Here is a 57,671-nt window from a genome sequence, read left to right on the forward strand (position 1 = left end):
TGATCATTAGAGACTTCTTCAACTAGCCAACTGCGGACATTAGTTTATGGTGGTACTTTACGATAACAAATCACTAACAGCGGACACTTTTGCGAAAATAAAATTTTGCTTAAAGCAACTATAAATTTGAGCCTAGTTATGTCGATTTTTCCAGTTACCAACCCCCAGAAAAAAAGTACCAATTATTTTAATCGATGTTTTTCTAGAATCAAATATTAAAAAACCTATATTAAGATTGTTTCTTAAATCGACGTGATGCTAAACCAACAAGAGCCAAGCCAAAAATTGCAAGCGTGGATGGTTCAGTTACTTTAGTGTAAATAAATGTTCCCGCATCATATCTATTTGGTGTACCACTATCAGTAGTTAAAGCAAAATCATTTATGCTATTACCACCATAATAACCACCACCTACAAATTGAATCAATCCACTTCCATTGTTAATGGTTGGGGCTGCTGTACCGGATGGGCCGGCGTTACCATTTTTATCTGTATCATTAAAACCCCTAGCAACTATTGCATAACTACCTACACCCAAGGTAACGTCAGCAATATTGAAAAATCGGCTGTTTCCCATTAATGTATTTGAAGTGCCAAGGAATGTTGCAATTTCAGTGACCATTAAATTAGTGTTACGGTCAAAAATTCCTACTTGAATCTCTGAATCGAATCCATCAAAACCACTATCAAAGGCACCTAATTCGGTAACATTAATAGCTGATGTAACATCAAAATACATAGCAAGAGAACCACCATAACCTTGGTTTCCTGTACCTCTTGTCGAATCGAGTGCGATTAAGCCAGCATTTGCTACATTAATAAAGCAACCTGTTGAGAATAATAAGCTTATTAATGCAGTCTTTATAAATTTTAATTTCATTTGATATTCCTTTAATCCTGTTACAACAAATTTGAAAGGTAATTGCTAAAAGTGAAACTTCATCACCTTCCTTGAATTAGCATAAATCAAGCCAACAAAATAATAGCCAACAAAATCAATAAAATAAATAAAACGTGAATACTTGTCATGTGTAATTGTAAAATAATCGAACACTATCATCTCATCAATCATTTGAGTTTATTGCAGATTATTAGCAAGTTGTAGCTCGGAAGTGCTGACAACCTTGTTACTCAATGACGTCTTCTTTCGTATCTTTATTAACATTGGCAAGTGACTAATAGAGATTTTTTCAGATGTTCGACAACAGCCAAATATTTTCACTAGCATCACATTTTCCTTTTAGGCCACCAGGTACGTCTATTTTTTTGAGAAGACTCAACTCATAACTATCCACATAATACTGCTTAACGTCATCATCACTAATAGAGAAAGGAGGGCCTTTCAACAATTTTTGATCATATTCAAATGTAATTAGAAGCTGTGGTGAAACACCTGTAATTTCAAGTAAATGTAATCTATATTTCTCACGTATTTCATCTGGCAAAGCAACCAGAGCGGCTCTATCATAAATTGCATCAACGAAGCCTAGTGTTTCACCACATAAATCGAAAATATCACCTACAAATATATCTATATTTTCTGCACTGTAGCAGTATATATTTCCTAATTTAGAAATATTTGGCTCGACTCCAAGTTCAAAGAATAGCTGTTCGACTGCACACTTATTCAGCTCAGCCCCTGCTACACGATAACCTTTAGAAAGCAACCAAGCAATGTCGAGAGATTTACCACATAAAGGTAAAAATATACGGCAACCTTCAGCCAATAAAAGCTCATTTATATATTCAACTAATAGAGAGTTAGCTTGCCCTTCGTGAAATCCGATATGATTTTTTTCCCATATTTGATGCCAAAAATTTAAATCCATATTTATACCTCTTAGTTATTTACTGTGCACATAACAGCTATATTAACGAGATGAATTCCATTTTTGTGGCTGAAATTTCCGCTAACTTATTATAAATATTATAACTTTACCTTTTTGCTAATGTATCATCAATAGGTTATAAATTTGGTGATTTTGTAACTCTTCATTGAAAGGCTGATCTACAATTCAAATCTGATTATTTAAAACTTAACATTAGAAAACATAATGCAAATAATTTATCGTTAACATATCTAAACAGTCTCTTGTCAGATCGTTTTTTTATTAAGGAAATGGTCTTCTCAAGCTAAATAGGTAGCGTTTTTTGTATGGTAGGCTCATAGCTGGTGCTTTGACGTAACTACCTATTCATAATGGTCATTTACCTGACTTTAGGTTGAAAGTATCTTAAACTCATCTTGAATTTTAATTTGCAGTAGTTTCAAACGTGTGCGAGTTATCAAAGTTATCTAGGAGAGTCTCTTAAAATGCCTTATTGTAAAAATAAAGATATATTCATTTATTATGAACAACATGGTAAAGGCGAACCTGTAATTTTAGTCCATGGCATTGCCGTTAGCTTTAAATATAACTTTTCGAATTTTTCTTGGGTCGACAAATTAACTGACAATAACATGCGAGTTGTTGGTCTTGATCTGAGAGCTCATGGGCTAAGTGATAAACCTCTAGATCCTAGCTCCTATGGAACTCATAATTTGACAAGTGATATTCTGGCAGTAATGGATGAGCTAAAAATTAAAAGAGCTTCAATTATAGGGTATTCGCTTGGTAGTGCACTGACACTACATTTAATTCATTCACATCCTGACCGTTTTTCTAGAGCCGTTTTAGTAGCTACAGGAGATAGCCTATTCGGGCTGACCTCTTCTTCTGCATTAAAACAGAGTTCTATAGATCTATTTTTAGCTATTTCTAGCGACACATATCCTCATCATTTGCCTGAACATATCGCCGCGTACTGGAATTTCGTTAATCAAAGTGGTGCCAATAGGCAGGCGCTTTTAGCACTTTTGAAAGGCGATACGCAACATTTATCAATAGAAGATATTTCTAGTATTGATACTCCAACAATGATTATTAGTGGTGGAAAGGATCTAGTATTAGGACAAGGAGTCAAGTTGGCAGAGAAACTACCAGAAAGTGTGTATTTGGAGTTTAAGGAAGCAGATCATTTTAGTTTAGCTGCGATTACAGACGTAAAGAATGCGATTGTTGATTTTTTACGTTAGAAAAAGAACATTGGGTTACAGTATAAACACCTCCATTCAATGTTCGTTTATGGTTATTCTTCCCCCGATAAACCAGACACTAAAATCTAACTAATAAACCTGCGGGGTCAGGTTCGTTGAAATATACTGGACTTATGCTGGACTTATGCTGGCTACTGATTTAGTTAGAAGTTTACAACTTGTCCATGTATATAAATGAACAACAAAATCCAGACGAAAAAAACCTTAACATTGCTGCTAAGGTTTCGTTTCTTCTCGTTAGAGAATGAATGGTGCCAACAGCCAAAGTCGAACTGGCGACCTACTGATTAAGTATCCTTTGCTACCCCATATAAATAAAGGCTTTTAGATATTTATACTAAATAATCAACACTACTTGAGTCTAATTCAGCTTTTGTAATTTAAATGTCTCCCCAGTTGCAAAGTTAGCGTGGCCTTTATATCGTATCAAAGTGGGCCTTTTTTGATCTTGGCTTTGTCTAGTCTTTAGTAACTAAAAAGCTAACATCAGCTTTATGTTGGTTTAAAGAATTGATGGTGGCAAACTAAAATGTAATTGGCTGGCAAGGCTAAATAAAATTTGGTGGCACTGCTAGTCAATATTATCCACTAATCTTTCGATTAGCAGTTTTCTATATTTAGCGGTGGGTTAAAGGATTAGCGCTATAAAGCCTTTTTTATAATTTATAACTCTCCAAAAGCAAAAAACCGCTAATCTTTCGATTAGCGGTTTTTCTTTGTTTGGCGGTGAGAGTGGGATTTGAACGCTACTCGAAGGTTTAGTGCTATAAACCCTTTGTTTATAATTTATAACTTTTTAAATGCAAAAAACCGCTAATCTTTCGATTAGCGGTTTTTCTTTGTTTGGCGGTGAGGTAGAGATTTGAACGCTACTCGAAGGTTTAGTGCTATAAACCCTTTGTTTATAATTTCTAACTTTAAAATGCAAAAAACCGCTAATCTTTCAATTAGCGGTTTTTCTTTGTTTGGCGGTGAGATAGAGATTTGAACTCTAGAAGGGCTATAAACCCTTGCTGGTTTTCAAGACCAGTGCTTTCGACCACTCAGCCATCTCACCTGAATGTCTCAAAACAATTGCTTGCTTCAAGACGGGGCAGATATTAAGACCTGCAATAACATTTGTAAAGCACTAATTTTACTATTTCTTCTTTATGTTTAATTAATCGGCAAGTATGCGAAAAAAACAGCTGTTTAGCGATAATTTACCTTTATCGATAATTTAAATAATAACGTTGACCTTGCTCGGGCAATAATATCTTCTCTTTATATCAGGCTGAATACGTATGTAATTTGTTGTGTCAATTTTTCGGTTGTGATTATATAACTTCATCGTGCGTTACTCTCATAAGAAAAATAATAAATGAAAAACAAACCTCAACTCAGTTTTTGGCAAATATGGAATGTTAGCTTCGGCTTTTTGGGCGTTCAATTTGGCTTTGCTTTACAAAACGCTAATGTCAGTCGAATACTTTCAGACTTGGGGGCTGACCTGCACTCTTTATCTTTATTCTGGCTGGTTGCTCCTATTATGGGTTTGCTTATTCAACCCCTCGTTGGCGCAGCCTCAGACAAAACGTGGAATAAATTTGGTCGCCGTAATCCCTATATCTTAATCGGTGCCATATGCGCAACGGTCGGTATGTTATTAATGCCAAATGCGCCATTATTTGTCTCTGTTATTACGCCAATGATTTTTGGTGCGATGATGTTAGCGGTTATGGACGCTTCTTTTAATATCGCTTTCCAACCCTTTAGAGCACTTGTGTCTGATATGGTGCCCGATAATCAAATGAACAAGGGTTACGCTATTCAAGCCTTTTTGATTAATATTGGTGCGGTTATCGGCTCTATATTGCCATTTGTTCTGACTAATGTTGTTGGTTTAGAGAATACCTCACAGCAAGGCAGTATTGCTCCATCGGTTGTGTGGGCATTTTATATTGGCGCTACGGTTTTATTAGGCTCAGTGCTATGGACGGTTTTTAAAACCAAAGAATATTCACCTAAAGAGTATTATGAGTTCAAAGGAATGGACGCTGAAGAAGTTGCCAAAGAACAAGCCATTGAAAAATCGATAATAGAAAAATTAACTGACTTCGTTGGCTTAATGAAAACGATGCCAGAGGTGATGAAACGTTTAGCACTGGTGCAGTTTTTCTCTTGGTTTTCTTTATTCATTATGTGGGTTTATACCATGCCAGCCATTGCTCAACAGGTTTGGGGCATAGACGTAAAGTGGTTTGACCCAGTTTATATTAGCTCTGTTGGGGGAATTCCCAATGATATTGCCGCGGCAAAAGGCGCTGCCGGTGACTGGGTAGGTATTTTGTTTGCCGCATATTCTTTATTTGCTGCCTTTTTCTCAATTGTGATCGCCAAGCTTGCCAATACCTTTGGCCGAAAAGCGGTTTACTCGTTTTCCTTACTCGCCGGTGGCTTAGGTTATTTAAGCTTTATGTTTATCAATAACCCTGAGCCGACTTTAGTCAATTTATTGATCACTGAAATCACGGTACCACAAGGCGCAGTTACCTTATTTATTCCTATGATGGGTGTCGGAATTGCTTGGGCTGCTATTTTAGCAATGCCTTACACAATACTTGCTGGCGCATTACCTGCCAATAAAACCGGGGTATACATGGGGATTTTTAACTTTACCATTGCCGCGCCACAAATTATCTCAGGAATTTTTGCTGGTTGGATATTAAATTCGGTTTTTGAAAACCAGGCAATAAATATTATTATCTTAGCGGGTGTCTCTATGGTGCTAGGCGCTGTTTCAGTTTATTTTGTTAAAGAAAAAAGCCAGTAATATTTCCTCGCTTTTGTTTGTAGGTTAGGGCTGCCCCTAACCTACATAAACGCTATAAAACATCAATGACCACTGCCACAAGATTGACGTACGACAAGTGTGGTTGCCATCAACTCTGTTTTTGCTTCTTCGCCGTTCACTAGTGCTAAAAGTTTATCTACTAATAACTCCCCTGCTAACATCGTATCTTGCTTGGCGGTAGTTAAGGTCGGGAAAGTAAAACTAGCAACCGGAATATCATCAAAACCAAACACGGCTATATCTTCTGGTACGCGCATATTGTGTTCTTGCAAAGCTCGCATTGCACCAACCGCAATTAAATCACTGGCCGCCATAATAGCATCAAATTTTTCACCCCCTTTGATAAGATTTAATGCGGCGTTATGGCCAGATTCTTCGGTAGAAATCGCGTCAAATTGAAGTTGGGTATTAATAACTAAATTATGATCGGTTAGCGCTTTACAATGCCCTAAATATCGATCTAAAAATTCAGGAGAACCTGAAGAGACGCCACCTAAAAAGGCAAAGTTTTTGCGATTATTATTAATGACATGCTCAGTGAGTTGATAGCCACCTTGGAAGTTATCGCAACCGACAGAAACAACTGCGAGGTCTTTTACTTCAGCCCCCCAACGGACAAAATGTGTTTCTTGCTCGATTAACTGAATAAGCTTTTCTTCGTAATCGGTGTAATCACCGTAACCCAACAATATTATCCCGTCAGCTTTACGAGTATCTTCAAAGTCAGCATGCCAATCGTGGCTCATTTGCTGAAAAGAAACTAACAAATCATAGCCCTTGTTACCACAGGCTCGGGTAATACTGCCTAACATTGACATAAAAAAAGGATTGATTAATGAGTCATCGTTGGTTGGGTCTTCAAACAATAGCAAGGCAATGGTGCCACTACGTTGAGTACGTAAACTGCTGGCGTTTTTATCTACTTTGTAATTAAGTTCTTTGGCAATGGCTTGAACACGTAGCCGTGTTTCTTCATTTACTAGCGGACTATTACGTAATGCTCTTGAAACTGTTGACTGAGAAACGCCCGCTCGATAGGCGATATCAAACGAAGTATTTTTAGCTTTAACCATTAAATTAACCAATAACTTATTTATAAATATACTGCTTAGATACTAACTTAGCCCCCTATCCTTGTATACCTTATTAAGGGCAAAGCAAAAAATTACTCAGCAGATTAACGCCGACTTTCATTAAATTTTAATGGTAGGAAGTTAGTCATTACCCTGAACTTTTCATTAAGCGCTAATAATCATCAAAATGCATACGTATGCATGGCAAATAGTGCATAAATCCATCATGCATACGTATGTAGTTTATTGCTCTAATTTCTAACATCGGCATAATTTAATCATCACGTTATTTATTGTGGAAAGAATTCGTACTACTGATGCAAATGAAAAATAAGGATGAATAAAGTCCTATATATACGCCACAGATTTTAAATAAACAGGAAATAAATCAAAACGTCGGCAATGAACAAGACGGTTTTTGATAATAAAAATTGATTATGATAAATAAAAATATAAAAAGCAGCGCCGCTATTATTAGCGCCACAGACTTGAAAAAACGCATTCAGCACCATTTGAACAGTACTTTAGGTGATCGCGTTATTTGTGAAGACGCTTACAAAAATACACCACAAAACAAGCAGGCTTATTGGCAAGCGACATCACTGGCACTTAATGAAATTATTATTGATAAACTGCAAGCAAGTAAGGTTCAACAAGCAAAATCAGCGACTAAAAGTATTAACTACCTGTCACTTGAGTATTTGATGGGCCGACTACTTTCTAACAACTTACATAATTTAAATTTATATAAAAGCACCGAAAAGGCCCTTAAATCGCTTGGTTTTGATTTAGCCGATTTATGTGAAGAAGGGGCTGATTTAGCCCTAGGTAATGGTGGATTAGGCCGTTTAGCCGCATGTTTTCTTGATTCGTTAGCGACACTTGATTACAACGCCATGGGTTACGGCATTCATTACCAACATGGTTTATTCAAACAAAGTTTTAAAGACGGACACCAAATAGAACAGCCTGATATGTGGCGTGAGTTTGGTAGTCCTTGGGAAATTTGCCGTCCTGAAGCTACCCAGCTTATTCCTGTTTATGGCTATGTTGAACAACAAGCACAAACCGACGGTAGTTTAACCTCGGTTTGGCGCGCAGGAAAAATGCTAAAAGGAGTTCCTTGGGATATTCCTATTGTTGGCTATAATTCCTCAACCGTAAATGCTTTACGCTTATGGGAATGTCGCGCAGATTCTGCCTTTGATTGGGATACGCTTAACCAGGGCGACTATCTACAAGCGCACCACGATCAAGTCAATGCTGAAACTGTTTCTAAAGTCCTTTATCCTAATGACGAACACGATGCGGGTAATGAATTACGCTTTATTCAACAGTATTTTTTCTGTGCATGTTCCATTAAAGACATTATTAGTCGTTATCAGCTGCAATTTGGTCCACTTACCCAAGCAACTAGTAGAAATTTTGCTGACAAAGTAGCGATCCAATTAAATGATACCCACCCTACCATTGCCATTTTAGAGTTAATGCGAGTATTACTTGATGAGTATGACTTCTCATGGCAAAACGCCTGGCAATTAGCCGGTAAAGTGTTTTCTTATACTAACCACACCTTGTTACCTGAAGCGTTAGAAAAATGGTCTGTTTCATTATTTGAACACGTACTACCACGCCATTTAACTATTTTATATCGTATCAACGAAGCATTTTTAAATGATGAAGTGAATGCGATGTGGCCAAACAACGAGGCAATGCGCGCTCGCCTTTCAATTATTGAAGAAGGTGAACAACGTAAGGTGCGTATGGCTCATTTATGTGTCATTACTTCACATAAAGTCAACGGTGTTGCTCAAATTCATTCTGACTTAGTAAAAAAAGATCTATTCCCAGAATTCAACCAACTTTGGCCAGAGAAATTAACCAATGTAACTAATGGTATTACCCCAAGACGTTGGTTGAAATCATGTAACCCATTACTGTCTGAACTACTATCAAAGCACGTTGACGATGACTGGGCTAAAAACTTAAACAGCTTATCTTCTTTATCACCCCTTGCTGATAATGCCAGTTTCCAAAAGAAGTTCATGGCAATTAAACATCAAAATAAAGTGGCATTAACTACTGAAATTAAAACCTTAACCGGTATAGACGTTAGCCCAGAGGCCATTTTTGATGTCCAAATTAAACGACTTCATGAATACAAACGCCAGCACCTAAATTTATTGCATATTTTAGCACTATACCGCCGTTTATTGGCTGATCCTGACTTACCTATGCAACCCAGGGTATTTATCTTTGGTGCAAAAGCAGCGCCGGGCTATCAGTTAGCCAAAGAAATTATTTACGCAACCAATAAAATTGCTGAAAAAATCAATAATGACACCCGCATTCAAGACAAATTAAAGGTGGTGTTTTTACCTAACTATCGGGTCAGTTTAGCCGAAAAAATAATTCCAGCCGCCGATGTTTCAGAGCAAATATCAACAGCCGGTAAAGAAGCCTCTGGTACGGGCAATATGAAGCTTGCCCTTAACGGTGCCGTAACCATTGGAACTTTAGATGGCGCAAACATTGAAATAGCTGAAGAAGTTGGCGACGACAATATTTTCATCTTTGGCTTAACCGTTGATGAAGTTAAAGCCCTAGATATCAAAGGCTACAACCCTTATCACTTTTATGAAACCAATAATGAAATTAAAGCCTGTTTAGACTGGCTAGACACTGACTACTTTACGCCAGGTCGTGCGGGAGAATTATCTTCGATTAAACAAAGTTTCCTTGAAGGTGGCGATCCCTACAAAGTGCTGGCTGATTTTGAAAGCTACAGTGACGCTCAACAAGCCTTAGGTGTCGCTTATCAAGACAAAAAACGTTGGGCAAAAATGGCCATTTTAAATACCGCGTTGATGGGTAAATTTAATTCTGATCGCTCAATTGAAGATTATGTAAAAAACATTTGGTTTTTAACACCGAGTGTTTAAGCCTTAATTATTAAGAAAACTGAGAAAAATATATGAGTTTATCTGTAAATGACATCAAAGCTTTAGTTAGCGCTTGCCATAAGACACCTTACGAGGTTTTAGGGTTAAATGCTGACCAAAACACCGGTTATTTACGGATCACTTGCTACTTTCCTCATCTTAACGATATTGACGCTGTTGAGATAATGGCCTTATCTCCTAATAAAAAATCAGCGCAGCTTAATAACAATGAACAGATAAAATCATTAGGTAGCTTGGTGAAAGTTCATCACAGTGGACTTTACTCACTTAAGCTACGTCGTAAAAGATTATTTGGTTATAAACTCAAGCTGACCGCTGCAAACGCATCATGGTTAATTGACGATCCTTATCAGTTTTCAGCTACCTTAGGGGAGCTAGATATTTACCTGTTGCAACAAGGTAATCATCAAAAACCTTACGAGAAATTAGGCGCTCACCTGCAAATAAAAAACCTTGATGGCCAAAAAACTCAAGGTGTTTCGTTTGCTGTTTGGGCACCTAATGCGAGCCACGTTTCTGTGCTTGGAGACTTTAATCACTGGGACGAACGTAGCCATGCCATGCAAAATATCGCCTTGGGCGATGTTGCTAGTGGCTATTGGAATATATTTATTCCACAAGCGTTAGTTGGGCAACAATATAAGTACGCGATCAAAGACAAAAATGGTAACACGTTACCATTTAAAGCCGACCCTTATGGCAATCAAGCCCAATACCGACCTGACACAGCGTCAATTATCAGTGCGAAAGACAATTACCTATGGCAAGACCAAGATTGGTTAGCCAAACGTGAAAAACGTAACAGTAGAAACGCAGCAATTTCAATTTATGAAGTCCATTTAGGCTCTTGGCGTCGTGATAAAAATAACGAATTTTTAAATTACCGTCAGATAGCTGACCAGCTTATTCCTTACACTTTATCAATGGGCTTTACCCATATTCAGTTAATGCCAGTCAGTGAATTTCCATTCGATGGTTCATGGGGATATCAACCGGTTGGCTTATTTGCACCCACTGCTCGCTTTGGTAATGAAGCTGACTTTCAGTATTTTGTGGATGCCTGTCATCAAGCCAATTTAGGCTTACTGATTGATTGGGTACCGGGTCATTTTCCAAGTGATGATCATGGTTTAGCAACCTTCGATGGTACTCATCTTTTTGAACATGAAGACCCAAGACAAGGTTTTCACCCCGACTGGAATACCCTTATTTATAATTATGAGCGGGTTGAAGTGGCCAATTTTTTGCGAGCAAGTGCCCTGCATTGGTTAGATAAATACCATGTTGATGGCATTCGCGTTGACGCAGTTGCCTCGATGCTTTATCTCGATTACAGCCGCAAAGAAAATGAATGGCTCCCTAACATCCACGGAGGCCGAGAAAATTTAGCCGCTGTCGACTTTTTAAAACGTTTTAACGAAGAACTCTATCAACAATACCCTGGTACATTTTCTGTTGCCGAAGAGTCTACGTCATGGCCCGGTGTTTCTCGCCCGACCCATGATGGCGGTTTAGGCTTTGGTTATAAATGGAATATGGGATGGATGAACGACAGCTTGCAATACATGCAGCGTGAATCTGTGCATCGCTGCCATCACCATAACGAACTTAGCTTTAGTCTGGTTTATGCCTTTGATGAAAACTTTATTCTGCCACTTAGTCATGACGAAGTCGTTCATGGTAAAGGCTCTATTCTACAAAAAATGCCTGGCGATGCTTGGCAACAGTTTGCCAACATACGCGCTTATTACAGCTTTATGTGGGCACATCCTGGTAAAAAGCTACTATTTATGGGCTGTGAATTTGCCCAAGGTAAAGAGTGGGATCATGATCACCAACTGGATTGGCATCAACTTGACATTCACTGGCACAGTGGCGTACAGCGACTGATTAAAGCGTTAAATAAGGTTTATTGCAACACACCTGCGCTCTATGAAAAAGATTGCCAAAGTGAAGGTTTTAGTTGGTTAGATCATCAAAACAGCGAACACTCAATTTACAGCTTTATTCGTTTTGGTAATAACGGCCAAGAGAATGCAGTGGTCGTGGTATGTAACTTTACCTCACAAACCCATCAAAACGTTAAGTTAGGGGTACCAAAATCGGGAGAGTACGTCGAATTACTTAACTCGGACGCTGAAATTTATGGCGGCAGTAACACCTTGAACCTAGGTGTTTTACCCAGTGTAGAATTGGCTTGGCAAGGTCAGCAACACTATATAGATATTACTGTACCGCCATTAGCGACAGCGATGTTTATCCTCAAAGATGCACGTTTACCCCTTGAGGATAAACAATGACAACTTGTGCAATTAACACCCTATATAAAGTAACCTCTGGGCGTTCGTATCCGATGGGCGCTTCACTGGCTAAAAGTGGTCGGGGCTGTAACTTTGCCCTTTTTTCTGCACATGCAACAAAAGTAGAGCTTTGTCTATTTTCCAGTGACGGTAAACGTGAGCTACAGCGCATTGAATTACCAGAGTTTACCGATGATGTTTGGCATGGTTTCGTTGCAGACATCGCCGAAGGTTATTTATATGGCTACCGCGTATATGGTCCTTTTGAACCACATAACGGCCATCGTTTTAATGCTAATAAATTATTGTTAGACCCATATGCTAAAAAGTTGCACGGTACGTTTACTCGCAGCGAACTTAATTTTAGCTATGATTTAAAAAGCACCCAAAAAGATTTAACCTTTGATAATCGTGATAATGCGGCGACTATGCCAAAGTGTGTGGTTGTTTCACCGTTACTGTTTAGCCAAACGCATCCACAAGTTCGTCGTCGCGACACCATTCTTTATGAATTACATGTAAAAGGCTTTACCCAGCAAAACCCCGATGTGCCGATTGAGCTACGCGGTACGTTTGCCGGTCTTGCTAACAATAAAGTCTGTCAGTACCTAAAATCTTTAGGGGTAACCAGTATTGAACTGCTACCGGTACAACAGTTTATTAATGAGGACTTTGTGCAAGACAAAGGGTTAACTAATTACTGGGGCTATAACACCATTTCATTTTTTGTTCCGCATGCTGCCTATTGCCATTCAGGCGAAGTTGGCGAGTTTCGTTCTATGGTTGAAACTTACCATGAAGCCGGTATCGAAGTTATTCTTGATGTGGTTTATAACCATACGGCCGAAGGTGATGAACTTGGTCAAACACTGAGTTTTAAAGGCATAGACAATGCCAGCTATTATCGTTTACACCCAGCAAATAAACGCTATTATGAGAACTTTTCAGGGTGCGGCAATACCATTAATGTCCAGCACCCTCGTGTTATTCAACTGATCACTGACAGTTTGCGCTACTGGGTTGAAATCATGGGTATTGACGGTTTTCGTTTCGACTTAGCGCCAGTACTTGGGCGTGATGCACCTGATTTTAAAGCCAACAATCACTTTTTTACCAGTATTAGACAAGATCCTATCTTATCAAGAGTTAAACTTATTGCCGAACCTTGGGATGTTGGTCATGGCGGCTATCAACTAGGCCGTTTTCCCAATAGCTGGTTAGAGCTAAACGACCGTTTCCGTGATTCTTGTCGACGTTTCTGGCGTGGTGAACAAGGTTTAGTTGCAGAGTTTGCTAAACGTTTACACGGCTCAAGTGACATCTTTGAACAGCCGAGTCGTCGACCTAGTGCCAGTGTTAATTTTATTACTTCACATGATGGTTTTACCTTAACCGATTTAGTCAGTTTTAATAACAAACAAAACAAGGCGAACGGCGAACAAAATCATGACGGCCATAACAGTAATTTTAGTAATAACTTAGGCGCTGAAGGCCCAAGCAATAATTGTAGAATTAGTCTGTTACGCCGCCAGCAAAAACGCAACTTACTGACCACCCTCTTTATTGCTCAAGGCACGCCGATGTTACTCAGTGGCGATGAACTCAATAATAGTCAGCACGGTAACAATAATGCTTACTGCCAAGATAATGAAATATCTTGGCTAGATTGGCAAAGTCCACAAGCACAGCAAGAGTCAGACTTTGTTAAAAAATTAATTGCCCTGCGAAAAGCACATCCGTTATTAAACAGAACACATTATCAACACGGCCTTAAAGTAAGCGAACATACCGGTTTAGCTGATATCAGTTGGTTAAATTGTCACGGTAAAGCGATGACCAAAGACAATTGGCATGATCAATCCATCAAGTGCTTTGCAATGATGTTAGCCAATACCGAGCGTTCATCTACTGCTGAACATCAGCAAGACGATGCCCTACTGGTTATTTTTAATGCTCATCAGCGCAGTATCACCTTCTTATTGCCAGCACTTAACGGTTACTGGCAAGTACTCATTGATACCGCAGTTGATAGTCAAGAAGACAGTCACGCTGACAAAAAATCGTCAAAAAACATTCGCCACCCCGCTATTACCATTGCTGAACATAGCTGTGTGGTATTGCGGTATTTACATAGCCCAAAAGACAAATAGCAATACGACTCTGCGTTAACCCGTTGAACCGTAGATAACAAAATCATCACGAGCATTGGCAAAAGTATTCCTTTAGTCACTCAAAAAGAATAGAGTATTAAACTTATGAATTTGATAGAAAAACTTGCTGACCTAGTTGGCTTTCACCGTAGTTACACTGACAGTTATGGACACCAAGTACCGGCAAATGAAGGTGCTAGGCATAGCCTACTTTGTGCTATGGGTTATGATCTCTCTAATGACCATACTATCAATAACAGTATTACCGCCTTACAAGAAGATAGCTGGCGTAAAATGTTGCCTGGCGTCCATATTGCTAAGCTTGAAGAAGACAGCCACACTATTATTATTAGCCTAGCGGTCGATGAGAGTTTACAAGTTGCTTGGCAGATAACGACTGAGCAAAGCGAAATCTTGACGGGTGAGGTGTTGGTCAGCGAGTTAATTTTCCAAGAAAAAAATCAGCTTGCCGATAAAGAATATCTAAAATTTTCCTTAACACTCCCTTTGTTAGCACAAGGTTATCATAAACTTAAGTTGACTTATGGCCAACAAACAGCAAGTTGTCATTTGATTTTTGCGCCTAAAACTTGTTATAGCCCACAAGAAGCCTCAGCTGAAAAAATGTGGGGATATGCTGCGCAGTTATATTCACTTAAAAGTGAAAGTAATTGGGGCATGGGCGACTTTGGTGATTTAAAAACACTGGTTAAAAAATCTGCCGAGCAAGGCGCAACGGTTATAGGGTTAAATCCGCTGCATCCCTTGTATCAAAATAATCCCGCACATCGCAGCCCTTATTCACCAACTAGTCGTTGTTTTCTCAATAGTTTGTATATTGATGTTACTCAGGTACCTAACTTTTCCAGCTGCAAGGCCGCTCAACAACGCTTTAACAGTGATGAATTTCAAGCAAAAGTTAACTTCGTCCGTAACACTGAACTTATCGATTACCCTGGCGTTGCTGATGTTAAATTTGAAATTATTGAATTACTCTTTGCAGACTTCATTCAAACAAACAAGGGCCAGAAGGTAAGCGCGTCCTACCAGGAGTTCAACGACTTTAAAGCCGAGCAAGGCGATGATTTATTACTGTTAACCACCTTTGACGCTTTATACGAGCATTTTAGAAAGCTTGATTTTAATGCTTATGGCTGGAAAATGTGGCCAAGTGAATTTCAATCACCTCATTCAGCACAAGTAGCTGCTTTTCAACAACAACATGCTAAACGTCTTGATTACTTTGCCTTTTTGCAATGGCTAGCTCATCGCCAGTTAACGGATGTCGCTGCGATAACAGCACAAGCAGGCATGCCAATTGGTTTATATCTCGACCTTGCGGTTGGCTGTGACGGATCAGGCGTTGATGTTTGGTCTGATAAAGATGTTTATGTGTCTGGCGCAGCGGTTGGTGCTCCACCCGATGCCATGAATACCTTAGGGCAAGATTGGGGTTTAACGCCGATTAACCCGGTAGCACTGCAACAACAAGGATATTTACCGTTAATAAAGGCACTACGCAGTAACATGCAATATGCTGGCGCTTTACGTATTGATCATATTTTAGGTTTAATGCGCCAATATTGGGTAGCGCCGGGCATGAAAGCCGATCAAGGTGTTTATATCACCTTCCCATTTAAAGATATATTACGCATTATTGCCCTTGAATCTCGTCGTAATGACTGTGTGGTTATCGGTGAAGACTTAGGGACAGTGCCCGATGGCTTTAGTGAAATAATGGCAGCCGCAGGTTTACTATCATACAAGGTGCTATTTTTTGAGCGTTGGGAGTCTGGTTTATTTAAACGCCCGGAGTTGTACCCAGCCCAATCTATGGTAACTGTGTCAACACACGATTTACCTACCCTTACCGGTTGGTGGACTGGCCGTGACTTACATTGGCGACAAGTATTGAATCTGTATCCATCAGAGGAAATGGGCCAGCAAGAACGTGGGGCTCGTATAGAAGACCGTAGCTTATTAGTTGCAGCCTTAGCAGATTTAGACGTTATTGATGTAACAAAAGCGCCACAACAAAGTCCGGCTGTAATGAATACTGAATTATCAATTGCCGTGCAGAAATATATGGCGAAAGCGCCCAGCCATATCCAACTTATTCCTTTAGAAGATGCCTTAGAGATTGTAGAGCAAGTCAACATTCCCGGCACTATCGATGAGCACCCGAACTGGCGTCAAAAATTACCTGTCACTATGACTGAGTTTTGGCAAAAAGATTCTGTTAAATCACTCGCACAAGCGATGCAAAAAGCCAGGCCAAAGAGCTAGTTTTAGCCATAATGTTGATTTTAATGAAGACCATAATGAATGAGAATATAATGATAATAACAAAGAGTACATTCACCTTGAAAAAATCAAAGATTGCGCTACTTATCTTAAGTGGCCTATTTCTTAGCGCTTGTAATGAAACTAAGCCAATTCACACAGAACAATCAGCCAACTTAACTCAGGTAAAAGCCTTATCACTTAAAAATGCTGACGATTTACCTCATTATTTAAATCGAAATATACAAGATGAAGTTTTTTACTTTGTTATGCCAGACCGCTTTTATAATGGCAACACTGATAATGATCTAGGCTCTAAGACCGATATAATATCTGCTGGTGGTTTCGATAAAGCCGACAAAGGCATGTATCACGGTGGTGATATTCAAGGTTTACAAGCTAAACTGCCTTATTTAAAAGGTATGGGTATTAGCGCCATTTGGTTAACACCGATTATGCGTAATCAAGCCATCCAAGGCGACTCTTCAGGTTACCATGGTTATTGGATCTTAGATTTTAATGAGATTGACCCACATTTGGGCAGTAATGAAGATTTAAAAAACTTCATTAACGCTGCACATAAAGAGAATATAAAAGTATTTTTTGACATTATTACTAACCACACCGCTGACGTTATTAAGTATGTTGAATGTCACGGCGAAGATGGCTTGCAATATTTGATGAAAGAAAATGATGGCTGTCTATATAAAACACTTGCTCAAGTGGCAGCGGGTGATACTTATCAAGCGATTATCCCTAAGGGACAAGAAAACCTTAAATCTCCGGCCTGGCTAAATGATAAAAAGTATTATCACAACCAAGGAGATACCACCTATGAAGGCGAAGACTCAATATATGGCGACTTTAGTGGCTTAGATGATATTGATACCAATTCACCTGAAGTGGTTACCGGCATGACCGAGATATTCAAAAATGTGATCAGCGAATTTAAACCTGATGGTTTTAGAATTGATACCGTAAAGCATGTCAATATGGAGTTTTGGTCTGAATTTTCACCAGCACTCGTTGCACATGCAAAAGCGATTGGGATCCCAGAATTTTTTATGTTTGGTGAAGTATATAGTGGCGACAGTAAAGAATTAAGTGCTTATACTACGGTGGGTAAAATGCAGTCTGTCCTTGATTTTTCAATGCAGTTTGCGCTTCAAGATACCTTAATTAAGCAACAAGGAACACATAAGCTCGTTGAGTTGTTCGAACGCGATCATTACTATAAAGACAGTGACAGTAATGCCCACCAGTTGCTTAACTTTACCGGTAACCATGACATGGGACGTTTTGCTGGCATGTTGAAAAGTAGTGATTTTAATTATAGCGAAGCAGAAATAATTCAGCGCACCATGTTAGCCCAAGCGATGGTTTACTTTTTGCGTGGTGTGCCGATTGTCTATTATGGCGACGAGCAAGGTTTTGTTGGTGATGGCGGTGATAAAGACTCTCGCCAAGACATGATGCCTTCCTTGGTAGACAGCTACAATGATGATGATTTACTCGCAAATGTCAAAACCACTGCAGATGACAATTTTGATGAAAATCATCTTTTTTATCAAACCTTTGCTGAATATGCGGATATCTATTATCAATACCCAGCGCTAAGGTTTGGCGAACAAGAATTATTATACGCTGATAATAAGCCAGGTATTTTTGCGGTATCTCGTACAACTAAAAACGGTAATAAAATGGTAATTGTCTTTAATACCGCAAAAAAGGCAAAAACGGTTAATTTAGGTCTTTCAGGCATAAACGCAGTTAAAATTTTTCCTCGCACGATAGCAGATGAATTAGTCGATGGCACATTAACTGTTGCCGCGTTAAGTTTTAGTCTTTATCAAGTGAAATAAACGCGTATTTCTAGCTCTAGTATAACTAAGACTGGCTTATACCGATAAATGTTACTAAAAGATTAAAATGCTTAAAATTCAATCAAAAAAAAGCCTCTCAATCTTAAAATATTGAGAGGCACCTGCAGTTAATCAAAGGTTATTCATTGCAAACAGCAGGCTTTGCTTGTGCCGTGGCATTGGACGTATCTAAGGTGTTCCACTGGGTCTCACAAATTAATACATCACTTGATGTCGAGCAAAACTTAAAAGCGTAGTCATACATGTCTGAATCGATGCTTTCAAGCAGCACTTTACCTTCTTTAGTTGTCAAGATCTGTTCAGCCGTGCTTTCTAAAAACTCCGCTCCCTTTAAAGTCCGGTAGAGCGCAAAAGTGTTCACATCATGAGTAAGACTTGCAAAAAAATCAACTTCATACATAGCACACAAACGTGCTTTTTTGCCAAAGTGATCTACGTACCATTTTTGCTGACATTCAGTTTCGGCAAGCAAGGCGTGTCTAATGGTACTGATGTCCCCATCATTAATTTTCAGTGCTACTTCTACCAGTTTTTTGGTATCTAAAATACCAGCGCCACAGCCATAGGTCGCACAATTGTTCGCGTCCATACTGAAACCATAAGTAGATAATTTAGCGGCCCGAGACAGTAATGCAGTATCTGCATGGGGAGCCGCTTGCTTGGCTAATAAAAGTGATGCGGCAACTAACGGAGATGAAAAACTGGTTCCTTCCCACCAGCCAACAGAACCTTCGGTTGCCGTTAACGAAATAATATCAATTCCTTGCGCAGTAAAGTCAAGGCGATCTCCATAGTTACTAAAAGAGGCTTTATCTCCGCTGCTAGTTAACGCACCTACTGTCGTAACACCTAAGCAGTTACCAGGCGTGAATGACTCGACATTTATTCCATCATTGCCGGCTGCAACAACAACCATTACACCGGCTTCATTGGCTGCGTTTATAGCCTCTTGCATATAAGATGGACAATCAGAAAGCCCACCTAAACTTAAATTTACTACATCTGCTGGGCGTGATAAACGAACAAGTCCTGGCGTAGAAGTTTCATCTACAGCTTGCGCTGCAGCATAAAGTAGTCCTTGTGAAACATCATAAAGCGTTCCTGTACCACAAGACATTACCCTTATCGGATGAACTTCTAACTTACTTTTCTTGCCAAATGCACCTACAATTTCTTGAGCATTATTTTCTTGTGCTGCAATTGTTGCAGCAACAGCTAATCCATGTGCGTTACAGGCAATTTCAGCCTCAAATGCTGGTTTATAATCACTGTTTGGAGTTTCATCATTTATACTGACAAAGCTGTAGCCGGAGTCAAAAGGCATTTCTGAGGTATTTCGATAGAAGCCAGAATCGAGCACCACGGCAATAACTTTATTTTCATGATCGCCAAGAAGTTGCCATGCATCAATAAAGTTATGTCCAACCAATCCCGTTGTGATCCCCTGAACATCAAGATTAGCGCCAAGATAAGTTTGCAGTAAATAGTTAGGATCATCGTTCACAGTACCCGTGCTTTTTATTACCACATCTTTTTCTACTGTTGTGAACCAACCTGTAGCTTGAAGTGTGTTTATGACATCTGCGTTAGTTGCACCGTTTTTATCTATGTTAATTGGAATATACGAACGTTGATTTAATAAAGCTTGCGCTTTAATGGTGTGATTTTTTTGTTCTGTGGCAAAGTTAGGCAAGCAGATTTCAATATTAGCATTAAGTGTTTTTAAGCAAACACGCTTATTGCTTTGTTGGGTTAGGGATACCCTTTCACTTTGCGAGCTAAATATACTTAATTTTTCACTTAAAGGTTTCACTGAGACTATTAAGCGAATATCATCAGCAACTGCTGACATACTAATTATAAACACACAAAATGTGGCTACGGTTATTTTGTTAAACATATTAAAATCCTTTTTAGTTTACTGCAGTGCAAATCTGATCATCAGGGAAAATAACATCAGTCAAGTATTGAAAATCATTAGAAAAAGCCCATTTGTCACCTTGAGAGCCAAGTGAACTATTGCCCCAAAACTGAGAAAGTATATTATCTTGCTCAATAAAATAATAATCACCCAGTGTTAATTCAACGGTATTAGACAAGATAGACACCTCAGCAATAATCGCATTTATAGGTTCAATGTAGTTCGCCATGTTTGCATGAAATGATACCAATTTTAAATCCACTAATTCTTCGTTAATATATTGCTGTTGGTCTGTTTCGAATTGGTCAAACTCAGCTCTAATCAATAAAGCTAAATTCTGGTCAAACATCGGGCCAACCTTAGCGATAAAGTTATTTTTTTCGCTAAAAGCGACCTCTCCGCTGTAAAAAGCAAGGTTACTTAAAGACTCAATCACTTTACGCTCTTCTTCAGCATTGAGGATAGCGTCGTAACTATTTTTAATGACGTTAATCATAGCTATTTTCCTCAATATCGAAGTATTAAATACTTCAACCTGTATTTCCACTACAGAGACCGTCTCTACGCTATCTGTTGCGGTGATAGTTAGACTCAACAGCATTTGGCGTAGCACGTTATTAATAGTTAACGAAATTATTCCTTGAGATCCGTCTTTTTTCACCACCGTAGTTTCATCATTAACAAATCCATCTCCAGAAAGAATTGTTGATAAAGATACTTCGCCCCTAGCATTTTCATAATGTAATTTAATAATCGCCTCTTCAAACTCATTAACCTGAAGATCATGGCTTATCAATGACAGACTAAAAGGCGGTAAGACACTCGTTACAATATTGATACTTTTTGTGCTTGTTGATTTGCCATCACTTACTGCCAAGGTAAAAGTAAAGGTCGTTTGGACCGCCACATCGGGTATTCGTATTGAGAAACTTCCTGAGCCGTTAACTTGTGATAGATCAACTGCAGTATCCATCGGTGAGGTTTGTTTCCAAACATATGACAGTAGGTCACCATCTGCATCGGTAGCGGTACCTGATAGCTCAATTGTATCTAAACCAAAAATAGTCTGGTTGCTAGCAAGCAAACTAACAACAGGGACATTGTTTTTCGTTGTTGCAGAGGAAGTAGATGATGAACCACCGCCGCAACCATTAAGAAAGATTAATATTCCAAAAAAAACGACTAATTTATTCATACTGATAATTTATCCTTAAATTGATTTGCCAAAATGGCATTACTAAGAGTCATTGCGTGCCTAACTCGTAATTATCCCTATATTTACAGAGAATGTTGCTTAGCATTCGACTGAATCTTAATTAAAACAATGTATTAGTCAATAGTTATTGTTGGTTCAAGTAAAATATCTCTGATCAATGACCAGGTAACTTAATAATTAGTATTAAGTCTGTACCATAATCATAAGTTTAAAAAATAGTAAACGTTCAAATAAAAAAACCAAGGAGTTATGGGAGTATCCTTGGTTTTAAATTTATTCTGTATTTAGTACACTATTTAATTATTTATAGTTTCACCTCCTTCTGTTATTTAAATTAATAGACACGCCTATACCTTCACTTAAAACAACACTTAATAATTATTAGCCACTTGCTCGGTGTTACTGTGCAGTTTTATTACCACACGTCGGTCATAAAAACTGACTTCTTGTTGCGTGTTAGCCACAACCGGCGCTTGCTCACCAAAAGCAAACAGCTTAATGCGCTCTGCTTTAACACCTTGGTCAATTAAGGCATTTTTAACGGTGTTAACACGAGCAATAGACAGCGCTTGGTTTAATTTTTTATTACCTTGTTTATCGGTATAACCTGATAAATCGATAAAGAGTTTTGGCGATTGTTGTAACATTTCTGCCAAAGCAACGATTTGACTTTTATAGTGTGGCTGTAAGTCACTAGAGCCCGTGGAAAATTGTAAACTCATCAGTAAATTTTCAGCTTGTAGTTGACTAACATTTTGGTGTTTTTTATCAACGTTTTGTTCTAAAACTGATAATTCTAATTGATGATTTTGTTCAGAGCGGTGTAAATCGCGACGGAACTGACTAGCTGCCAGTAAATAATTCTGCTCTTGCTTTTTCAATGACGCCTGTAGCTCACTCAAATTTTCTTTGTCGTTTTGTGTTTTCGCAATAAGTGTACCCGTAGCTCCCACTAAAATAGCGCCAATAGGACCGCCAAATATCGCGCCAATAATCATACCGCTACCTAAGCCAATACTTTCTTTATCTCTGTCACTAAGTTCAACCGACTCGCTTGTGGTTAAATTCGACTTTTCAAAGGCGTAAGCAGAATGACTTAATGTCGGTGCAGCAATAAGCGCTGTGATTAAGAAAAGTTTCGCTGGGTTTAATTTACTGTTAATTTTTTTCATGTTAATTCCTAAATGATTAAGGTGTTTTTTGTTGACGAGGTAATTAAAACAAGAAAAATAGGCTTTGAAACGACACAAAAAAGGCAAAGTAATGAACAAATGTGGCAACAATGTGGCAATTACAACAATTGCGCGCATTTATAAAAAAACTCTTATATAGTGCTTTAAAATAAGTTAACCCAGAGAGTCGTATCGAGTGTTAAAACGAATTGCCATAGTTGAAGATGAAGCCGCTATAAGAGAAAACTATGCGGATGTGTTGCGCGTTCAAGGTTATCAAGTGCAGACCTTTGCTAATAGAGAAAGCGCCTGCAAGGCCTTTGCAATAAGTTTGCCTCACTTAGTGATATTAGATATTGGCTTAGAACAAGAATATGATGGTGGTTTTACCCTATGCCAATGGCTTAGGAATATATCAACGACCTTGCCTATTATTTTTTTAACTGCGCGTGATAATGATGTTGATACGGTGTCAGGGTTGCGTATTGGCGCCGACGATTATTTAACTAAAGATATTAGCCTGCCACATTTATCAGCACGCATAGCGGCACTCTTTCGTCGCCAAGAAGCACTAAAACAGCCAACCGCTGAAAGTAGTTTACTAACATTAGGGCCACTAACTATCGACAATCAACGAATGAGCATTGTTTGGCAGCAACAAAGTGTTGATTTAACAATTACCGAATTTTGGATGGTTTTTGCCTTAGCTAAAAACCCCGGACATGTTAAGAACCGTCAACAACTGATGAAAGACTCCAACATCTATGTCGATGACAGTACTATTACTTCTCATGTAAAACGCATTCGTAAAAAATTTAACCAAATAGATAAAGACTTTAACTGCATAGAAACAGTTTATGGCATGGGCTATCGTTGGAACAAAGATGAAAAATAAGCTCCATTTTCGCTTTGGCTTACGGACCAAGCTGCTACTCCTGTCTAGTTTTCTCTTTGCCATTCCATGGTTTGGCTATCAATATGTATGGGAAATGGAAAAGTATTTACGCTTTGGTCAAGAACAAACCATCATAGGAACAGCAAGAGCCCTCGCAACTTCGCTGCATGAGCGCCCTAACCTTTTTAATAACCAAGCCAGTTTTTTACCCGATGTTGAAAAAGGTAAAGACCTCTACGGTTATCAGTTATCTCAAGCGATAAATTTGGACGGTTTACCCAACGACTGGCCAAACTTTCAAGAAAAGGCCCACTATTATGGGGTTAACAACCAGCTTGGTCAGCAATTAAGCGTTAATAAGCTCACTAACCATTTTAGTGCCGCTGTTGGAAAATATGATAAATACTTATACTTTTTTATTCAGGTGGTCGACGATACGGTTATTTATCGTGATGAAAATGCTCGAGCAATCAACAAAAATGATCATCTGGAATTATCATTCAACGATGTTGACGGCAATTTTCAACGTTTTATAGTCAGTAACAAAAATCAGGGGTGGCTTGCTGCCTATCGCATTAATGACCTTGAAAGTAATGAACGGCTACAATTTCCCAGACCTGTTAGCTTTATCCAAGGCCAATGGCGCGATACCGAGCAAGGTTATAATATTGAACTTCGCATCCCTTTAACTAAAATCAGTGACCGCTTAGCCTTTGCCATTCATGATGTTGATGCGCCATTGAGTGCAGCCACAACAATAATAGGCAGTGCAGATCCTAGTAGCGCAGCAACCTTAGGTACCATTTTAGTGCCGTCACCTGAAATTGAACGCATAGTAAAGGGCATGAGTTACACGCAGTCACGTATTTGGGTGGTTGATCAACATCATCGTGTGCTAGCAAAAAGTGGCGACATAAAAAAAGCCAGTGGCTTATGGCAAAAAAATATCAATAACTCTGATAACGATGGCTCTTGGTATGCTTGGATACAAAAATACTTACAACCGTTATTTCAACATTTGCTCAACAAACCTCAAGATGATTTTATTGACCGTCTTTACGACACACAAAACCTAACCGGTGAACATATTGAAGCCGCGCTTGCGGGTACGCCAAAATCTCAATGGCGATTAACCACAGACAAAAAAGCGGTGATCATATCAGCTGCCTACCCTATTTATATCAGTGATAAGGTCAATGGAGCGGTCATTGTTGAAGAAACAACCAATGGCATTTTAAGTGTACGAAATAAAGCCTTAGAGAAATTATTCACCTCAATTTTAGCGATTATGTTATTGGGTGCCTTCGCTTTTTTCTTTTTTGCGTCACGTATTTCAAATCGCATTCGCCAACTTCGTAATCAGGCAGAAATTGCCATAGATGAACACGGTCGAATCAATAACGATATTGCCGAGAGTATGCAAGTATCAACAGCGAATGATGAGATTGGCGATCTCTCTCGCAGTTTTTCAACGGCGGTAAATCGTTTAAGCCAGTACAATCATTATTTAGAAAATATGTCGTCACGACTCTCTCATGAACTCCGCACACCGATAGCGATTGTAAGAACCTCCTTGGAGAATTTGTCTTTACAAGCCTTACCTGAGAACAGTTCCGCTTATATTGACCGTGCCCAAAGTGGTATCAGTCGCTTAAACAATATTTTAACGAATATGAGTGAAGCGACTCGTCTTGAACAAATGCTCAATCAAACTGACAAGGTCAGTTTTAATGTCTTCGACGTGCTTAATGGTTGTGTACAAGGATATCAGCAGATATACCCTAACTTTGCTATTGAGTATTTGGCCTCAGATAAAAAAGTAATGTTGGCGGGCTCACCTGAGCATATTGCCCAATTATTAGATAAGGTTGTCACTAATGCCGTAGAGTTTAGTGAAGATAATAAACTTTTCATAACCACAGCGTTGAAAAATAAAGACATCACAATTCACGTTAGCAATAACGGCACGTTATTGCCCGAAACGATGGAAGAGCGACTTTTTGATTCTATGGTTTCAATGCGTAAAACACCGCAAATAAAAGAAGATAAGACCCCTCATTTGGGATTAGGCTTATATATTGCGCGCTTGATTTGTGAATTTCATCAGGGGCATATCATGGCAAGTAATCATCATAATCCGCAAGGTGTCACGGTGTCGATTACCTTGCCATTGCAGGTAAAGTAATTATTTACTCGATTCCTAAATATTTATGTACTTGAACTGATAAACGCCAATTATTTTCAATACAACTTTTTATCGCTAACGCTGTTGCCCGTTCTTTTTGGCTAATGGGTTGCAAGTAAACTTGGGTGTTAACAATATTATGTTCGGCTAATAACGCTTTTAAGTCGTCTATATGTTGCTCAGTCGCCACTGGATGTTTAATTTCATTGGCACGTAACATCGCTGAGTTTAAAATTTTATAGCCCCCCTTCATGTTTACTTTTGGAGAAACAGTCACCCAGCACTTAGCTGATACTTGTAATTCAAAAGTACCCGATGTTTCTAATTGACAACTAAAACCATGTGTTTCTAGTGCTTGGCACAGAGGCAATAAGTCAACCATTGCCGGTTCGCCGCCAGTAATAACGATGTGTTTGGCTTGATAGCCTTCTGCCGTTATCATCGCTAAAATATCTTTAACCGTAAGCGCTGACCACGTTTGAGATTCAGCTTCTTTTGTTAACATAGCGTTCGGTGTGACTTCATCTTCAAGGTTTATTGCCCAAGTATGCTTAGTATCACACCACGAGCAAGCAACGGGGCAACCTTGTAAACGGATAAAAATTGAAGGTTGACCGGTAAAAGCGCCCTCTCCTTGAATAGTTTCAAATAATTCATTAATTTTATATTTTACGGTCATCGGGGTTTTTGCCTGTTTATTGCTGGTGTAAATTGAAGTAAAATGCGCGATATTAATTATACCCTAAGAGACTTTAGAAATGACAAACAAAGTTGTTGTTATTTATTCTGGTGGCATGGACTCATTCACTGTGCTTAATCGCGCCTTGCATGATGGTAAAGAAGTGTTCGCATTAACCTTTGATTACGGACAGCGTCATGTCAAAGAAATTAAATTTGCCAGTACGGTTTGTCAATCACTTGATGTAAACCATAAAATTATCGATATATCAGCGATTAATCAATTACTTGCTGGTTCATCATTAACCGATAACATTGATATTCCTGAAGGTCATTACGAGGCTGAAAGTATGAAATCAACGGTTGTTCCTAACCGTAACATGATTTTGTTATCACTTGCGGTCGGTTATGCTGTTTCAGTGGGAGCTAGCCAAGTTTATTACGGCGCACATTCAGGGGATCATGCAATATATCCTGATTGTCGTCCCGAATTTGTCATGAAAATGAATGAGGTCTGTAAAATAGCTAACTACGAATCAGTAGAAATATTTAGCCCTTATTTAACGGTTACTAAAAGTGATATTTTAACAGATGGCTTAAAAATGGGCTTAAGCTATGATAATACGTGGACATGCTATAACGGCCGTGAAAAAGCCTGTGGAAAATGTGGCGCCTGCCAAGAGCGTTTAGAAGCCTTTAGTGATAATAATGTTAGCGATCCACTGAGTTACGAATAGTGATAAATAAGATAAAACACGGTAGCGTGTTTTATCTTTTTTCAGTGCTGTGCTGTGCTGTGCTGTGCAATGTAAACAATACGGTTAAAGCTTATGAAAACAAAGCATTGTGTAGCTTTTCAACGGTTTCATTTGCTTGTTTCTCATCAACTAAGAAACATAAGTTATGTTCACTGGCGCCATGACAAATCATTCGCACGTTTATCCCTGAGATAGTTTCAAAAATACTGGTACCAACGCCATTACTGCGATGCATTTTATTTCCTATTACCGCTATTAACGATAAACCGTGTTCTACGGTAACTTCACAAAGCTGTTCTAATTCTTCAACAACGGTTGAATTTAAAAGCGCTTGCGTCGAACCCGTTGGATTGTCAAAGGTTAGCGCAACACTGATTTCACTGGTGGTAATTAAATCAACACTCAGTTCATGTTTGGCTAAAATACCAAAGACTTGTGCGAGAAAACCACTAGCATGTAGCATGGCCGGACTCTTTACCGTTACTAATGTTTGCTCTCTACGTAGGGCTATTGAGCGATATATTGGGCTTGATTCAACAAACTGCTGAATGCGTGTACCACCCTTCTCTGGTTCCTTACTTGAACCAACAAAAACTGGAATATTCTTTCTCATCGCAGGAATGAGTGTTGCGGGATGAAGAATTTTTGCGCCAAAAGTCGCCATTTCAGCCGCTTCACCAAAACTGATTTCTTTAATAGCACGAGCATGCTCGGTAATACGTGGATCTGTGGTGAAGATTCCAACAACATCGGTCCAAATAGAGAGATTATCAGCGTGTAACGCTTCGGCTAAAAGTGCAGCACTGTAGTCAGATCCGCCGCGGCCTAAGGTTGTAGTATGACCGTCTTCGTCTTGACCAATAAAGCCTTGGGTAACGATAACTTTATCAACCAGTAAAGGCGTAAGAGATTGCTGCGCATTATCAGCAAGCAATTCAAGGTTAACCACGGCCTTACCGTATACTGCATTGGTTTTCATGACTTGGCGAACATCAAACATTTCGCCATTAACACCAACAGATTTAAGGACTTGTGCAAAGATACGTGAACTCATTTGTTCACCAAATGACAAGATTGCATCGGCTATACGTGAGCAATAATTAAGGGATTGCGCGTTAGAAAACTCGCTTAACTCATTTAGCAGTTGATCAATTTGAAAGTTTAGCTGTGTTTCTTCAGCTAAATGTTGGGTAATATTGAATTGGATAGCGCGAATGCTGCTAATAATTGCTAATTGTTCATGCTGAGGTACATCTTTTTGACTTAGACGAACCAGTAAATTAGTAACGCCTGAACTTGCCGATACAACGACAACTTTATTACTTGCATCGTTTTTAATTATCTGAGCGCATCGCAACATCGCTTGATGATCAGCTAGACTTGTGCCGCCAAATTTTGCAACAGTAAAAGGTAATAATGACATCTAAGGTCTCCCTAATTAAGCACCCAGTAATAAGTATTGGGTAACTTGATAAACTTCAAGGAAGAGCATGGCTGAATAAAGAAGTGTTCTTGGTAAGATAAACTAAACTTTTCAGCCAGAAGCTCTCCACCATAATCTAGTTAGTACTAAACATACTAACTAGAGGTGACAATCCTAAGGATTCAGCCCTAGTAACCGAATAAATAACGCCACTCGCTAATTATTCTCGGCAATAGTCTCCCTCAATAACAGTCAAAAGAATGGTGGTTCTTCGTGTTATCTACCTAGCTACTGCTCCTCTTCTGGTGTGATTATTAAAAACATACAATTTGAGTATTTATTCTAATAACCCACGTGTGGATTAAATCCTATCTGTAATAATAAATCAACAGGCTAAGTCGATCTTTTTTAGAAATAATAGTTTAACAGTATTGCCCGTAGTTCAGCTAAAGCATGGGAGGTTTTTACACAAAATTAACTATTGCTGCAGCGCATTAACTTTATACCACCGACATCCGTTGAAAAGCCGAGATTTTTATAAAAACTCTCCAGTTCAGGTAAGCAATATAATTCAAAATGTTTTACCTTGACTAATTGATCGTGGTTTTTAACCAGACTCATCAATTGCTGACCAGTACCATTACCCCGATGAGAGGCGCTCACAATGACATCAAATATTATTGCTTTGTAGATAAAGTCGCTGATAATTCGCGTAAAACCAATGAGCTTATGGTCTTCATCGAGAATACCAATGCAAATTTGAGAACCACGAATACAATTTTGAGTGTCTTCGAGTGAGCGTTCTTTACCCCACCATACACTTTTATAAAGTTGATGAACTTGCTTTATATGGTCATCAGAAAATCTGTAAATTATTGTCATCTTTAATGTCTAAACTCATTGTTGACTAACTTATTAACCAACCGTAATTGGCCAACAACATTATTTAATAAGGCTAACACCCGCAACTTCTACGACTGTTTTTGCATCAGCGCGTTCAATAACTTTTAATAACGTTGTTTGAATAGTTTCATCTTTTCTCGCATCACCTTTACTGGTAAATTTTTGTTCTTGTGGGGCATCACCTTCTGCTGCAATAAAACCAACAACAACTTCAGTAGCACAATCAGCTGACTCGCCAAAATAAGCTAATGAGATTTGTGGGTAGCCTTGAAATCCTTTCTTAACTCTTTTTTCTATACGTTTGGTCGATTTGTCTAAGTTCATAATAATTATCCAAAATATAACGCCATATTGACGCGAATAAAACAATAGCTAGCTAAAATCATAAATGATTTATCAATATAAGCTAACCCCTACAACACATTTTGAACCAATAAGATAAATATTAATACTATATGAGGAAATGCAATGGTAGGTCTAATTGATTGACAGGCATATTCCTTAATTAAGGCAAGACCTGATAAGCTAACTTTATGATATTCAGAATTAAATTGACATACATTTTCACTACTGTCGGCTGAAATATATTTTTCTAGCTGTAAAAGCCGTGTCTCAATACGTGATTGAAATGTCTTCCAAATAGCATCTTGTAGCCATAAAACGACTAAGATTAAAAAGATAGGGATCGCTATTACATTCGATATAATGGCTGATAATAAAACGATAACGGCAATAAGTTTTATATAGAGCGAATGTTTCTCATAGCTATCAAACTGATTTTGCAGCAAGGACCATTCTGAGCTGAATTTACTTTTTTCCATTTTTTTCTCTGATATTTATAATAAAAATTTGCACCTAATTGTACGATACAATAAGTTTTTAGTGAAAAGTGTAAATAATAAAAACCAAAATCGATTTGTATACGTATAACTAACAATAACCAACTCAATGGTAAATAAAATGTTTGGAATATTTAAAAAAGACCCGATAAAAAAATTGAATAAACTCTATGAAGCTAAGCTTGAGCAAGCGATGTTTTCACAAAGAAACGGTGATATTAAGTCATATTCGATGATCACCGCTGAAGCTGAAAAAATAGCCGTGCAGATTAAAGAGTTAGAAAATTCCCAAAAGAACTAACGCGCTAGCAGCGAAAAACCCTGCCACATCACTTAGCGGTAATGCGGAGGGGTTTTGTTGTTAAAGCTAATAACTCAGTATTTATCGTGCTGCCTTGGCTATTAGGCTCAATTTAATAGCAATTGGTAATGATTAGCCTTTTTGGTAAAGCCGACACGTCTGAGGTAAAGTTCGTGAGCATCATCTGATGGCTCAACAATTAAATGTTTAATACCTTCTTGTCTTAGTTGGTTTTGTTCAGCAGAGAACATAAATTTAGCGGCTTTAAAGTCTCTGTCCTCAGGAATAATATAGTCGAGTAGCACTTCAACCTTGCCATCCTCATCTAACTCTCTATAAGCAAATAACCCCACGGGTTTCATGTTTCTAAACAATAACAATACTACGGCATCATCAAGTTGCTGCCACTGAAAGTTTTTACACAAGCTAATGATATCTTTACCGTAACGTTCTTTTAACAAGTTAAAGAATGATGATTCCACCGATTTTAATTTAATGAGATCAAATTTATCTTTTTCTTGATAAATACGAATTAAATAGTATATATCAACCAACGCTATCCAACCGTTTAAAATAAAAACGGGGTAGGCATCAATAAAGTAGCCGTAAACACTAAAGGCAGCAGCACCAAATAAATTTATCCAACGCAATCGTTTGATATTAGACATCATTAACGACAAAGCGATTAACACACTTGCGACATAACCAAAGACTTCTAACAGGGACATGACAATACTCTTTTAATAAAACAACAGGAACAGAACAATAATCTGACCAAATGGTCAGAAAAATACGATTAGATCTTGACACATGAGTCAGGAAAACACAATATATGGCTATTAAATGTATATAACAGCGAGTTATGTCACCACTATAATACTAAATAAAAACAATACATAGCTTTGCTATTAGCAACCGATTAACAAAATTGAAAGTATGGACGTTTACATAATTGTTACCTAATGCTTTTCAACTCAATTATTATCTAAAGGGATCACTATGCACTTACCTCAAAATATCATTCGTCAAAAACGTAATAAACAAGCCTTAACTGTAGATGAAATACAATGCTTTGTAGATGGTCTCAAAACAGGTGATTTCACCGATGCACAAGTTGGCTCTATGGCAATGGCTATCTGGCTTAATGGCATGACAACTGATGAAGTGGTTAATCTCACCATGGCGATGCGTGACTCGGGTACGGTTGTTGATTGGCAGAATAAATTAGACAAACCCATTGTTGATAAGCATTCAACCGGTGGTGTTGGTGATAAAGTCAGTTTAATGCTAGCGCCAATAGTGGCGGCATGTGGCGCGAATGTACCTATGATTGCTGGGCAAGGTTTAGGCCATACTGGCGGCACAGTTGATAAATTGGAAGCCATTCCTGGCTTTAATGTTCGCCCTAGCCTAGCAGAATTCCAAGCGACAGTTAAAGAGCAAGGCACAGCCATTATTTCACAGACTAAAGATTTAGCCCCAGCTGATAAACGTCTGTATTCTATCCGAGATGTTACCAGCACAGTAGAATCCATCCCATTGATCACCGCTTCTATTTTATCGAAAAAATTAGCAGCCGGTCTTGAATCTTTAGTTATGGATGTAAAGGTAGGCAATGGTGCGATGATGGCGGATATTGAATCTGCGCAAGCATTAGCTCACTCAATCGTGTCTGTCGCCAATGGCGCAGGAACGCCGACACAAGCATTAATCACGGATATGAATCAACCGTTAGGTACTACGGTCGGTAACTCTCTTGAAATACAAGAAACTATTGATTATTTAACCGGTAAATACCGTGAGCCAAGATTGCATGAAGTCACAATTGCCCTTGCTGCGCGGATGTTATTAACCAGTAAAATAGCCAGTGATATCGAACAAGCAACAACGTTAGCCGAAGAGGCACTTACATCAGGTAAAGCCGCTGAGATATTTGGCAAAATGATCGCCGCAATGGGCGGTCCAGCTAACTTATTAACCCACAGTGAAAGTTTACTGCCTAAAGCTAATATGACTAAAAACATTGTCGCAGCACAAGCCGGTTACATTGGCATTATGGATACTCGAGCTATAGGTATGGCATTAGTTGAAATGGGTGGCGGTCGTGTCGACCATAATCAAAGCTTAGATTACAGTGTCGGCTTTAGTGATATTAAACCAAAAGGCACGAAAGTGGCTGAAGGTGACATCATTGCTATTGTTCATGCCAAAGATGACGCGCAAGCAACTCAAGCGATTAAGCAATACTTAAGTGCGGTTGAAATTTCAGCAACGCCAGTAACGGTTGAACCAGTAATACATCAACTCATTACCTAATTATTGATGCTCAACTGAAATTAACACCTTTATTAAGGCGACTGTAAAGTCGCCTTAATTTTTACCGCCCCCTTTAAATAAATTCATAAAAGAGAACGATTATGTCGAGAGCAATTATCTTGGTCATTGACGGTTTTGGCTTAGGTCATGCCCCTGATGCAGAAGCTTTTGGTGATGTTAATGCCAACACCTTTGCAAATTTAGCCGAAAAATTTCAAGCAACTAAAGGACGCCCTTTAAAACTTCCTCATTTAAGTAAACTCGGTTTAGTTAACGCTTGCCAACAAGCGTCAGGTCGCACGCTTTGTGTTGAACCCGTAAAGCCCACTAAAGGCGCTTATGGTTATGCTGCTGAAATAAGTACCGGTAAGGATACCCCTAGTGGTCACTGGGAAATGGCAGGAGTGCCGGTGCTATTTGATTGGACTTACTTTACTGATAAGAAAAATAGCTTCTCAGCAGAGCTCATGGCCCAAATAAATCAAGCCACAGGCTATGCTGATATGTTAGGAAATTGCCATGCTTCTGGTACCAATATTATTGCTGACTTAGGCGAACAACATATAAAAACAGGTTTACCGATTTGTTACACCTCCGGCGACAGTGTTTTCCAAGTTGCCGCTCATGAACAACACTTTGGCTTAGATAATCTTTATAACTATTGTCAACAAGTGCGGGTAATACTCGATCCGTTGAATATAGGACGTGTGATCGCTCGCCCTTTTATTGGTGAAAGCCCTGCCGATTTTGAGCGAACAGGTAATCGCAGAGATTATTCAGTATTGCCTCCGGCAACCACCGTATTAGAAAAATTAACACAGACCGATGGTACTGTCATCAGTGTAGGTAAAATTGCCGATATTTTTGCCCATCAGGGTATTAGTATCAAAACCAAGGCAACCGGCATTCCTGCGTTGTTAGATGCAACGCTTGCCCATATGAAAACCGCCCCCGATAAAAGTATTATTTTTACCAATTTAGTCAATTTTGATCAAGACTTTGGTCATCGACGCGATCCGGTTGGTTTTGGCGAAGCGCTAGAATATTTCGATGAACGATTAGCTGAATTTTTAGATCAAATGGCTGATGATGATTTACTGCTATTAACCGCCGATCACGGTTGTGATCCTACTTGGCCAGGCAATGATCATACCCGTGAATTTGTGCCAGTCATCGCTTATCACAATCATATCGATTCGATAAACTTAGGTCAGCGCAATAGCTTTGCTGATTTGGGACAAACTTTAGCCAGCTTATTTACCTTAGAGGCAATGGATTATGGCCAGTCTTTTTTACATGAATTAAAGCTGTAGAGTTACCACTAGAAAAGTAAGACAAAAATATCTCAACAATAAAATCATTTCATTTTAACGTTACGGTTGGCTTATGTGCTTTTATCAACATATACCAGGTTTATTATTTGCTTAAAATATAAATTGTATCTATTGTTTTTAAAAGCGTTATTGATAAACCAACCATAAACTTTTAACTAAAATCAGTTAAAAGTTTGTCAACTTAACCAGCTGAATACACCTTATTTGATAATTACTTAAGTGGCTTAAAATGATAAATACGTTTTATAATAATAAAAAATCTTGCCGTTTTTTGTTTCTACTATTATTTACCTTCTGTCTTCCTGCTCTGGCGAGTTTTTCGCCGTCTGAAAAAATTCTTAATTTATTAAAAAACCAAAAAAATACCCAAGCTTTTCAATTAGCCAATGCAAGTGTAATTGATTTTGAAGGAGAGCCCCAATTTGATTTGGCTTTTGCCCTAGCTGCTCGCGCCGTTGGTAAATACCATCAAGCCGTTTTTGCTTTTGAACGTGTTTTACTTGTTCATTCTAATTCCATTGACGCTCGCTTAGGTTTAGCAATCACTTATTATCAACTTAAAAACTATAAAGCCGCTAACACCGAGTTTTTATTATTATCAAAGTATAATATTTCAACAAAATTATCAGCAATGGTTACGCGATATCTTGAAGCGATAACAAAAAGAACGCTAGAAGCCGATGGTTATTGGCGAAGTTGGCTGAGAGCGGGTTTAGGCACTGACAGCAATGCAAATAATGGCAGTTCTGATGAATTTATAACCATACCTCAACTTGGGCAGGTACGCTTATTTCAACAGAGCAAAGAGGTAAACAGCGCCTCTTATAATATACAAGCACAAACAGCTTTTATTAAACCAATAAATCAATTATCTACATGGTATGCCTCAGCGTCATTATTACATGTTGGCTTTTCTGATGAGCTTGCTTTATCTAAAACCTTTGCCAGTTTCTTTACCGGTTATCAGGCACATATAAAGTCTTATGATGTTAATATCAGCCTTTTTTATCGTCCTCTATGGCTAGATGGTGAAGACTTCCTTGATTATTATGGTGCTAAATTTGGCATTACCCGTACTGTTTGGCATGACATCAAATTAGGTGCTGATTATTCACTATCAGTCGAAGATTACAGTAAAGAAACCTACCTTAACAAACAACAATCATTGCTTGAAACATGGTTAGAACAACCATTTTATAAGGGTTCACATCGTTTTACATTGAGGTTAGCCAAAGAAGAAGCCAGTCAATCAACTGATGACTTTTCCGCTAGAGATTTTTGGGGGCTAGGCTATAGCCTCAAGCAAACAATTAATACCGCGTGGGATTATCAAGCCTCTATTGATTATTTAACGGGTAAACATAATGCAGCTGATAAAATTTTCAATCGTGTTCGAGATGATACTTTTATTCGAGCAGAGCTTGATTTTGGCTTCCAATACACTGCCCAATGGCGCTTACTTGCCAAAATCAGTTATTTAAATAACAGCAGTAACCTTCCTTTATACGAATTCAACCGTTATAAATTTTGGTTAGGTGCTCAGTATGACTTTTAGTCACGGGAGAATCATGAATAACTCACTCTTCTTTTGCATCATCCTCTTGTCTGTTACTTCAACTTTACAGGCTGCTAATAATGCGGGTAAAACAATTGTCGCCAAAGGTTATGTTAATGCTGAGATTGACCAGAACATTCGAAATTTAACAAGACGCTCGCCGATATTTACAGAAGATATCGTAAAAACAGGAGCAAGCAGTGCCGCCCAACTGAGAATGATTGATGGTGGCTTGTTATCTATATCATCCGACAGCCAATTAGCCATTAATCACTATGATTTTAACGAATCAAGTAAAGAGGGTCGTGTTGCGATGACATTACTCAAAGGGGGCTTGCGCACAGTAACCGGGGCTTTAAATAAAGCGACTAATAACTATAAAATGCAAACACCGGTAGCAAGTATTGGTGTTCGTGGGACACATTATCAAGTTCAATTACTTGATGACGACTTATATTTAGCTACCTGGCAAGGCATCATTGATATCGACGTATTAGCTGGTTCAGAAAAAATGCACTTCTCACTTGGCCCCACATTAGCCTATAAATTTGCTATTGTTAGAGCCGATGGACGAGTTGAATTTTTACTCACCGTTCCAGCCGTTTTCTCTGATGGGTATGGTAATGATTTACTTGCTAACTTACCACTTGTGGCTAACCCTTTGCACTTTAAGTCAGGTAAAGACAATTTACTTGTTAATAACGAACCATTTAATTCAATAGCAATAGACAGTAAAGGGTCGCAAACCTTTGTGAGTAACGAGTTGCAAACAGCTACTTGGGCTATAGACACAGGAATGGAACGCAGCGGTGAAGTTTTATTTTCGCAAATTGAACAATATTCGGTTATCAGCAGTAATGGTGAAATTAGTAACTTAGCGATGTCGATGAATATTAATTTTAATAGCGCGAGAGTCACAGACAGTCAGCTGTCGTTTAACGATAATACCGGTGAATGGTTTGCCGCGATGGACGGCGTTTTTGACCAAGGGCTATTAGATTTACAGGTTAACTTTGCATCACATAACGATAAGTTGGCTAATGGTAAGGTTAGCGGATATTTTATAAATGAAGGCTACAGCATATTAGGTAACTTCACCTTGTCTGAAATATTACAACCAGAAGTTAACGCCGGCGGTTCTTTTTTACTGAGTCAAATAAGATAAGCTAGTAAGCTAAGGTGATATTATGTTTCGTATGGCAACTTGTATATTATTTTCTTTTATATTAATTGCTTGTGGTGGTACCTCATCAGATAGTACATCCAACACCACACAAGTAACATTAGCATCACAAAATGCAGTAAACACAGGTTTTTTTATTAACCCGTTTGGCGATGAATTAGTTCAAGGAAATTTATTAATTTCCTATTCGGTAAAATCTACGGGCACAATAGACGAACTTCAACTCCGCTTTGGTAGTAATTTTCCGGTGGTCTTACTTTGTAAAGGTGACACAAGTTGCAGAACAAAACTGATTAACACCGTTAGTGGTATTAATCCCGGTTTTCATGGCGCAAGTGCTGGTTTACAAGAAATAAGTTTGTGGATAATTAATACGTCTGGACAAAGCACCAAAGTTGCAACGCTTAATATTAATTGGCAGCCAATAGAAATTATTAACCTTAATATTACTCGCAGTGAAGACGGTCGCTCTATTTCCATCAATTGGCCACTTGACCACAGGTTAATTCGCTATAATGTTTATTTAGCCACAAGTAGTGGCGTTAATCAGACTAACTTTACGACCTTAGCGCAAGGGCAAGCAAGACTGGCCATTGAACAAGGCCCAATAGAGTTTAATAATTTATCCGCAGAACTTCCTTATTATTTGATGGTTGCGGGGATTGATGGCTCCGGTGAAAGTGCCTTTAGTACGGAGCAGTACGTTGATATTATTGATAACTATGCGGATTTACCTATTGCAAATAATGATAATTATGATGCCATTGAAAACAACATCCTTATTATTGCCGCTAACCAAGGTTTATTAGTGAATGATAGTGACCCCATTGATCAAACCCTTGTTGTTAACCCTGCCCTCATCCAAGCACCAAGCAATGGTCAGATTGTTATACAAACATCTGGCGCACTAGAATATACCCCTAACGCTAACTTTCTAGGTAATGACAACTTTATTTATCAAATAGAAAACATGGCCGGTGCAACGGCACAAGCCAACGTAAATATTAATATAGCTGCATTAAAAAGCTCTGTCTCAGGTAATTCATCAACCATTAATAGTCAGTTAAGGTATTCGGGGTTAGGAGAAGAATTACCCCGAGGAAGTACTATCGGAACCGGTCGTTATGCATTAGGTGATTGTCTACAACATATCGATACACGATGTACGGTTATGGGTAATTATATAGCAAGTACCACTGGGGACACTCAGGGTCGTTATGCATTTACCCTCTCGTATGGCGGCGTCGGAGTATCACCTGTACTGGCGCATTCTGTTGCACCGGCTAGCGATGAACTTGCATTCACCGATGTTGGCGATGCTATTTTTGAATTAAACCTCTTCCCTAATAGTGGCGGTATTATTGTTGGTCTATTCCCTGAAGCCACTTTTAGCGAATCAATAAATTTTGCTGCAACGATTATGAATGATGCGGTATGTCAAAACTTACCTGCGGGTCAAGCTTGTACTATCGCACAAACAGGCATGAATGCGGGTGCTGAGTTAGTCGCATCACTCAATCAATTAACATTTGATATTCCTGCGTCATCATTAGGTAGCGGTGCTAATCATTTACCTTCAGCCACGGATGATCAATATCAAATGGCAGTCAATACCTCTTTAACCATTTCACAACCCGGTGTATTACTTAACGATGTTGATGATGATGTTGCAGCGGTTGGTGATCAATTGTCTATTTCTAAGCAATTCACTCCGGCTATAGGAGCACTCGTTGGACTAGGGTATGACCGATACCGTCAATTTTTATATTTATACCCTGCACTGGGAGCGGCAATTTATACTTATGATCGCAATGGCATACCATTACAAACGTTAGATCTGCCGGGTGAACCTGCTAATAACATTGATTTAGCCGTCGCCTCGCAAAGTTTTAATATAGCTAATACATTTATTCCACAAGGCTCTATCTTAGTCATTAATGGCGAAACTGCTGAAGCCGAGATTTATGCTTTAGATGCAACTAATGGGGTTTTGTTAGCAGAGTTACCTACCAAGTTTGGTAATAGCCATGTGGTTGGCGGGACCTATAATACCAAAACCAATAGTTTCTTTTTATTACAAGACAGCGTATCCGCAGTTGCTAGTAATACTGTTGCTGAAGTTAATGCCCAAACAGGTGATGTCTTAAATACTTTTCAATTAACGGCCAATAACCCTACTTTTAGTGTTCGTTTTGGCGATATTGCGGCAGACCCGATCACAGGTAATTTATATGTTATTAGCAGTATTTTAAATGTTATTGCCGAGTACACCGCTAATGGCGACTTTATTCGGCAGATAAACCTTCCACAAGGTGTCATGGCAGTTAACGGCATTGAATTGAGTGAAAATGGAGGTAATATTTGGCTTAGCTCTAACCTGGGTGATGTCTATGAATTGATTTTTAATAATGGCGGTCAACTTTCTAAATTCACCGCAGAAATAAAAAAACAGCCTGATAATGGTATCCTGAGTTTTAATCGAGATGGAAGTTTTATCTATACGCCTAATAATGGTTTTACGGGACAAGATAGCTTCGTCTATCTATGTAACGATCAAAATGGTGGTATAAGTTCAGCTACCGTTGTTATTGGTGTAAATTAACGTTGTCGCTACTGGTTAGTGGCAATTATTTCGTTTTAAAAGGTCAAACTTATAAAAATACCCGCTGAGTTCGATAAGAGTTATTCACATGCTGTTGCTGTAATTATTTGTTGTTTGATGATTAGCCTTCAGTTCTTTAGCCCTATTCTGATAGAACAGACCGTTCAGCGGCTTGATGGATTGGTATATGATTTAAAAATAAAATTATTTTCCCCACAGTCTACCAATATAACTAATATTCAAATTGTCGATATTGATGAAACAAGCTTAGCTCAAATAGGTCGTATGCCATGGTCACGGGAAAAATTTACCACTTTAACAGAAAAACTAACTCAACAAGGTGCGCTCGTTATCGCCTTCGATATTCTTTATTCTGAACCACAAGAAATTCCAACGACTGAAATAGTCGGTGTTTTGCCACAACTTAGTGATAAAGACAAAGCACGATTAACCGAGCATTTTGATGATGACGGTTTATTTGTTCAAGCAATGAAAAGTAATGATGTCGTCTTGGCAAATTTATTTCACCATCATAAAAACATTCAACGGGGTGGTTTTGTTAATAATGTTATTGAACAAAGTGAAAATTTTCATGACACTAATATTATTTCTTTCACGGGTTATACCAATCCAATAACTCGTTTTTCAGCGGTTGCTGCCGGGCAAGGTTTTATGAATGCGATAACTGATTTTGATGGTATTGTTAGGCGTACCCCATTAGTTATTGAGTTCGAAAAAAAGCTCTACCCTTCTCTTGCGCTGGAAACTTTTCGGGTTTACAGCTTAGTTGATGAAATTAAAATGCAGTGGTCTCAACAATTTAATAATGCGCATATTGAAGGGATAAAAGTGGGTAAACTCATCATTCCTACTGATGATTCAGCGCAAATATTAATTCCCTACCAAGGGAAACGAAATCATTACCGCTATACTTCTGCTGCCGACTTACTTAATGGTAAAATTAACGATAACCGTTTTCAACAAGCGGTGGTTTTTGTCGGCACTTCAGCCATTGGTTTAGCTGATTTACAGACTACGCCAGTCGGGGTTAATTATCCTGGTGTTGAAATACATGCGACGGTATTTGATGCATTAATGGCTCCGACTGCCTTACCTTATCGACCTGATTGGTGGCAAGGAGCGATATTTATTCATCTGTTATTGTTTGCGCTACTGTCTTTGCTTATTTACCCAAATAAAAGCGCATTATTTAGCTCGATATTCACCTTAGTGCTCATTATTAGCACTATAAGTGTTAATTTGTATCTTTGGCAAAATTATCATATCGACTTACCAATCGTGGTGTTGTTATTGCAAGTTTTTGTTTTAGCCGTTTATTACATAGGTTATGGCTTTTTTAATGAAGCTAATCGGCGTAAAGTCATAAAGACTATGTTTGCTCAATACGTTCCAGATGCACATATCGATAAACTGTTATCTTCGGCAACCAATATAAATTTAGCCGGTGAACGTAAAGACCTTACCGTGATGTTTTGTGATATTAGAAACTTCACCGCAATATCAGAAAACATGTCTGCAAATGAACTTAAATATTGGCTTAATAGTATTTTCTCGCCACTTACCGACGAAATACTAAAACATGATGGCACCATAGATAAATATGTCGGCGATATGATCATGGCATTTTGGGGCGCCCCTATTGACGATGAACAGCATAGCCACAAAAGTATTAAGACCGCTTTTGCTATGTTGTCGGCCGTAGATAAATTAAATACTATTTTTAACCAGCAAGGTAAACCTAAGGTCTCTATTGGTATTGGCATAAATACCGGTGAAATGAACGTTGGCGATATGGGATCAGATTTTAGACGAAGCTATACGGTTATTGGTGATGCGGTCAATTTAGCATCACGGCTTGAAGCCTTAACCAAATTCTATTGTGTTAAAATATTGGTCAGTGAGTTTACTCAACAACAAGCCAACGCTGAGCATTATTTGCTAGTTGATAAAGTAAATGTAGTTGGAAAGGAGCAGGCAATATTAATTTACACACCACTAGAGCATGGTTTAACTAGCAAAGATGGAGCGTTTCAGCACTTTAGTGCGGCTCAAGGACAGTACTTCAATAAACAGTTTGAATTGGCAGAGCAAACACTGCAATCAATCAACAGTGACTTTGCTTATTATGCGCTAGTCTCGATCTATTTAAGCAGAATTAAAGCATTTAAATTAACTCCCCCCAGTGAAAACTGGAATGGGTGTTACCAGCATAGTCAAAAATGATCGAGATAACGATTAGCCGTTATTCTTTAAAAATGTGCTATCGCCACACAAAGTCACACAAATAAGCCGAGTAAACTATGACGAATCAGAGTCGGTTACTCGGCTTGTAACTGTATTATTTAAATGTGGTATTTAACCGACAAGTCAATGGCCTAATAATATAAGAACTGACTAAAAGCTTATGCCCGTTATATTAAGCCTAGTCTCACGTCAAAGATTTATTAGCATCTCGGTATTGAGCAAGGAGTAATTCTGTTGAACTGTCTGAACGTTCAGTGCTATTAGGTTGTCCAATGCGAGATAATATATCATCACCTAATATTTTCCCAAGCTCGACACCCCATTGATCAAAAGAATTTAAGTTCCAAATAACGCCTTGCACAAAAACTTTATGTTCATATAAAGCAATCAGCGTCCCGAGTTGATAAGGCGTTAACCGGTCAAAGGTTAAAGTATTCGATGGACGATTCCCTGGCATTGCTTTATGTTTGGCAATCACCTTAGCTAAAGCTTCTTCCATACCGGAAGCGACGAGTTCATCATAGGCTTGTTGATGCGTTTTGCCTTGCATCAACGTCTTACTTTGGGCGAAACAATTAGCCACCAGCATATCTTGATGACCGTTCATATTATGTTCAGCAACTAATGGCTGAATAAAATCAACCGGTACTACCGAAGTACCTTGATGTAATAACTGATGAAAAGCATGTTGACCGTTGGTGCCTTCTGCGCCCCAAATAACCGGACCTGTGGTACTACTGACTATTTCATTATTAAGCTGGCAGCTCTTACCATTAGACTCCATATCCATTTGTTGCACATAGGCTGGGAAACCTCGTAAATAATGACTGTAGGGTAATAAAGCATGCGTTTGACAACCAAAAAAGTTATGGTTCCACACCCCTAGCATCCCCATTAATACCGGTAAGTTTTGCTCAAACGGCGCTTCTTTAAAATGCTGGTCAAGATCGGCTGCACCTTTAAGTAACTCAGTAAACCCCTGATTACCAATTGCCATCGCAATCGGCATACCAATAGCTGACCATAATGAATATCGCCCCCCAACCCAATCCCACATCGGAAAAACATTGTCGCCACTGATACCAAACGCTACCGCTTTACTAACATTAGAAGAAATAGCAATGAAGTGTCGGTTTAACTGCTCAAAGGTAACACCATAATCATAAAACCATTGACGAGTAGACTCAGCATTAGTGAGGGTTTCCTGAGTATTAAAAGACTTTGAAGCGATCAATACCAAGGTTGTCTCTGGGTTTAAATTAGTTAAGACGTCATGTAGGTGATTACCATCGATATTAGCAACAAAATGCTGTTTAGGACCCCCCTGAACATAAGGTTTTAATGAGGTGGTCACTATTTTAGGCCCTAAAAAAGAGCCGCCAATACCTAGATTTAAAACATCAGTAATACATTTGCCACTATAACCCAGCCACTGTTGGTCACGGACTTGATTAACGACAGCTTCTACCTTAAGACGCACTGCTTTGATTTGAGGCATGATATCAACACCATCAACAAGTACCGGCTTGCTATCTTGTTGTCTCAAAGCTGTGTGAAGTACCGATCTGTTCTCGGTATTATTAATCGGCGCACCGGCGAACATCGCATCTCGTTTTTCGGCTAATTGCGCTGATTGAGCTAAGTCCATTAATAAAGTACGCGTTTTTGCGGTAATGCGATTTTTTGAGTAATCGAGGTTTAAGCCACAAGCACTTAAGGATAGGCTTTCTGCTCGTTTTGGATCACTGGCAAACAAATCACGTAAATGACTACTTTCTACCTCAACTGAGTGTTGTTGAAGTTCTCGCCACTTATCGTTAAACGTATCCATTAACATGAGTGATTTCCTAAAGTGTCGTTAAAAGTATCCATTAACATGAACGGTTTCCTAAAGTTATCTTAAAATAATTGGCTGAGTTGTACTTCGAGCTTGCACTGGTCAATGGCAAAGTTACGAATACCTTCTGCTAGTTTCTCTGTTGCCATAGCATCTTGGTTCATTTCCCAGCGAAATTGAGCTTGTGTTAATGCTGCGGGTTTATCTTGGATACGAGTTGCGGGCATTAATTGCTGTGTTATCCGTTGATAATTTTCTGATAATTCACTCATTAATGGTGGACTAATCGTTAATCTATCGCAGCCTGCAAGCGCGATAACTTCATCGATATTACGAAAGCTAGCGCCCATTACCACAGTGTTGTAATCATGCTGTTTATAATAATCAAAAATTTCTGTCACTGAAATCACCCCAGGATCTTCGCTGGCTAAATAGCTATCACGACCAGTATCTTTTTTATGCCAATCAAGAATTCGGCCAACAAAAGGTGAAATTAAATACACTTGTGCTTCGGCGCAGGCTTTTGCTTGAGCGAAGCTAAATAACAAGGTTAGGTTACATTGAATACCCTCTTGCTCAAGTTGTTTAGCGGCTTGAATACCTTCCCAAGTTGACGCCATTTTTATTAAAATACGCTCTTTGCCAACACCAGCTTCTTGATACATAGCGATAAGTTGACGGGCTTTAACAATACTGGCCTCTTTGTCAAAGGATAAACGTGCATCTACTTCGGTTGAAATACGACCCGGTACAATCGCTAGAATTTCTAAGCCGATTAACACCGATAACTTATCAGCGGCAAGACTGACTTCAATGGCTCTGTTGTCGGTCCGACTTTTTGCCCAATTAACCGCCTCTGTTAACAGGTTTTGATAGGCGGGGATAGCGGCCGCTTTTAATAATAATGAAGGATTAGTGGTCGCATCCATCGGTGAAAATTTTGCGATGGCTTCAATATCGCCGGTATCAGCAACGACCGTTGTCATGGTTTTTAATTGTTCAAGTTGAGAAAATTGAGATAATTGTGCTTGCATAATAATTCCTATTAAAAGTGTCTGGTTATTCGTATAAATTAATAGCGGTAAATTAGATAAAAATTCCCGCGATAGTTGCGCTCATCAGGTTAGCCATTGCCCCAGCTAAAACCGCTTTCATGCCGAGCTTAGCAATGTCAGGTCGACGAGACGGTGCCATGTTACCCATGCCACCTAATAAAATAGCGACTGAAGAGAGGTTGGCAAAGCCACAAAGTGCAAAGGTAATAATGGCTTGGGTTCTGACGCTTAATTGGTCAGCAACGGTAATAAAATCTAGATAAGCAACGAATTCATTGATAATAATTTTTTGCCCAAGAAAGCTCCCAGCCATGTTTGCTTCATGCCAAGGAATACCAATAAGGTAAGCGACAGGTTGAAAAACATAACCTAAAATCAATTGTAAGCTTAGGTTTTGTAAGCCAAACCATTCTCCAAACCCACCTAACAAACCATTTACCATAGCCAATAGAGCAACAAAGGCTAGTAACATAGCACCGACATTTAGGGCAAGCATCATGCCATTAGATGCGCCTGTTGCCGCAGCATCAATAACATTAACGGCCTCTTTCGCATCACTTTTCATATCATCTAAATTATCATTTGGCTGTTCGGTTTCAGGCACTAACATTTTTGCCATCAGTAAACCGCCAGGTGCTGCCATAAAGCTCGCTGCGATAAGATATTTTAAATCAATACCAATACCAGCGTAGCCTGCGACTACAGAGCCTGCCACCGAAGCTAGGCCACCAACCATTACCGCAAAAAGTTCAGAGCGGGTCATCTTAGGAAGAAAAGGTTTAATGACTAACGGCGCTTCTGTTTGACCAACAAAAATATTTGCAGTCGCTGACATAGACTCTGCTTGACTGGTTTTAAGCAGTTTTTGTAACCCACCACCAATAAATTTAATCACTAACTCCATGACACCAATATAATAAAGTACGGCAATCAATGCGGAGAAAAATACGATGACGGGTAAGACATGGAAAGCAAACATAAAGCCTAAGCTTTTTTCACCAATTTGTTCACCAAATATAAAGCTAATACCGTCATTGGCATAGCCAATAACGCTAGATACACCGCTAGCAACACTGAGTAAGATGTCTTTACCTGCGGGGATATACAATACAAAAGCACCCAGTGATATTTGTAACACTAGTGCGCCAATAATCGTCCGCCAATTAATGTTCTTTCTATCTGACGAGGCGAAATAGGCAATAGCTAACAGGACAAAAATCCCCAAGATGCTGCGTAATATATTTGTATCCATGTTATTCCCTGTTGTTTTTAATATTTCTTATTATTTTTATCACGGCGGAGACTAAGACCAAATACAACATATTTTATTTATTTTTGAGTATTGATTTTAAAAACCTGACTATATAGTCAGGTTTTTAATCTAAACTAAGATACTACTGAGGTCAATAGGATATTATCGAATAAAATATTAATCGCCCAAAGAGCTAGGATAAAATGATCAACGAGGGAGACCATCCACAGTGGAAATATTTATTATAAAATATGATGTTGCTCAACTAAGCGATTTAATCACTTAGTTGAGCAAATATTCTAGGCTTTACCTTGGGGTAAGTAAGTCGATTAGATGTTAATTATCTTCCAATAAATAGCGATGATTACAAGCGTAACGTGAGAGCTAAATTAATTGCTTGATAATTGTTAACAAAGTGTCTGCAGCACTGCCTTTATTCACTAATACTGGTTCGGTGTTATCGATTTTCAAGGTATTATTACTGACATCAAAAACATAAACTCCTTGGTGAGATTTTTGATTCTTTTCTATCGACTGTATTCTTACCACTGCCTTGTATTTACTACCAATATGGCTTGAAGAATGCTGTTTAATAAAATACTCATTGACATTATCCGCAGCGACATATTCAAAAACACCACCGGTTATATCTTCACCAGTACCGGGCTTCCACTCCATCTGCCAACCACTTTTTTGCATACAAGTGGAAAATATTGTTTCTCGTGCTTTTTTCGCCAACGATACTGCAGTATAGTCACACTTCAAAGCGGGAGAAGAATAGCACATCCCAAGTCTAGCTCCAGTCAGCCCAGAGCATTCATTTTTAGCCGGTAAGTAACAATCTGGCTCGGGAATAGCGAGCTTGTTTTCTTCGACCTGACAACTGCCCTTATTTTTCGCAAACTCTGTTTCAAAGTGACTGCTGGAAAGGTTCGATAGTGACGTGTTGTTCCAGTAGTACTCGCCAAGTTGACCAAAGTTATATTGTTTGGGCGTTTTTGCACAACTTGCAACAACGAATAGACTCATGAGTATTATCAAGGTTTTTTTCAACGTAATTCCTTCCGTTATTTTCATTGTAATTCCTTTACTTTTTTAAAGTAGCTTGCTTTAAAGTTAATTTTTCACTATCAGATAAAAAGGCCATCTTAAGAGCATTTTCCTGTAATATTCGACACTGCGCGTTACTAAGACCCGCTTCAAGTGCAGCGTGTTGATATTCATAGTTAATGTCACATCCCTGCACGGCAGGATCATCACTGTTTAAGCAAACAAGCAGACCTTTATCAAGAAAAGTCGTAACGGGGTGCTGACTAAGATTTTTCACTGTCCCTGTTTGATAGTTTGACGTTAGACATGATTCAATCGCAATATTATGTTGGTACATATAATCCATTAATTTTTCATCACCCACCGCATGAGTACCATGACCAATTCGGCTTGCATGCAGTTCATTTATCGCTTGATAAATACTCGAGGCTCCATCGGCTTCACCAGCGTGAATAGTCACCTGTAAGCCGGCTTTATCTACTAAAGCGAAGTGCTCAACAAATAACGTGCCGGGCTTACCTAACTCATCACCCGCTAAATCTACCGCAATTAGCTGATTTTTATGGGCAAGTAAGGCATGTAACTCTTCAAAGCAAGCATTAACGCCAAAAGTACGACTTAAAATACCTATCAGGTTAATTTGAACAGCAAAATCTTTTTGCGCCAATTTAACGCCGTCTACCACCGCAGCAACCACATCGGTAACATTGAGCTTATGCGCCATTGCCATATAATAAGGAGAGAATCTTAACTCAGCATAATCAAGCCCTTGCAAAAAAGCATCTTCAACGTTTTCATAAGCGATACGCTTACAGGCCTCTAGATTAACTAACACGCTCACGCCATAATCAAGTTTTTGTAAAAAAGACACTAAGTTGCTTTCTTTACCTTGAATTTGCACATGCTGCAGTAAATCAGCCAAGTTGTCTGCAGGTAATTCGATACCATGTTGTTGACCTAATTCCAGAATCGTTTGGGCTCTGATATTGCCATCTAAATGGCGGTGTAAATCAATAAAGGGAATATCTCTAAACATTCTACTATTCCTTAACATTTTATCTGTTTATAATCATGGGCAAAGAATACTTGACCATATGGTTAATTTATTTTACATTCTAAACATAACCTGACACAAGTGACAAGTTATGTTTGATTGATGACTTATTCACCTATTAATATAAGCACATGAAATTGTGATAAATATATGAATTTTAAAATACAATCGCTTACTGAAATTAAATATAAAAATGAGCATAAATCGCTGAAATTAAATTTTATTCAGTTAACTTTACCGTTTTTATTATCTGTTTTTGTCACTCAGGCATTGGCTATTCAAGTCGAAATAGACCATCAACCTAAAATTAAAGTAGCAACATTTAATGTCAGTATGGATGCAACAAACTACTTACCTGACAATATAATAGGATCGGGTGTTGAACTTATCGCTGCCCTTAAAGACGATCGTCAACAAATTAAAAACATTGCTGAAATTATTCAACGTAACCGCCCTGATATTATTCTCCTTAATGAATTTGACTATATCGCCAATCCAGAGCAAGGCGTTGAAATATTTTTAAAGGAGTATTTAGGTAAATCACAACAGGGGATCGCCGCCATTGATTACCCATATTATTATTTTGCTCCAGTTAATACCGGTGTAAGTACGCCTTTTGACTTGGACAATAACGGTAAAAAAACCAATAACCTTGGCGACGCTCAAGGCTTTGGTCACTTCCCAGGTCATTTTGGTATGTTGGTGCTCTCTAAATATCCAATTGTTGAGGACAGTATTAGAACTTTCCAACATTTCCTTTGGAAAGATATGCCCAATGCCATAGTGCCAATCGATCCGAATACGAAAGAGCACTGGTATAACGAACAAGAATGGCAAATGCTGCGTTTATCGTCTAAATCGCACTGGGATATTCCTATTAATGTCCAAGGTAAACTTGTTCATATACTAGCAAGCCACCCGACACCACCGGTATTCGACGGTAACGAAGACCGTAATGGTGCAAGAAACCATGACGAAATACGCTTTTGGCAAGACTATATTACCCCAGAAAAAGGCGACTATATTTACGATGACCAAGGTGGTAAAGGCGGGTTAACGTTAAATAGCCGTTTTGTAATTTTAGGTGATCAAAATGCCTCTAAAGATGAAGGTGCTGCCCGCAAAGATGGCATTAGTAAACTATTGGCTAGCCCTTTTATTAATAATGATATGACACCTGCTAGCGTCGCTGGAATAAAAAATAGTAATAGCGCTTTTGCCGCTAACCATACCGCTGGCTGGGGTATGCAAGCAGACTATGTTTTACCTTCGCGCTTTGGCATTAACCTACAAAACAATGGTGTGTTTTGGCCAGAGCAGAACGGCCCACTTTATCGCTTAATTGAAACCCGCTCCGCTTCATCTGATCACCGTTTGGTTTGGGCTGATTTAACTTTAACAGCCAAAGTTAAGCCAGCTAAAAATATTATCATGGTTATTGGTGATGGAATGGGACCCGCTTACACCACTGGTTATCGTTATTATATGGATAATATAAACACACCGCTGGTAGAGACCACTATTTTTGATGAACTGCTAACAGGTATGGTCAGTACTTATCCGGTTAATAGCCAAGGTTATGTTACCGACTCTGCCGCAGCCGCTACCGCATTATCTACCGGTCATAAAACCTATAACGGTGCTATTGGCGTTGACGTTAATAAAAAACCACTATTAACCATAATGGAACACGCAAAACAATTAGGTAAAAAAACTGGCTTAGTGGTTACCTCCCAAATCAATCATGCCACGCCTGCTGCCTATTTTTCTCACAATGAAAGTCGTAAAAATTACAATGAAATTGCCGACAGTTACTTTGACGACAAAATTAAGGGTCACTTTAAGGCAGATTTAATGCTCGGCGGTGGTAGCAAATATTTTATTCGCCCAGACAGAGACTTAGTCAGCGAATTCAAGCAGGCAGGTTTTCAATATATTAGTGACTTATCAACACTTACTTCACTTAATAAACATCAGCCAATATTAGGTTTATTTGCTGAAGTAGGCCTGCCTTGGACACTTGATAATAAAAATGAAAATCATTTACTGGCGATGACTAAAACTGCTGTACAACATTTAGAGAATAATGAAGGTTACGTGCTGCTTGTAGAAGCAAGTCAAATAGACTGGGCGGGTCATAGTAATGATATTGCTGCTGCTATGGCTGAAATGCAAGATTTAGCCGAAACACTCACTTGGTTGAAAAACTATGTCGAAAATCGTGATGACACTTTATTAGTTGCCACAGCAGATCATAGTACGGGTGGCTTAACCCTTGGTGCTAACGGCGATTATCGTTGGCAGCCTGAGTTTTTGAAAAACTTAACCCTATCGCCAAAAAGTATTGCAGCAAAATTGGCGCAGAAAAACATGCCCCTTTCTGCTCAGCAATTATCCAACGCACTTGGTTTTATCGTTACTGACCAAGAAGCTAATTTATTTATCGATAGTAACGATGAAAAATCTATCTATGGGCAAATAAAGTTATTAATTGATGCAAAAACCAACACCGGTTGGACTTCGGGTGGTCATACTGGCATAGACGTACAAGTCTTTGCCACAGGTCATGGCGGTAAAGCATTTAACCGACAGCAAACTAATACCGACATAGCTAAGCAACTCTTTAAAGTGCTTGGAGACAATTAACGCAGATTCACTAACGGTCATTAATGACTGAACAATACTAACTAAAAGACTCAATACCATTGAGCAAATAACCTAAAGGAAAATTATGAAAATACAAATGTTAACAGCAGTACTCGGCCTTAGCGTGCTATCAAGTCATGCTAATGTTGTGATCACTGAATATGTTGAAGGGGGAGGCAGCAATAAAGCCATTGAAATCTCTAATCTTGGTTCGGTAAATGTTGATCTAGCCGCGGAAGGTTATAAACTTGATCTCTATTCGAATGGTAAGACAGAAACGACTAACGGTATATCATTGCAAGGTATTTTAATACCTGGCTCGAGCATTGTTGTTTATAATAAAGATGCCACTGCAGAATTTAAATTTGATGCTCCTCAAGGACTTGAAGATGCCAGTGCGACTTATTTCAATGGCGATGATGCCCTACTACTTTCAAACGCTGATGGTGTTGTTGACAGTTTTGGACAATTAGGCACAGACCCTGGCAGTAACTGGGGTGAAGGTGATTTTTCTACTAAAGATCATACTTTACGCCGTTTAACATCGGTCACTGAAGGTGATACCACCTCTGACGATGCTTTTGACCCAGCAACACAATGGGCAACGTTTCCAAAAGATACCTCAGACGGTTTAGGTTGTGCGGGCGAAGCAGCCTGTGATGGCAATCAACCATTACCGACTGATGGTGGCTCTTCAACCGGACAAGGGATTGTAGTGATCACTGAGTATGTTGAAGGTGGTGGCAGTAATAAAGCCATTGAAATATCTAACCTAGGTACTGCCGATGTCGATTTAGCGGTTGATGGCTATAAACTAGAGCTCTATGCAAATGGCAAGACAGACTCACCAAATGAACTATTATTGCAAGGTTTACTGGTACCTGGATCGAGTATTGTTGTTTATAACCAGGGAGCAACTGAGCTATTTAAATTTGATACTCCTCAAGGTATTGAAGATACAAGCGTAACTTACTTCAATGGTGATGATGCTATTATACTTGTTAACAATGCCGGTGTTGTCGATAGCTTTGGACAATTTGGTGTCGACCCTGGTAGTAATTGGGGTACCGGCGACTTTTCAACTAAAGATCATACCTTACGTCGCCTAGACACGGTTACCGAAGGTGATACCATCACTGATGATGCTTTTGACCCAGCAACACAATGGGCTACTTTTGCTAAAGATACCGCTAATGGCTTAGGCTGTACAGGCGAAGTGACTTGTGACGGTTCACAACCTTCACCGACTGCCGGCACACCTGCTGATGACGGTTCAACTCCCGCTACTGGTATTTGTACCAACTGCCCTGACTTAGCAAAAATTGCCGATCGGATGACTTATGTCGAAGCAACTTATTATACTCAAGCAAACGCTGCAGAAACCGCTGGTTTACGTGCTGCAATCACAACCGACATTAGTGCTAACCATAAACAACTAAGCTACTCAGAAGTATGGACCGCGCTAACAAGTACTGACGAAGACCCTGCTAATGCCGACAACATAATATTACTTTATTCAGGGCGTTCTATAGCCAAAGCAGATAATGGTAGTGGCTCTGCTTCAAGTAATCAAAATTTTTGGAATCGTGAGCATACATGGGCTAAATCACATGGTTTTCCAGAGACTAATCAATTAGGTTATACCGATATTCATCATTTGCGCCCTACGGATATATCGATGAACAGTGACCGTGGTAATCGTGATTTTGATATTGGTGGTACGGCTAACACTGAAGCTCCTAAAAACAGAAGCACAGAAAACACTTGGGAACCAAGAGATGAAGTAAAAGGTGATGTTGCCCGGATGATGTTTTATATGGATGTACGTTACGACGCTGGTACAGAAATTACCATGCCTGATTTAATTTTAGTTGATATGGTAGGCACTGCTACTAGTAAGTTGAGTGATGGTACCGGTGAACTAGGTAAATTATGTACCTTGTTTGATTGGCATTCACAAGACCCTATTGATACCTTTGAAATAAACCGTAACCACACCATTTATGAATATCAAGGCAACCGTAACCCTTTTATCGATCATCCTGAATGGGTAGATAGCCTTTATGCTTCAGCTTGTGGTGGTGGTAGTGATGGTGGTGATGCTAACGCAGCGCCAACAGTTTCAGCAGGTGATGAGCAATCAGTTGCCTCAGCTGCCAACGTGACACTAACTGCAACCGCTGCAGATAGTGATGGCAGTATTGCTAGCTACCTTTGGACACAAACCAGTGGTAAAGGGGCTAAGCTAACTGTTACTGACACAGCTACCCTCACTTTTGTTGCTCCGAAAGTAGGTAAAGATGAAAGTTTAGTTTTTAATGTAACTGTTACTGATGATCAAGGTAAAACAAGTTCAGCCGCTGTTACTATTAATGTCGCCGCTGAAGTAATAGCCAAGGAAGACAGCAGTGGTGGTACTTTTTACTTTTTACTTGCAGGACTTGCTCTATTATCATTAAGAAGACTTAACAGGTAGATTTTTTACTCACCTTGTAGTCAGCAGACCAAGTTGCATTAGCGATAAGTTAATGCAACTTGTATCAATGCCCACACCCGCAAACGTCTCCAAGCAATAAAGTTCTTTACTGCTCTATAAACCTTACTCATACTAGAATATAAAATAGTTTACTGCAGATAAGACAACACTAAAACAAGGATTATATCGATGATAAATAAAAGTTTGATGGCTGTTATGGTCATTACACTCGCCCACTTACCGATTAAATCGGCGCTAGCACTTGGTCCTAATGGACATCGTATGGTTGCCAAAATAGCAGAAGATAATTTAGAACCTTCGGCAAAAAAAGCGCTGATGCAACTAACCGATGGTGCGCCATTAGCTCAAATGGCTAATTGGCCTGATAATATACGTTCAGATAAAAAATGGGATTATGCTAAGCCTTGGCACTATATCTCTATTGATGATGATGAAGTATTTAATGGTCTAAAAAGAAATGAAGCCGGCGATATATTAAAAGCTTTAGCTGATTTTGAAAAAACACTTCGCGATAAAACAATCTCCAAAGCAGAGAAATGGCAAGCATTAGCTTTCTATATTCACTTTGTTGGTGACATCCACCAACCCCTTCATGTTGGGCGTAGAGATGATCTGGGTGGCAATAAAATAACCGTAAAATGGTTTGGAAAACCAACAAAACTTCATGCCGTGTGGGATTCATCAATTATTGAGCACCAAAAACTTTCTTACACCGAATATGCTGATTTTTTAAATAATCAGACGCCAGACATCATTAACTTATGGCAAGATAGCGTTTATCTTGATTGGGCTAAAGAAGCTAAGTCTATCAGAGAAACTGTCTATGATTTCCCCAAAGACAATGAATTAGGTTATCAGTATGCCTATAAGAACACGCCAATATTAAATGAACAAATAACGAAAGCAGGCATTCGTCTTGCTGGCATGTTAAACGATATTTTTAAAAGATAAATAATTGTTCTAGATATGAGAGCCTAGTTAACTACTAGGCCATTTTAATCAATTTAAACATCTCAACTTAATGAATAAAATCATTGCCCCTTTAAGCTAAGTTAACCGACATTCCTTAAGAGTATTACCTCAACATTATTAGTAGATTTTTATTGCTACTCTTTGTTAGCGTAAAAATCCCCTTATTTTGTTAGGTGTTTTATTGCCGTTTGCACAAACTGCTGCAAATTGATTGGAATAATAACAAAGAGCGCTATCCCTTGAGCAAAATCAGGGTTGATCTGGCAATAATACTTAATTTCTGCTTTATCGCTACTGCGCAACATTTCCAGCTCTTGTTGGCTGTAATTACTGCTTCGTTTTACTGAAACTAAACAACGAAGCTTATTTTCATTACTGTTTTTCCCATCTGGATTAAAGCGGGCAAACAATTCCTTAGGTGCAGATTGCCCAAGGTACGGCCAAACTACTGCGGTATTCTTAGCGATTGCACGATACATAGCAGGACTGAGCATGGTATCGGCATAATAGTGTTTGCGCCAAGGTCTTTTTAACCAGCTTTTAAAGCTTTCTTTAATTGAAAACAAAAAAGTATTGCCACCTTTTCGATGTTTTGGAAGAAATGCAGCAGAGGCCTTAATGACCGTACAATTAGCATTGTCGGTGAAGGTGAGTAAACAGTAACCTATAATTTGCTGATGGTTTAGATAAAGTCGCAACTTCCTCTGATCAGGCCCAGGACTATCAAAATACTTTAACAGATAAACTTCCGCGTCTACATCAGCAAAACTAACCTTGATAATTTCGCTAAGCGCGCTTCTTTGCGCAGCCGATAACCATTGCTTAGACTGTGTTAAGTCTAGAAAGCCGAGTTCACTGATAACAAACCTCTCCAATAATATGAGTTAAGGGTGCTAGATTAATATGAAAAACTTACTGATGCCAGCTATAAAATAAGCTACTGACTTATTGATCTTTTAATAGAGTAACTCATGGCAGCAATTGAAAAATTATTTATATATTTATTTCAAAGGCGAGCAGGAATGCTTTTATGCCGTGCATACTATAAATGGAAAATAAGGTGGCCACGATAACCAACCGTTATTTTCCTTTTAATTAACTTATTATGATTCTTTAGTTGCTCTTAACATCCACGCTGTTTTCTCGTGTATACGCATACGATCAGACACTAGCGAAGCGGTTGACTCATCATCAGCAGCTTGTGCAATTTTTAAAACTTCACGCGATGTTTTAATAACTTGTTCATGCCCTTTGGTGAGTAACTCAACCATCTGCGCAGAACTTGGTACACCGTCAACCTCTTTAATAGAGCTTAATTTTGAAAACTCTTTATAGGTTCCTGGTGCAGGTACATCTAGGGTTCTAATGCGTTCAGCAATGTCATCAACAGCAATTGCTAATTCGGTATAATGTTCTTCAAACATCAAATGTAACTCACGAAATTGTAAACCAGTGACATTCCAATGAAAATTATGTGTTTGCAAATATAGCGTATAAGAGTCGGCTAAAAGTCGTTTTAAACCGTCTGATATTTCCGTTCTATTTTCTTTATTTATGCCAATATCGATATCAGTCATGTAATTTCCTAATCTTTAGAATTTGATAAATGTATAACGCCTTATCGAGCGAGCGATAAATTGTCGACTAAAATTGAAAGGTAAAAACGCTAGTAAACTGTTTATCTTTGTTTGAGTAACGTCTATTTTTACTCTGCTTTGATTTTTAAAGCAATTAACATCTTAACACAAATCACCATCGGCTATAACCACCAGTAATAATGATAAATAATTGCGACTTCAGGCTGTTTTTGCTGATACAGCATACGGACAGCGTAACCAATTATCACTAAATTTTTAAAGTGGCTACGTAAGTCTCGATGAGTTTTATTATCTACTATGCTATTATTTATTTTATTTTTAAGAAAGTTCAGACAATGGCTGAGAGTTGTTAATTTAAGTACTCTTGGGTCCTGTTTATCAAAAAAGTGTCTGCGCTACCACTACTTTATATTTTAACCTAAGTGTTATTGCCATGGACTTATTTTCAACTTTATTAGACCAGCCGATTAGTCTTTTACCCTATGATGGTGATGTCGATTATTTCGGTGAAATTATCTCATTAGGCGATAGCGACTATTATTTTCACCGCTTGCTTAATAATATTGATTGGCGTTGTGACCAAGCAATAATTTTTGGCAAGACGATTGAAACAAAAAGGAAAGTGGCTTGGCATGCCGCAGAGTGTTTTAGCTATACCTATTCAAATATCACTAAAACAGCGTTGCCTTTTACCGATGATTTACTTTCATTAAAAGCACTTGTCGAACGCCATAGTGGTGAAACTTATAATTCATGCTTACTTAACCTCTATCACAGTGGCGAAGAAGGTATGGCTTGGCACAGTGACGGTGAAGATGATTTAAAAGACCAAGGTGCTATTGCATCCTTGAGTTTTGGTGCTGAAAGAAAATTCGCTTTTAAGCACAAACAATCAAAAGAAGTCTTTAGCTTACCCCTTAAAGCTGGCAGTTTGTTAGTTATGAAGGGGCCAACACAACAGTATTGGCTACATCGCTTGCCGCCAACTAAGCTCATTAAAGGCGCAAGAATAAACCTTACGTTTAGAACGATAGTTAAAGCTTAATGTTTTTTTGTTAACAGCAGCGCTATTTCGCGACTTAATCAAAGCCACTCGATTAAAGTATCGCCGTTAATTGCCAAGCGATGCTCGACAACGAACTCCCCCAATACTGAAAGAACATTAATATGCCCTATTCATTTTTATACTTATTTCGATAAATTTTCGTCAGTTTTTTTAGTCGCAGTTGGTCATAAATCAATGAGAATAACGGTGATGAATTTAATTTAGGCGCTTTACCTTTGCCGATACGTTGTAACTGACGTTTGGTAATAGCCATAGTTGCAAGCGCGGCTAATGTTTTATCTTGCCATTTTACTTGAGGTAAAACAGCAATGGTGTCAGATGACATTTTCCAACGTTGAGGAAGGTTGGGACTAAAGGCCAGTGCTCGACCAATACCAACCATATCAACGCCTTCGTCTAATACTTTTTGTGCGATGGCTAAACGGACAATTCCTCCTGTTGTCATAATTGGCATAGGGGCTTGTTTGGCAATTTCTTTAGCAAACTCAAGAAAATAAGCCTCTCTATTTAGGGGCT

41 protein-coding genes, 1 tRNA gene and 1 riboswitch (1 of these 43 only partly in view) are annotated in these 57,671 nt (G+C 38.8%); of the genes, 21 read left to right on the forward strand and 21 right to left on the reverse strand.

The window, feature by feature from the left end; translation table 11 throughout:
• Positions 1–229 precede the first annotated feature (229 nt).
• Entirely contained in the window at positions 230–880 is a 651-nt protein-coding gene (locus ESZ26_RS08005; RefSeq protein ID WP_146799222.1) for a PEP-CTERM sorting domain-containing protein, read from the reverse strand.
• A gap of 310 nt (positions 881–1,190) precedes the next feature.
• Entirely contained in the window at positions 1,191–1,829 is a 639-nt protein-coding gene (gene tmpT, locus ESZ26_RS08010) for a thiopurine S-methyltransferase (RefSeq protein WP_146799223.1), read from the reverse strand.
• 485 nt (positions 1,830–2,314) lie between these two features.
• On the opposite strand from tmpT, the gene ESZ26_RS08015 reads away from it, so the two are divergent.
• Positions 2,315–3,076 carry an alpha/beta fold hydrolase gene (locus ESZ26_RS08015; RefSeq protein ID WP_146799224.1) on the forward strand — a complete coding sequence of 254 codons (762 nt, stop codon included), beginning with the start codon at positions 2,315–2,317 and terminating at the stop codon, positions 3,074–3,076.
• Positions 3,077–4,063: 987 nt separating this feature from the next.
• Here ESZ26_RS08015 and ESZ26_RS08020 read toward each other — a convergent pair.
• Positions 4,064–4,154: transfer RNA gene (locus tag ESZ26_RS08020), tRNA-Ser, on the reverse strand.
• A gap of 303 nt (positions 4,155–4,457) precedes the next feature.
• Here ESZ26_RS08020 and ESZ26_RS08025 point away from each other — a divergent pair.
• Positions 4,458–5,909 (forward strand): MFS transporter, encoded by a 1,452-nt coding sequence (locus ESZ26_RS08025; protein ID WP_146799225.1) that lies wholly within the window; start codon positions 4,458–4,460, stop codon positions 5,907–5,909.
• A gap of 62 nt (positions 5,910–5,971) precedes the next feature.
• On the opposite strand, the gene ESZ26_RS08030 is transcribed toward ESZ26_RS08025, so the two are convergent.
• Positions 5,972–7,003: a LacI family DNA-binding transcriptional regulator gene (locus ESZ26_RS08030; protein ID WP_146799226.1), complete on the reverse strand. Its 1,032-nt coding sequence runs from the start codon at positions 7,001–7,003 to the stop codon at positions 5,972–5,974.
• A 437-nt stretch (positions 7,004–7,440) separates the two neighbouring features.
• On the opposite strand from ESZ26_RS08030, the gene ESZ26_RS08035 reads away from it, so the two are divergent.
• The 5 genes from ESZ26_RS08035 (at position 7,441) to ESZ26_RS08055 (ending at position 18,561) form a co-directional block, all read left to right on the forward strand.
• Positions 7,441–9,945: a glycogen/starch/alpha-glucan phosphorylase gene (locus ESZ26_RS08035; protein WP_146799227.1), complete on the forward strand. Its 2,505-nt coding sequence runs from the start codon at positions 7,441–7,443 to the stop codon at positions 9,943–9,945.
• A gap of 32 nt (positions 9,946–9,977) precedes the next feature.
• Positions 9,978–12,266 (forward strand): 1,4-alpha-glucan branching protein GlgB, encoded by a 2,289-nt coding sequence (gene glgB / locus ESZ26_RS08040; protein ID WP_146799228.1) that lies wholly within the window; start codon positions 9,978–9,980, stop codon positions 12,264–12,266.
• Complete coding sequence (gene glgX / locus ESZ26_RS08045) at positions 12,263–14,416, forward strand: glycogen debranching protein GlgX (RefSeq protein WP_211361208.1); 2,154 nt, start codon at positions 12,263–12,265, stop codon at positions 14,414–14,416. The genes glgB and glgX overlap by 4 nt, the downstream gene beginning before the upstream one ends.
• Positions 14,417–14,521: 105 nt before the next feature.
• Positions 14,522–16,702 (forward strand): 4-alpha-glucanotransferase, encoded by a 2,181-nt coding sequence (gene malQ / locus ESZ26_RS08050; protein ID WP_146799229.1) that lies wholly within the window; start codon positions 14,522–14,524, stop codon positions 16,700–16,702.
• 77 nt (positions 16,703–16,779) lie between these two features.
• Entirely contained in the window at positions 16,780–18,561 is a 1,782-nt protein-coding gene (locus tag ESZ26_RS08055; protein ID WP_223271581.1) for an alpha-amylase family glycosyl hydrolase, read from the forward strand.
• A 139-nt stretch (positions 18,562–18,700) separates the two neighbouring features.
• Here the strand turns inward: ESZ26_RS08055 and ESZ26_RS08060 are convergent, their stop codons facing one another.
• From ESZ26_RS08060 to pdsO, 3 genes are all read right to left on the reverse strand, one after another.
• Positions 18,701–20,482, reverse strand: a complete 1,782-nt coding sequence (locus ESZ26_RS08060; protein WP_146799231.1) for a S8 family serine peptidase — start codon at positions 20,480–20,482, stop codon at positions 18,701–18,703.
• Positions 20,483–20,495: 13 nt separating this feature from the next.
• The gene (locus ESZ26_RS08065; RefSeq protein ID WP_146799232.1) at positions 20,496–21,698 is read right to left on the reverse strand and encodes a PKD domain-containing protein; all 1,203 of its coding nucleotides are present in this window, start codon (positions 21,696–21,698) and stop codon (positions 20,496–20,498) included.
• 392 nt (positions 21,699–22,090) lie between these two features.
• Positions 22,091–22,891 (reverse strand): sortase-associated OmpA-like protein PdsO, encoded by an 801-nt coding sequence (pdsO, locus tag ESZ26_RS08070; RefSeq protein WP_170246336.1) that lies wholly within the window; start codon positions 22,889–22,891, stop codon positions 22,091–22,093.
• Positions 22,892–23,087: 196 nt separating this feature from the next.
• Here pdsO and pdsR point away from each other — a divergent pair, with 196 nt between their 5' ends.
• Positions 23,088–23,786 carry a proteobacterial dedicated sortase system response regulator gene (gene pdsR / locus ESZ26_RS08075; protein ID WP_070376832.1) on the forward strand — a complete coding sequence of 233 codons (699 nt, stop codon included), beginning with the start codon at positions 23,088–23,090 and terminating at the stop codon, positions 23,784–23,786.
• Complete coding sequence (gene pdsS, locus ESZ26_RS08080) at positions 23,776–25,971, forward strand: proteobacterial dedicated sortase system histidine kinase (protein ID WP_146799234.1); 2,196 nt, start codon at positions 23,776–23,778, stop codon at positions 25,969–25,971. Before pdsR ends, pdsS begins: the two co-directional genes overlap by 11 nt.
• A 4-nt stretch (positions 25,972–25,975) precedes the next feature.
• Here pdsS and queE read toward each other — a convergent pair whose 3' ends face one another.
• Positions 25,976–26,650, reverse strand: coding sequence for a 7-carboxy-7-deazaguanine synthase QueE (gene queE, locus ESZ26_RS08085; RefSeq protein WP_146799235.1), 675 nt, complete (start codon positions 26,648–26,650; stop codon positions 25,976–25,978).
• Positions 26,651–26,729: 79 nt separating this feature from the next.
• Between queE and queC the strand changes: the two genes are divergently transcribed.
• A complete protein-coding gene (gene queC / locus ESZ26_RS08090; protein WP_146799236.1) occupies positions 26,730–27,386 on the forward strand; it encodes a 7-cyano-7-deazaguanine synthase QueC in 657 nt (218 codons plus the stop codon).
• Between the two features lie 91 nt (positions 27,387–27,477).
• Here the strand turns inward: queC and lysC are convergent, their stop codons facing one another.
• From lysC to ESZ26_RS08110, 4 genes are all read right to left on the reverse strand, one after another.
• On the reverse strand, positions 27,478–28,830 hold the full coding sequence (gene lysC, locus ESZ26_RS08095; RefSeq protein WP_146799237.1) for a lysine-sensitive aspartokinase 3: 1,353 nt from the start codon (positions 28,828–28,830) through the stop codon (positions 27,478–27,480).
• Between the two features lie 111 nt (positions 28,831–28,941).
• A riboswitch (Lysine riboswitch) is annotated at positions 28,942–29,140 on the reverse strand.
• 164 nt (positions 29,141–29,304) lie between these two features.
• Positions 29,305–29,712, reverse strand: a complete 408-nt coding sequence (locus ESZ26_RS08100; RefSeq protein ID WP_146799238.1) for a GNAT family N-acetyltransferase — start codon at positions 29,710–29,712, stop codon at positions 29,305–29,307.
• Positions 29,713–29,772: 60 nt separating this feature from the next.
• Positions 29,773–30,057, reverse strand: a complete 285-nt coding sequence (locus ESZ26_RS08105) for a hypothetical protein (RefSeq protein WP_146799239.1) — start codon at positions 30,055–30,057, stop codon at positions 29,773–29,775.
• Between the two features lie 89 nt (positions 30,058–30,146).
• Positions 30,147–30,554 (reverse strand): hypothetical protein, encoded by a 408-nt coding sequence (locus ESZ26_RS08110; RefSeq protein WP_146799240.1) that lies wholly within the window; start codon positions 30,552–30,554, stop codon positions 30,147–30,149.
• Positions 30,555–30,693: 139 nt separating this feature from the next.
• Here ESZ26_RS08110 and ESZ26_RS08115 point away from each other — a divergent pair, with 139 nt between their 5' ends.
• Positions 30,694–30,873, forward strand: coding sequence for a DUF6435 family protein (locus ESZ26_RS08115; protein ID WP_146799241.1), 180 nt, complete (start codon positions 30,694–30,696; stop codon positions 30,871–30,873).
• 107 nt (positions 30,874–30,980) lie between these two features.
• Here ESZ26_RS08115 and ESZ26_RS08120 read toward each other — a convergent pair whose 3' ends face one another.
• Positions 30,981–31,601: a hypothetical protein gene (locus ESZ26_RS08120; protein WP_146799242.1), complete on the reverse strand. Its 621-nt coding sequence runs from the start codon at positions 31,599–31,601 to the stop codon at positions 30,981–30,983.
• 271 nt (positions 31,602–31,872) lie between these two features.
• On the opposite strand from ESZ26_RS08120, the gene deoA reads away from it, so the two are divergent.
• The 6 genes from deoA to ESZ26_RS08150 all read left to right on the forward strand — a co-directional run bounded on the left by deoA (position 31,873) and on the right by ESZ26_RS08150 (position 42,107).
• Positions 31,873–33,189, forward strand: a complete 1,317-nt coding sequence (gene deoA / locus ESZ26_RS08125; protein ID WP_146799243.1) for a thymidine phosphorylase — start codon at positions 31,873–31,875, stop codon at positions 33,187–33,189.
• 101 nt (positions 33,190–33,290) lie between these two features.
• Entirely contained in the window at positions 33,291–34,502 is a 1,212-nt protein-coding gene (locus ESZ26_RS08130; protein WP_146799244.1) for a phosphopentomutase, read from the forward strand.
• Between the two features lie 250 nt (positions 34,503–34,752).
• Positions 34,753–36,078 (forward strand): tetratricopeptide repeat protein, encoded by a 1,326-nt coding sequence (locus ESZ26_RS08135; protein ID WP_146799245.1) that lies wholly within the window; start codon positions 34,753–34,755, stop codon positions 36,076–36,078.
• Positions 36,079–36,091: 13 nt separating this feature from the next.
• Positions 36,092–37,243, forward strand: coding sequence for a FecR family protein (locus ESZ26_RS08140; protein ID WP_170246337.1), 1,152 nt, complete (start codon positions 36,092–36,094; stop codon positions 37,241–37,243).
• 22 nt (positions 37,244–37,265) lie between these two features.
• Positions 37,266–39,863, forward strand: coding sequence for an Ig-like domain-containing protein (locus ESZ26_RS08145; RefSeq protein WP_146799247.1), 2,598 nt, complete (start codon positions 37,266–37,268; stop codon positions 39,861–39,863).
• Between the two features lie 117 nt (positions 39,864–39,980).
• The gene (locus ESZ26_RS08150) at positions 39,981–42,107 is read left to right on the forward strand and encodes a CHASE2 domain-containing protein (RefSeq protein ID WP_146799248.1); all 2,127 of its coding nucleotides are present in this window, start codon (positions 39,981–39,983) and stop codon (positions 42,105–42,107) included.
• 205 nt (positions 42,108–42,312) lie between these two features.
• On the opposite strand, the gene pgi is transcribed toward ESZ26_RS08150, so the two are convergent.
• From pgi to add, 5 genes are all read right to left on the reverse strand, one after another.
• Positions 42,313–43,965 carry a glucose-6-phosphate isomerase gene (gene pgi, locus ESZ26_RS08155; RefSeq protein WP_146799249.1) on the reverse strand — a complete coding sequence of 551 codons (1,653 nt, stop codon included), beginning with the start codon at positions 43,963–43,965 and terminating at the stop codon, positions 42,313–42,315.
• A 62-nt stretch (positions 43,966–44,027) separates the two neighbouring features.
• Complete coding sequence (gene tal / locus ESZ26_RS08160; RefSeq protein WP_146799250.1) at positions 44,028–44,999, reverse strand: transaldolase; 972 nt, start codon at positions 44,997–44,999, stop codon at positions 44,028–44,030.
• Positions 45,000–45,051: 52 nt separating this feature from the next.
• A complete protein-coding gene (locus ESZ26_RS08165) occupies positions 45,052–46,272 on the reverse strand; it encodes a NupC/NupG family nucleoside CNT transporter (RefSeq protein WP_146799251.1) in 1,221 nt (406 codons plus the stop codon).
• Between the two features lie 384 nt (positions 46,273–46,656).
• On the reverse strand, positions 46,657–47,349 hold the full coding sequence (locus ESZ26_RS08170) for a hypothetical protein (RefSeq protein WP_146799252.1): 693 nt from the start codon (positions 47,347–47,349) through the stop codon (positions 46,657–46,659).
• A gap of 10 nt (positions 47,350–47,359) precedes the next feature.
• On the reverse strand, positions 47,360–48,358 hold the full coding sequence (gene add / locus ESZ26_RS08175; RefSeq protein ID WP_146799253.1) for an adenosine deaminase: 999 nt from the start codon (positions 48,356–48,358) through the stop codon (positions 47,360–47,362).
• A gap of 168 nt (positions 48,359–48,526) precedes the next feature.
• Between add and ESZ26_RS08180 the strand changes: the two genes are divergently transcribed.
• From ESZ26_RS08180 to ESZ26_RS08190, 3 genes are all read left to right on the forward strand, one after another.
• A complete protein-coding gene (locus ESZ26_RS08180) occupies positions 48,527–51,022 on the forward strand; it encodes an alkaline phosphatase (RefSeq protein ID WP_146799254.1) in 2,496 nt (831 codons plus the stop codon).
• Positions 51,023–51,107: 85 nt separating this feature from the next.
• On the forward strand, positions 51,108–53,498 hold the full coding sequence (locus ESZ26_RS08185; RefSeq protein WP_146799255.1) for an endonuclease: 2,391 nt from the start codon (positions 51,108–51,110) through the stop codon (positions 53,496–53,498).
• Between the two features lie 189 nt (positions 53,499–53,687).
• Positions 53,688–54,470: a S1/P1 nuclease gene (locus ESZ26_RS08190; protein WP_146799256.1), complete on the forward strand. Its 783-nt coding sequence runs from the start codon at positions 53,688–53,690 to the stop codon at positions 54,468–54,470.
• A gap of 182 nt (positions 54,471–54,652) precedes the next feature.
• On the opposite strand, the gene ESZ26_RS08195 is transcribed toward ESZ26_RS08190, so the two are convergent.
• Both ESZ26_RS08195 and ESZ26_RS08200 read right to left on the reverse strand, forming a co-directional pair.
• On the reverse strand, positions 54,653–55,366 hold the full coding sequence (locus ESZ26_RS08195; RefSeq protein WP_223271582.1) for a hypothetical protein: 714 nt from the start codon (positions 55,364–55,366) through the stop codon (positions 54,653–54,655).
• Positions 55,367–55,594: 228 nt separating this feature from the next.
• Positions 55,595–56,068: a Dps family protein gene (locus ESZ26_RS08200; RefSeq protein ID WP_070376816.1), complete on the reverse strand. Its 474-nt coding sequence runs from the start codon at positions 56,066–56,068 to the stop codon at positions 55,595–55,597.
• Positions 56,069–56,522: 454 nt separating this feature from the next.
• Between ESZ26_RS08200 and ESZ26_RS08205 the strand changes: the two genes are divergently transcribed.
• Positions 56,523–57,134 (forward strand): alpha-ketoglutarate-dependent dioxygenase AlkB family protein, encoded by a 612-nt coding sequence (locus tag ESZ26_RS08205; protein ID WP_146799257.1) that lies wholly within the window; start codon positions 56,523–56,525, stop codon positions 57,132–57,134.
• A 127-nt stretch (positions 57,135–57,261) separates the two neighbouring features.
• Here ESZ26_RS08205 and ESZ26_RS08210 read toward each other — a convergent pair whose 3' ends face one another.
• Positions 57,262–57,671 carry the end of an NADH:flavin oxidoreductase/NADH oxidase family protein gene (locus tag ESZ26_RS08210; protein ID WP_146799258.1) on the reverse strand. The gene runs 823 nt beyond the window's last position, so 410 of the gene's 1,233 nt are visible here — the last part of the coding sequence; the start codon falls outside the window, past its right edge; its stop codon occupies positions 57,262–57,264.

It is taken from the genome of Colwellia hornerae (genome assembly GCF_007954355.1).
Classification (GTDB): Bacteria; Pseudomonadota; Gammaproteobacteria; order Enterobacterales; family Alteromonadaceae; genus Colwellia_A; species Colwellia_A hornerae.

Coding starts and splice junctions, on each gene's coding strand:
- ESZ26_RS08005 (WP_146799222.1), bottom strand. CDS start 880: ATGAAATTAAAATTTATAAAGACTGCATTAATAAGCTTATTATTCTCA.
- tmpT (WP_146799223.1), bottom strand. CDS start 1,829: ATGGATTTAAATTTTTGGCATCAAATATGGGAAAAAAATCATATCGGA.
- ESZ26_RS08015 (WP_146799224.1), top strand. CDS start 2,315: ATGCCTTATTGTAAAAATAAAGATATATTCATTTATTATGAACAACAT.
- ESZ26_RS08025 (WP_146799225.1), top strand. CDS start 4,458: ATGAAAAACAAACCTCAACTCAGTTTTTGGCAAATATGGAATGTTAGC.
- ESZ26_RS08030 (WP_146799226.1), bottom strand. CDS start 7,003: ATGGTTAAAGCTAAAAATACTTCGTTTGATATCGCCTATCGAGCGGGC.
- ESZ26_RS08035 (WP_146799227.1), top strand. CDS start 7,441: ATGATAAATAAAAATATAAAAAGCAGCGCCGCTATTATTAGCGCCACA.
- glgB (WP_146799228.1), top strand. CDS start 9,978: ATGAGTTTATCTGTAAATGACATCAAAGCTTTAGTTAGCGCTTGCCAT.
- glgX (WP_211361208.1), top strand. CDS start 12,263: ATGACAACTTGTGCAATTAACACCCTATATAAAGTAACCTCTGGGCGT.
- malQ (WP_146799229.1), top strand. CDS start 14,522: ATGAATTTGATAGAAAAACTTGCTGACCTAGTTGGCTTTCACCGTAGT.
- ESZ26_RS08060 (WP_146799231.1), bottom strand. CDS start 20,482: ATGTTTAACAAAATAACCGTAGCCACATTTTGTGTGTTTATAATTAGT.
- ESZ26_RS08065 (WP_146799232.1), bottom strand. CDS start 21,698: ATGAATAAATTAGTCGTTTTTTTTGGAATATTAATCTTTCTTAATGGT.
- pdsO (WP_170246336.1), bottom strand. CDS start 22,891: ATGAAAAAAATTAACAGTAAATTAAACCCAGCGAAACTTTTCTTAATC.
- pdsS (WP_146799234.1), top strand. CDS start 23,776: ATGAAAAATAAGCTCCATTTTCGCTTTGGCTTACGGACCAAGCTGCTA.
- queE (WP_146799235.1), bottom strand. CDS start 26,650: ATGACCGTAAAATATAAAATTAATGAATTATTTGAAACTATTCAAGGA.
- queC (WP_146799236.1), top strand. CDS start 26,730: ATGACAAACAAAGTTGTTGTTATTTATTCTGGTGGCATGGACTCATTC.
- lysC (WP_146799237.1), bottom strand. CDS start 28,830: ATGTCATTATTACCTTTTACTGTTGCAAAATTTGGCGGCACAAGTCTA.
- ESZ26_RS08100 (WP_146799238.1), bottom strand. CDS start 29,712: ATGACAATAATTTACAGATTTTCTGATGACCATATAAAGCAAGTTCAT.
- ESZ26_RS08105 (WP_146799239.1), bottom strand. CDS start 30,057: ATGAACTTAGACAAATCGACCAAACGTATAGAAAAAAGAGTTAAGAAA.
- ESZ26_RS08110 (WP_146799240.1), bottom strand. CDS start 30,554: ATGGAAAAAAGTAAATTCAGCTCAGAATGGTCCTTGCTGCAAAATCAG.
- ESZ26_RS08115 (WP_146799241.1), top strand. CDS start 30,694: ATGTTTGGAATATTTAAAAAAGACCCGATAAAAAAATTGAATAAACTC.
- ESZ26_RS08120 (WP_146799242.1), bottom strand. CDS start 31,601: ATGTCCCTGTTAGAAGTCTTTGGTTATGTCGCAAGTGTGTTAATCGCT.
- deoA (WP_146799243.1), top strand. CDS start 31,873: ATGCACTTACCTCAAAATATCATTCGTCAAAAACGTAATAAACAAGCC.
- ESZ26_RS08130 (WP_146799244.1), top strand. CDS start 33,291: ATGTCGAGAGCAATTATCTTGGTCATTGACGGTTTTGGCTTAGGTCAT.
- ESZ26_RS08135 (WP_146799245.1), top strand. CDS start 34,753: ATGATAAATACGTTTTATAATAATAAAAAATCTTGCCGTTTTTTGTTT.
- ESZ26_RS08140 (WP_170246337.1), top strand. CDS start 36,092: ATGAATAACTCACTCTTCTTTTGCATCATCCTCTTGTCTGTTACTTCA.
- ESZ26_RS08145 (WP_146799247.1), top strand. CDS start 37,266: ATGTTTCGTATGGCAACTTGTATATTATTTTCTTTTATATTAATTGCT.
- ESZ26_RS08150 (WP_146799248.1), top strand. CDS start 39,981: ATGATTAGCCTTCAGTTCTTTAGCCCTATTCTGATAGAACAGACCGTT.
- pgi (WP_146799249.1), bottom strand. CDS start 43,965: ATGTTAATGGATACGTTTAACGATAAGTGGCGAGAACTTCAACAACAC.
- tal (WP_146799250.1), bottom strand. CDS start 44,999: ATGCAAGCACAATTATCTCAATTTTCTCAACTTGAACAATTAAAAACC.
- ESZ26_RS08165 (WP_146799251.1), bottom strand. CDS start 46,272: ATGGATACAAATATATTACGCAGCATCTTGGGGATTTTTGTCCTGTTA.
- ESZ26_RS08170 (WP_146799252.1), bottom strand. CDS start 47,349: ATGAAAATAACGGAAGGAATTACGTTGAAAAAAACCTTGATAATACTC.
- add (WP_146799253.1), bottom strand. CDS start 48,358: ATGTTTAGAGATATTCCCTTTATTGATTTACACCGCCATTTAGATGGC.
- ESZ26_RS08180 (WP_146799254.1), top strand. CDS start 48,527: ATGAATTTTAAAATACAATCGCTTACTGAAATTAAATATAAAAATGAG.
- ESZ26_RS08185 (WP_146799255.1), top strand. CDS start 51,108: ATGAAAATACAAATGTTAACAGCAGTACTCGGCCTTAGCGTGCTATCA.
- ESZ26_RS08190 (WP_146799256.1), top strand. CDS start 53,688: ATGATAAATAAAAGTTTGATGGCTGTTATGGTCATTACACTCGCCCAC.
- ESZ26_RS08200 (WP_070376816.1), bottom strand. CDS start 56,068: ATGACTGATATCGATATTGGCATAAATAAAGAAAATAGAACGGAAATA.
- ESZ26_RS08205 (WP_146799257.1), top strand. CDS start 56,523: ATGGACTTATTTTCAACTTTATTAGACCAGCCGATTAGTCTTTTACCC.